This window comes from Actinosynnema sp. NPDC004786 (assembly GCF_053601135.1).
On record NZ_JBSGBG010000055.1, the window covers coordinates 1 to 51,320 of the forward strand.

Here is a 51,320-nt window from a genome sequence, read left to right on the forward strand (position 1 = left end):
CGGACCGAACGACGAGCCGATGTCCACCAGGCCATCCTCAGCCTGGCCTGCTCGATCATCTGCCTACGGAAACTCATTCTGAACTGATCACTAAGGCACCCGAACCCATGTCAAATCGAGCCTTGGTGGGTGGCTGCGGGTCCGTTGTGGGCGCGCTGCGGGGCCGTTATGGGTGGGCTGGGGTCCGTTGTGGGTGGGGTGGGGGTTGGTTGTGGGTGGGCGATCAAGGGCCGTCGGTGGCCGACTCGACGGTCTCGTGGATGTGCATGACCTCGGTCAGCTCGGTCAGCCGGAACAGCTTGTGCACGGCCGGCTGCATGGAGGCCATCCGGAACTCGCCGCCCTCGCCGTCCAGCTTGCGGTGCCAGTCGAGCATGAGCGACAGCCCTGTGGTGTCCATGAACGGCACGCCGCTCAGGTCCACCACGACATGGGCGCTCGTGCTCTCCTCGAGGCGGTCGGACAGCACCGGGACGGTGTCCGCGTCGAGCTCGCCCGACACCGCGACGACCGTCCAGCCGCCCCGCTCCTCACTGCGCACCTGCAACTCCATGGTCCCCGAGCCTAGCCACCGGGAGGACCCGGTGCCGATACCGTGTCGCGGTACCGGGGACGACCGCTCGGTGGCGCGCCGGGAGGATGTGCGACGATGCGGTAACGGCCGATCAACGGGGAGCGGATGTGCGCAACGAGCCAGCGGCGCCGGTGGCCGTGACGCTGCCCGCTTCGGCGGGCGCATCGGCGCAGGCCCGGCAGGTGCTGGGCGAGGCGGGGGCGTCCTGGGGCTTGTCCGAGGACACCATCGACGACGCCAACCTGGTGGTGACGGAACTGGTCTCCAACGCGGTGGACCACGCGAGCGGTCCGGTGGGGTTGACGCTCTCCCGGACGGAGACGGGGCTGCGGATCGAGGTGGCGGACCAGTCGGCCACGCCGCCGCAGCCGAGGCCGGTCCAGGTGGACTCCGCGCGGGGGCGCGGGCTGATCATCGTGGCGGCGCTGAGCCGGGCGTGGGGTTCCGACCCGACCCCGGACGGCAAGGTCGTCTGGGCCGAGCTGGACGGCTGAGGCCCCGGCCGGGCAGGGACCGACCGGGGCTCGGTGGCGGGCCGCTCCGGCAGGAACGGCGCGGCACGAACCACTGTCGGCTGACACCCGGACGGGAACAAGCCGGGACGCGATCCGTAGGGGTACGGCACTTATTCGACGAGGGCCGCCCCCTCCGGCGGGGGACGGCCCTCGGTGTTCCCTCCGGCTACTGCTGCTCGCGGAACCGGTCCAGGCCCTCCTTGGCCTTCTCCGTGCCGGTCTGGATGTGCTCGGAGTGCTGACCGCCGGTCCGTTCGTCGACGAACTGGCCGGCCTTGTCGATGCCCTGGTCCGCCTTGTCGCCGTGCTGGCCGAGGGCGTCCTTGGCCTTGTCCTTCAGCTCGTCGAACTTGTCGCCGATGCCCATCTGCGCTCGAACCTCCTCCGGGTGTCCCGCGTGGACACTCGCCCCCGGGGGTTCCCGCGCGCCGCCGCGGATGATGCGACCACACCCGCAACTCACCCGGTCGAGTGAGGCCGTCGGTTACCAACCAAGTGTGGGCTATTGACGTCAACTATTGCCAACAACGGCCGGTTCGCGCTTGACTGACCCGGGTTCCTCGGTGCCGACCGGAGGTGGACGTGAACGTCGTGCGAGTCGTAGCCGCGGTCGTCGCGCTGATCGGGTCGGTGGGCCTCGCCACGCCCGCGAGCGCCGCCACCGCCCTGCCCGTGGTGGACATGGAGGCGGTGCTCAAGGCCGCGCAGATCGACCCGCGCCGCGCCGACTCGGCCGTCACGCCCGGCAGCGGGGACAGCGTGCGGCTGGTCGAGCGGGCGCTGGCGGCGAAGGGCCTGCTGGCCCCGACCTACGTCGACGGCCACTTCGGCACCAGGACGATCGACGCCTACGCCGCCTACCAGCGGTCGCTCGGCTACACCGGGCTGGACGCGTCCGGCCTGCCGGGACCGACCTCGCTGCGCCTGCTGGGCGAGACGACCTACACCGTGACCCGGGCGGTGTCGGCGGGCAGCCGGGTCACCTACCGGGGCGGGCTGATGAACACCCGCACCAAGGCCATGCTGGTGGAGGCGGAACGGCTGCTCGGCCGGTCGCTGACCGTGACCCAGGGCTCCTACAACCCGGGCGGCGTGCCGGGTTCGGCGGGCACGCACGACGGTGGCGGCGCGCTCGACCTCTCGGTGTCCGGCATGACCGCCGCCACCCGCACGACCGTGGCGAGGGTGCTGCGGCAGGTCGGGTTCGCGGCCTGGGTCCGCACCCCGGCGCAGGGCTTCGACTACCACATCCACGCGATCGCGGTGAACGACCCGGACCAGTCGCCCGGCGCGCAGCACCAGGCGGGCGACTACCACCTCGGCCTGAACGGGCTGGCCGACCGGGGCCCGGACGACGGCCCGGCGGTCTCGCCCAAGCGGACGTGGGAGGAGTACCAGCGTTCGCTCTAGGGTGGGACCACGGCCCATCTACGATGGGCTGATGGTCGTCCGAACGGGGTCACGATGAGCAACGTGGAGACCCACCCGTCCGAGCTGATCTGCGAGAGCACGTCCGGCGCCGCGGCGGTCGAGGTGCTCGCCCCGCGCGACGTGCCGCTGGGCGGGCCCCGGGCGATGACGGTGCGGCGCACGCTGCCCCAGCGGCAGCGGTCGCTGATCGGCGCGTGGTGCTTCGCCGACCACTACGGGCCGGACGACGTGTCGGTCACCGGCGGCATGGACGTCGCGCCGCACCCGCACACGGGCCTGCAGACCGCGAGCTGGCTGTTCAGCGGCGAGATCGAGCACCGGGACAGCCTCGGCGTGCACGCGCTCGTGCGGCCGGGCGAGCTGAACCTGATGACCGCCGGGCACGGGATCTGCCACTCCGAGGTGTCGACCCCCGGCACGACCGTGCTGCACGGCGTGCAGCTGTGGATCGCGCTGCCCGACGCCCACCGCGACGCGCCCCGCGACTTCCAGCACCACGTGCCCGAGGCGGTGGCGCTGGACGGCGCGACCGCGCGCGTGTTCCTCGGCACGGTCGCCGGCGCCACGTCCCCGGTGCGCACCTTCACGCCGTTGCTGGGCGCGGAGCTGGTGCTCGACCCGGGCGCGCGGCTCGCGCTCGACGTGGACCCGGCGTTCGAGCACGGCGTGCTGGTCGACGTCGGCGCGGTCGAGCTGGGCGGCACGCCGCTCACCGGGGGCTCGCTCGGCTACGTCGGCCTCGGCGCGACGACGCTGCACCTGGTCAACACCGGGGCCGCGGCGGCCCGCGTGGTGCTGCTCGGCGGCGAGCCGCTGGGCGAGGACCTGGTGATGTGGTGGAACTTCGTCGGCCGCAGCCACGAGGAGGTCGCCCTGTTCCGCGAGCAGTGGCAGGCCGGGTCCGAGCGGTTCGGTCGGGTCGAGGGCTACCCCGGCGACCGGCTGCCCGCGCCGCCGTTGCCCGGTGGCAGGCTCCGGCCGCGCGGCAACCCGCCCCAGGGCTGACCGTCCGGCAGGGCGACGACGACCGGTAGCGGTCGCGAGGTGGGCCGCCGCATGCCCGGCCCACGCCTCCGGGACGACGACCGGGTCGTGGACCATGATCACGACGATGGCCACGACGGCGTCGCCCGCGCCGCCGATCGGCCGAGATCGACATCGGCCGATGCGACACCACCCGCCCCTGTGACGCAGAACACTGTGATGTCTCGGCCGGGAATTCGCCGAAACGGCATGTTTGGACCCGGTCGACCACCCCGGCGGAGCACTTCCGCCACCCGTGCCGGGCCGGCTCTCCGCACAACTCGTGGCTGCGATCCCCGCCGGCGCGGGGAATAAGAGAACCGCTCTGATTCCACGACGCCCCGCCACCCTCTCGGCCCACCGTCCGATTACGTTCCGTCAAGCGGGGTCGATTCGCCACCGAATACAACCCCGATCCCCGCCTCGGACGATCGGCGTAATTTCCGGCCACCTGATCGTCCGAGGCGCGGGTGGAAGGGGTGCGCCCGACCGCGCGTTCTGCTTTATTTGTGGTGTCGCCGATCCCGGCGAAATCGAGAAGGATTCCACACCAAGGAGACCTCGTGTTGAAGCGTCTTGCCTCGGGTGCCGCGCTGGCCGTCATGACCGGTGCGATGGTGTTCGGCGGCAGCACCGCCGCCCAGGCCACCACCGTTCCCGACGCGTCGTGCATCAACTCCGACCCGACGGGTCTGGCCAACGTGATCGTGTGCACCATCAACACCACCGTGCAGGTGCCGATCGACCTGCCGGACTCGGTCATCACGATCGGCGACGTGCTGAGCGGCAACGACATCAAGGTGCTCAACGGCGCCGAGCTGGACGCGGTCGAGGTCACCATCAAGGACGTCATCGACGACGTGAACGTCGAGGACAACCTGGTGTTCAAGAGCGCCGTGGTCGACGCCCTGAACAACGCCGACATCATCGACGACATCGACGTCTCGAAGGTGTTCGTCGACCTGCTCTGAATTCCCGCCCGACCGGATGGACGGTCGAGCCGACAATTCGACCGGACCCGCACCTGAGTCACAAAACCAATGGTGCACCGACCCCGCGCGCCGCCCTTACCCCGGGCAGCGCGCGGGGTTCTCCGCATGGAAAAAACCGTCAGGCCCTCAACGCGGCCCGCGTGCCGTGCGCGATCTCCAGATCCTCACGCGCGGCGACGACGAAAGTCCGCGCCGTCGCGCCCGTTCCCGTGATCTCGGTGTCGCCGTCGGCCCGCTCGTTGCCCTCGGGGTCGATCGCGACGCCGAGGAACGCCAGCCGCTCGGCGGCGCGGCGGCGCACCGCGGCCGACCCCTCCCCCACGCCGCCGGTGAACGCGAGCACGTCCAGGCCGCCCAGCGCGGCGGCCATGGCCGCGACGCCGCCGGCCAGCCGGTGCGTGTAGACGTCCAGCGCCAGCACGGCGTCCGCGTCGCCGCCGGCCGCCGCCGCGTCGATCTCGCGCAGGTCACCGGTCCCGGCCAGCGCGGTGAGCCCCGACTCCTCCTCCAACGCCGTCGCGACCTCGTGCGGGGACAACTTCTCGTGCTCCTCCAGCCACAGCACCAGGCCGGGGTCCACCGTGCCCGACCGGGTGGCCATCACCAGGCCCTCCAACGGGGTGAACCCCATGGTGGTGTCGACGCTGCGCCCGTCGGCGATCGCGGCCAGCGACGCGCCCGCGCCCAGGTGGCACGTGACGATCCGCGGAGCGGGCGGCGCCAGCTCGGCCACCCGGCGCGCGCAGTAGGCGTGCGACAGGCCGTGGAAGCCGTAGCGGCGGATCGCGTACCGCTCGCGCCACCGCCTCGGCACGGCGTAGGTCCCCGCCGCGGCGGGGATCGTGGTGTGGAACGCGGTGTCGAAGCACGCCACCGCCGGCACGTCCGGGAGCAGCCGGTGCACCGCGTCCAACCCGGCCAACGACTTCGGCTGGTGCAGCGGCGCGAGCGAGGTCAGGTCGACCAGCGCCTGCCGCACCAGGTCGTCCAGCACCACGGGGTCGGTGAACCGCGTGCCGCCGTGCACCACCCGGTGCCCCACGGCGTCCGGTGTCGGCCAGTCGTCCAGCACCTCGCCGAGGCGCGCCGGGTCCGGCTCCACGTCCGCCGTGCGCTCCACCCGGTCGTCGGCCGCGAGCAACCGCAGCTTCAGGCTGGACGAGCCCGCGTTGACCACCAGGACCCGCACGTCAGCTCCACGTCCAGCCGGAGATGGCCGGGTCGTCCTCGCCGTGCTCGCGGGTGTGCCGGCGGGCCGCGAGCCGGGCGTCGGCCATGCGCTGCCGCAGCGACGCCGCCGCCCCGCCCAGCGACGGCACCCGGTCGATCACGTCCATGACCAGGTGGAACCGGTCGAGGTCGTTGAGCATCACCATGTCGAACGGCGTGGTCGTGGTGCCCTCCTCCCGGTAGCCGCGCACGTGCAGGTTGGCGTGGTTCGTGCGGCGGTAGGTGAGGCGGTGGATCAGCCACGGGTAGCCGTGGAACGCGAACACCACCGGCTTGTCGGCGGTGAACAACGCGTCGAAGTCGCGGTCGGGCAGGCCGTGCGGGTGCTCGGTGTCCGGCTGCAGGCGCATCAGGTCCACCACGTTCACCACCCGGACCTTCAGGTCGGGCAGGTGCTCGCGCAGCAGCTTCGCCGCCGCCAGCGTCTCCAGCGTCGGGATGTCGCCCGCGCACGCCAGCACCACGTCCGGCTCGCCCTCGGTGGTGCCCGCCCAGTCCCAGATGCCGAGGCCGCGCGTGCAGTGCGCGATGGCGTCGGGCATGTCCAGGTAGGTCAGCGCGGGCTGCTTGCCCGCCACGACCACGTTCACGTAGTGCCGGCTGCGCAGGCAGTGGTCCATCACCGACAGCAGCGTGTTGGTGTCCGGCGGCAGGTACACGCGGACGATCTCGGCCTTCTTGTTCACCACGTGGTCCAGGAAACCGGGGTCCTGGTGGCTGAAGCCGTTGTGGTCCTGCCGCCACACGTGCGACGACAGCAGGTAGTTCAACGACGCCAGCGGCGCGCGCCACGGGATGACGCGGGTCGTCTTCAACCACTTGGCGTGCTGGTTGAGCATCGAGTCGACGATGTGGATGAACGCCTCGTAGCTGGTGAACAGGCCGTGCCTGCCGGTCAGCAGGTAGCCCTCCAGCCAGCCCTGGCACAGGTGCTCCGACAACACCTCCAGCACCCGGCCGTCCGGCGCGAGGTGGTCGTCGCCCGGCTCGACGCCGGCCCACCACTTGCGGCCCGTCACCTCGAACAGCCCGGACAGCCGGTTGGACGCCACCTCGTCCGGCCCGAACACCAGGAAGTTGTCCGGGTTGCGGCGCACCACGTCCCGCAGGAACCCGCCGAGCACCTTGGTCGCCTCGCTGCTCTCCACCGCGGGGCGGGTCACGGGCACCGCGTGGTCGCGGAAGTCGGGCATCCGCAGGTCGCGCAGCAGGCGTCCGCCGTTCGTGTGCGGGTTGGCGCTCATCCGCCGGTCGCCGGTCGGCGCGAGGGCCCGCAACTCCGGCGCCAGCCGGCCGTTCTCGTCGAACAGCTCCTCGGGCCGGTAGCCGCGCAGCCACTCCTCCAGCTGCGCGCGGTGGCCGGCGTCGGTGCGGGTGGCGGCCAGCGGCACCTGGTGCGCGCGGAACGTGCCCTCGACCTGACGACCGTCCACTTCGCGCGGTCCGGTCCACCCCTTCGGGGTGCGCAGCACGATCATCGGCCACGGCGGGCGTTGCCGGGACGTCTTCATCTCCGCGATGTCGTCCAGCACCCGGTCCAGGGTGGACGCCAGCTGCTCGTGCACCGCCTTCGGCTCGTCGCCGGCCACGAAGTGCGGTGTGTGCCCGTAGCCGCGCAGCAACGAGGCCAGCTCGTCGTCCGGGATGCGCGACAACACCGTGGGGTTGGCGATCTTGTAGCCGTTGAGGTGCAGCACGGGCAGCACCACGCCGTCGCGGGACGGGTCGAGGAACTTGTTCGAGTGCCAGCTCGCGGCCAGCGGACCGGTCTCCGCCTCGCCGTCGCCGACCACGCACAACGCCAGCAGGTCGGGGTTGTCGAACACCGCGCCGTAGGCGTGCAGGAGCGCGTAACCCAGCTCGCCGCCCTCGTGGATCGAGCCCGGCGTCTCGGGCGCGACGTGGCTCGGGATGCCGCCGGGGAAGGAGAACTGGCGGAACAGCGCGCGCAGGCCGTCGACGTCCTCGCCGATGGTGGAGTACACCTCGCTGTAGGTGCCCTCCAGGTAGGCGTTCGCGACGAGGCCGGGGCCGCCGTGGCCGGGGCCGGTGACGTAGAAGGCGTTGAGGTCGCGTTGCCGGATCGCGCGGTTCATGTGCGCGTAGAGGAGGTTGAGGCCGGGGGTGGTGCCCCAGTGGCCGAGCAGGCGCGGCTTGACGTGCTCCGGGCGCAGCGGTTCCCGCAGCAGCGGGTTGTCGAGCAGGTAGATCTGCCCGACGGAGAGGTAGTTGGCGGCGCGCCAGTAGGCGTCCAGCAGGTCCAGGTCGTCCGCGGTGTGGTCGGTCGACGGCATGGCACCGACGCTAGCTCCCCGCACCGCCGGCCGAAACTCGAGCGGACACGCCGAACATCGCCCGATAGTGATCATCTACGCCCCTGTTCGAGTGATGACCGCTGAACGGAAGTTCGAATACCGTTCCTGCCATGAACTTCTCCTCCACCGTCATTCCCCGTCCCGTCCCGTCCCCTGGGCACAGCGGCCGCGTCCGGTCGCTCGTCCCCGCGCCCCGCACGTGTCCGGACCCTGCTCTCGCGCGCGTCGGTCCGCCGGCGGACGGGCGGGAGCGCGCGGGCCGGGTGACGATGGACCCCGGTCGGAGCGCGGGAGGTGCGCATGTCCGGGGTCGCCGACGGGCGGGTGACCCGCCCGGAGGGGTTGACCTCGGCGGAGGTCGCGGAGCGGGTCGGGGCCGGGCGGACCAACGCGGTCACCACGGGCACCAGCCGCGGCGTCGGGCAGATCGTCCGGGCGAACATCATCACGCCGTTCAACGGGCTGCTGACGGCGTTGTTCCTGGTCATCCTCGCGACGGGCCGGTGGCAGAACGGCCTGTTCGGGCTCGTCGTGGTGGCGAACACGGCGATCGGCGTCGTGCAGGAGCTGCGGGCCAAGCGCACCCTCGACCGGCTCGCCGTGCTCAACGCGCCGCGCGCCAGGGTGACCCGTGACGGCGCGACGTCCGAGATCGCCGTCGGCGAGGTGGTGGCCGACGACCTGATCGGGCTCCGCACCGGCGACCAGGTCGTGGCGGACGGCGTGGTGACGGCGGCGGACGGGCTCGAGGTGGACGAGTCGCTGCTGACCGGCGAGTCGGAGCCGGTGCACAAGGCGGTCGGCGACGAGGTGCGGTCCGGCTCGATCGTGGTGGCCGGGTCGGGCGCGTTCCAGGCCACGGCGGTCGGCGCGGAGTCCTACGCGACGCGGCTCACCGCGGAGGCCCGCCGGTTCACCGTGGTCCGGTCGGAGTTGGTGGCGGGCACCAACACGCTGCTGCGGTGGATCTCGTTGCTGATGCTGGTGGTCGGTCCGCTGCTGCTGTGGAGCCAGTTGCGCAGCCCGGACACGAGCGGCTGGCAGGAGGCGCTGACCGGCGCGGTGGCGGCGCTGGTCGGCATGGTCCCGGAAGGGTTGGTGCTGCTCACGAGCCTGGCGTTCATGGTGGCGGCGGTGACCCTGGCGGGGCGGCGGACGCTGGTGCAGGAACTGCCCGCGGTCGAGGTGCTGGCCCGGGTCGACGTCGTCTGCCTGGACAAGACGGGCACGCTCACGCACGGCGACATCGTGTTCGACTCCCTGATCACGGACGGTCCACGAGAGGAGGTACGGGAAGCGCTGGCGCTGCTGGCGACCGCGCCGGACGCGAACGCGACCTCGGCCGCGCTGGCCGGGACGTTCCGCGAGACCACGTGGCGGCGCACCGGCGGCGTGCCGTTCTCCTCGGCCCGCAAGTGGTCCTCTGTGGACACCGACGGTGACGGCACGTGGGTGCTGGGTGCACCGGAGATGGTGTTCCCGGCCGGCGGGCCGGCGGTGGACCGCGCCGCCGACCTCGCGGCGCAGGGCAAGCGGGTGCTGGTCCTGGCCTCCACCGACTCGACCGGCCCGCCGGCCGCCACCGCCGTCCCGCCCGGCGGCCCGACCGCCGGCTCCGCCACCGGCCCGGACGGGGGCTCTTCCGGGGGTGACGCGTCCCTGCCCGCGGGTCTCGCCGAACGGGCGCTGGTGGTGCTGGCCGAGCGGGTCCGCGACGACGCCCCCGACGCGGTGCGGTACTTCGCCGACCAGGGTGTCACGCTGCGGGTGATCTCCGGTGACAACCCGCGCACCGTGGGCGCGGTCGCGGTGTCGGTCGGCGTGCCGGGCATCTCGGCGGCGGGCGAGGCGGTGGACGCCCGCACGTTGCCCGAGGACCCGGACGAGCTGGCCGACGTGCTGGAGACCTCCGCCGTGTTCGGGCGCGTCACGCCGGGGCAGAAGCGGGCCGTGGTGGGCGCGTTGCAGCGGCGCGGGCACGTGGTCGCGATGACCGGTGACGGGGTCAACGACGCGATGGCGTTGAAGGACGCCGACATCGGCGTGGCGATGGGCAACGGGGCCGCGGCGACGAAGGCGGTGGCGCAACTGGTGCTGCTGGACAGCCGGTTCGCCCACCTGCCGGACGTGGTCGCGGAAGGACGCCGGGTGATCGCCAACATCGAGCGCGCGGCGAACCTGTTCCTGGTGAAGAACGCGTACTCGCTGGTGCTGGCGCTGGTCGTGCTGGTGAGCGGCGTCGCCTACCCGTTGGCCCCGATCCAGCTGACCATGATCTCGGCGCTGACGATCGGCGTGCCGGGCTTCGTGCTGGCCCTCGGCCCGAACCACCGCCGTTACGTGCCGGGCTTCCTCGGCCGGGTGCTGCGCCTGGCCGTGCCCACCGGGGTGGTGATCGGGTTGGCGGCGTTCGCGGGCGACCTGGCGATCCGCGCCCTCGACCCGTCCGGCGGCACGGCGGCCGGTCGGACGGTGGCGACGGTGGTGGTGCTGGTGGCGTCGCTGTGGACGTTGTCGCTGCTGGCGCGTCCACTGGCCGGCTGGAAGGTCGTGCTGCTGGCCGGCCTCGCCACGGCGGCCGCCGTGATCCTCGCCGTGCCGCTGCTGGCGACCGACGTGTTCCTGCTGGCCGTGACACCGCAACGGCTGCTGGTCGGGCTGGCGATCGGCGCGGTGGCGGCGGCAGCGGTCGAGCTCGTGGGCCGCGTCGTCCTGCGCCCCGTCCACACCGCCGAACCACCCGACCCGTTGTCCACCACTACCCACCAGGGGGATCCATGACCTCGCACTGCCCGCACGACCGCCATCCACGAAGACCCGGCGGTCCCCCGTGACGTCACACGCCCACCGTGCCGTCGATGCCTTCGCGCAGGAGGTCCGCGTGCCCGTTGTGCCGGGCGTACTCGTGGATCAGGTGCAGCATGACCAGGCGCAACGACACGTCCTCGCCCCAGCGCGCGTGGTGGCCGGCGACGTCGAGCGACTCGGCCTCCCGTTCGATGCGGCGCGCGTGCGCGACCTCCGCCCGCCACGCCTCGAACGCCTCGGACCGGGTGGCCCCGGAGTCGTCGTAGGCGGCCTGGAAGTCGCCGTCGGGCGACCACACCAGCGGCACGTCCTCGTTGTTGATCACCCGCCGGAACCAGGTCCGCTCGACCTCGGCCATGTGCCGGACCAGGCCGAGCAGCGACAACGTGGACGACGGCACGGACCGGCGGCGCAGATCCTCCGTGGTCAACCCGTCGCACTTCAGGGCCAGGGTGGCGCGGTGGTAGTCGAGGAACGCGCGCAGCGTCTCCCGCTCGCCCCCGCGCAGCGGCGGGCTGATCCGTTCGGTCGTCATGGGGACATCGTTCCCCGGCGGGCTAGGGTCGGGCGGCATGGACCCCGTGGTGCCCCGGTACGGGAGCGGATCGCTGGCCGACGTCGTCCCGTCGCTGCTCGCCGGGCTCGGCGTGCCCGGGATGGTCGACGTGCTGGGCGTGTCCGGGCCGCGGCGGGTGTGCGTGCTGCTCGTGGACGGTCTCGGGTGGCGGCTGCTGCGGGAGCACGAGGAGGACGCGCCGTTCCTGGCGTCGTTGGCCGGCGGTCCGATCACCGCCGGGTTCCCGTCCACCACGGCGTCGAGCCTGGCCGCCCTGGGCACCGGATTGCCGACCGGTGAGCACGGGCTGGTCGGTTACTCGTTCGCGCACGGCGACGAGGTGCTGAACGCGTTGCGCTGGTCCCGGTACGGGGCGGCGGAGCACGTCGACCTGCGGTCGGTGCTCGTGCCGGAGGAGGTGCAGCCGCGGCGGACGGCGTTCGAGGCGGCGGCCGACGCGGGCGTGGAGGTGCGGCTCGTGCTGCCCCGCGACCAGAAGGGCAGCGGTCTGTCGCGGGCGGTGCTGCGCGGTGGCCGGTTCGGGGGCGTGCTCGGGTTCGGCGATCTGGTGACGCGCGTGGCCGAGGCGTTGCGGTCGGCCGACCGGGTGCTCTGCTACGCCTACCACGCGGACCTCGACGCGCTCGGGCACGTGTACGGGCCGGGCAGCGACCCGTGGCGGTGGCAGTTGCGGTTCGTGGACCGGCTGGCCGCGGCGGTGGCGGACGGCCTGCCGCCCGGTGGCGCGCTGGTCGTGACGGCGGACCACGGCATGGTGCGGGTCGCCGATCCCGTCGACCTGGACACCGACGACGAGCTGCGGGACGGGGTGCGCGCGTTCGGCGGCGAGGCCCGGGTCCGGCACGTCTACACCTCCACTCCCGACGCGGTCCGGTCGAGGTGGGAGGAACGGCTGGGCGACCGGGCGTGGATCGCGTCACGGTCGGAAGCCGTCGCCGCGGGCTGGTTCGGTCCCACCGTGGCCGGGCACGTGCTGCCGCGCATCGGCGACCTCGTCGTGGCCGCCAAGGACTCCTTCGCCCTGGTCCGCTCGCGCGTCGAGCCGGGGCTCACTACGTTCGTGGGGCACCACGGCTCCCTGACGGAGGAGGAACAGCACATCCCGGTCCTGCACACGATCGGGTGATCATGGCCCGGAAATGTACGGAAACACTGTTACCCATCCTCGGTTGGACCAGACCGAGCGCCGACCACCCCGCCCCGTCACCGCCGGAACCGCCCGGCCCGCGTTCGGCATAGCATCACGTGTCGGCCGCCGGGGGCAGGCGGCCGGGACGGAGGCGACGAGTGGAGCACGGGTCACCCGTGGTGGACACGTCCGTCGCCGGGGTCGTGGAAGCCAGGTGGGGCACCCGCCCGGACCCCGCGATCGCGCGCTACGCCGAGCCGGGCTGGCAGCTCTCGCCGGTCCCCATCGACCGCCGCTGCCCGAACTGCGAAGGCGAACTCCACGGCCTCTACCGCGCCCACCCCGACCGCGGCCGCCAACAACTCCAGGCCGCCGTCGCCTGCCCCGCCTGCCCCGCGTCGTTCACGCTGCGGGAGCTGAAGCTCGCCCAACGCTCCGTCCTCGGCGACCTGCGCCCCGCCGCCGTCACCCGCCGCCTCGCCGAAGACGCGCAGCTGGAAGCCCTGGCCCGCGCCTCCCGCACCCCTCGCACCACCCACCCCCGCCCCACCAGCCCGCCACCCCCGGCCAACTCCCCGGCCACCCGCGACCCCGACCCCGCCCCGACGACCCGCCCGACCGGCCGGAAAACCGCACGACCGCAGGCCGGCGGCCACGACGCGCCCTTCGACACGCCGGACCACGCCGCGACGACCGTGCCCGGCGGCGAGGCCGGCGACGCGGAAACCGGCAGGTCGAACGACACGAACGCGGTAATCGACACCGCGGCGCGCGGTCCCGCACCAACCGGCAACCCGCCGTCGGCCAACGGCGCGACGGCCGACGATTCCCCGGACGGCACCGCGGCGACCGGCGGCGAAGCCGGCGACGGCAGCGCACCGGAGGCCCGTCCCAGGCGGCGGGTGTCCACGGTCGCCATGGCGGCGCGCATCCGGTCCATCCTCAGCGGCTCGGAGGTCGCGCCCGCCGCACGCGTCGCCGACGCCCCGGTCCTGCCGCCGGCGCTGGCGGCGTTGGAATCGCGGCCCGTGTGGTGGTGCAAGACGGTCGATCCGGCGCTCGCGGTCCCCGACGTGCCGCCCGGTGTGGACGCGCGGGTCGTTTTGCCCGATTCGTCCGAATTCTCCGATTTGCGCAACCGCCTGACCGCCGCGGGCGTGCCGTTCCGCGCCGTCCGGCACTGGCTGGAGCAGGAGGAGGTCTCCACCACGTCCGCCACGGCGTGGCTGTCCGACGTCGGCGGGGTGGTGCCGGAGCGGTGCGAGTCGGTGGTCGGCGACGGCGCGCGGGCGGCTCGGCTGGCCTTCGGCATGCTCTGGGACCTGCACGAACCGGTCGACCCGGCGGACGTGCCGGACCCGGTCCCGGTCACCCGCCACGTCCCCGCCGACTGGGCGCGGTTCCTGCCGTTCCCCGTGCTCAACCCCGCGCAGGCCCAGGCCGCGCCCCACCTGGTGGACGGCGACTCCCACGTGCTGATCACCGCGCCGACCGGCGCGGGCAAGACCGCGATGGGCATGCTGGCCGCGCTGAAGGCGATCCTGCACGAAGGCCGCAAGGCCGCCTGGCTCGTCCCGCAACGCTCGCTCACCGACGAACTCGACCGCGAACTGGAGACGTGGCGCACCGAGGGCCTGCGCGTCGAACGCCTGTCCGGCGAGTACGCCGTCGACGTCGAGGCGGTCAAGGCGGCCGACCTCTGGGTGGCCACCACCGAGAAGTTCGAGGCGATCTGCCGCGCCAGCTCCCTCCAGGCGGCCCTCGGCGAGGTCGGCTGCCTCGTCGTGGACGAGATCCACCTGCTCGGCAGCCCCCACCGCGGCGCGCTGCTGGAAGCGCTGCTGGCCCGCGTCCGCGGCGCGGACTCGCCGGTCCGGATCGTCGGGCTGTCGGCCACGGTGTCCAACGCGGCCGAGGTGGCCGAGTGGCTGGAGGCGGACCTGGTCGCCACGACCTGGCGGCCGTCGAAGGTCACCTGGCAGCTGCCGACGATCCCGGCCGCCTCGGGCTTCACCGCGAACAACCGCCTGCGCGAGCAGGTCGTGCTCGACCTGACCCACCGGCACACCGCCGAGGGCGGCAGCGTGCTGGTGTTCTGCGGGTCGAAGCGCAACGTCCGCTCGACCGCGATGGCGATCGCCGCGGACCGGGGCGCACCCGTGCACACCGTCGCCGCCGACGACGTCGACGGCCTCACCAAGGCGTGCGCGGAGGTGGGCGTCCGGCTGCACTACGCCGACTACGAGCACAAACATGCGGCCGAACGCGCGTTCCGGGCCCGTGAGGCGGACGTCCTGGTCGCCACGTCCACCGTCGCGGCGGGCGTGAACCTGCCGGCGCGGGCGGTGATCGTCCGGGACGTCTCCATCGGCGGCGAGCCGATCGACACCTCGACCGTGCTGCAGATGTTCGGCCGGGCCGGGCGCATCGGCGCGGGCGAGACGGAGGGCTGGTCGTACCTGGTCGTGGACGAGACGCAGCGCGCCGACTGGCAGACCAGGCTGGTGGCGGGCTACTCGGTGTACTCGAGGATCCGCGAGTCGCTGCCCGACCACGTGCTGGCCGAGGTGTTGCAGGGCCGGATCGGCACGATGGACGACGCGCAGGCGTGGTGGGTGGAGACGCTGGCGTACGCGCAGGGGGACGACGACCTGGAACCGGTGCAGGAGGCCGTGGCGTTCCTCGTGGACGAGGGCCACCTGACGCTGACCGACGGCCGGCTCGGCATCACCGAGCTGGGCCGGCTGACCGCGCGGATGATGGTGTCCACCCACACCGGGCACCGGTTGCGCCGCACGTTGGGCCTGTTGCCGGTCCCGCACGACCCGGACGAGGCGGAGAACGCGCTCAGCCTGGTGCTCTCGGTCGCGGTGCGCGACCTGGCCGGGATCCCGGTGCCGGAGCCGGTGCGGCCCGCGGTCGCCACCGTGATCAAGGCGGGCGGCAAGACGTCGCAGATCACGAACACGACGTCGGTGAAGGGCCTGGGGTCGCAGACGACGACCGCGCCGGGCGACCTGGCGTGGGCGGCGCTGCTGCTCGCGGCCCGGTCACCGCACCTGTTCGACTCCGCACGTCGCCGGGTCGCCGCCGGCATCCCGCTGGCGACCCTGCACCCGGTGTACGAGCAGGCGCCGAGGTTCCTGGCGTGGCTGGCCGCGCAGGGCGTGCTCGGCACGGTGCACCCGTGGATCGCGATCGTGGCCGCCGACCTCGACCACCGCGTCCGCTGGCGGAGCCTCGCGCCCGGACGCGGCGCCGGCCGGCTGCTGTGGATGTGCGAGGAGATGGCCACCCGCGCCCACCTCAAGGACGTGGTGCCGGAGCTGTGGCGGTCGGCGGTCGCGCGGGGCGTCCGCGCGCCGGACTGGTCGCCGGGGCGGTCGCCGGCGGGCTGCGTGCTCGACCACGCCGGCTACACCGCGTTGCTGCGGGAGCGCACGACGAACTACACCCTCGCCGCGCACGCCGACAGCGCCACCGCGACCGGCGGCACGGGCGCGTCCGTGATCGCGTGGCGCGGCCGGACGTGGACCGCGCCGACGTCGTCGGCGACCGTCGCGTACCCGGTGGTGGAGGACGACGACGCGGCCGAGGCCGGAGTCGCCGTGTTCACCCGGCGGGGCGACTACCGCGCGACCGGGTGGCTCGACGCCTACACCGGTCTCCCGACGTCCACCGGGGCCGAGCCTCCGCCACCGGCACGTCGTGCGCGTCGCGGGCTCGGCCTGGCGGCCCGACCCGCGCCGTCGAGGGGGAGTTGAGGTTCCCCGATGGCGGACTACCCACCGGAGCCGTGGCGGCTGAACGGGCGCGGATGCGTGGCGGTGTGGCTGGTGCGGGCGACGGAGCTGCCGCCGCTGCCCGCGCGTCCGGTGACCCTGGTCGGGCGGGCGGTGGTCGGCACGGCGTTCGTGGACTACCGGCCGCCCGGCATGGCGTACCACGAGGTGCTGGCGGCCGTGCTGGTGCGGCGCGGCCCGAGGGTCGGGGTGTCGATCACGCACATCTGGGTGGACAGCGAGGCGTCGCGGGCGGGTGGCCGGGAGCTGTGGGGCATCCCCAAGGAACGGGCCGCGTTCGAGTGGGACGGCGACGGCCTCACCGCGTCCGCGCGGGACGGGCGCGGCCCGATCGCGTCGGTCCGCGCCCGTTCGCCGCGGTTCGGCGTGTGGCTGGCGGCGGTCGCGTCGACGTGGCAGGCGCTCGGTGACGACGTCGCGCCCGCACGCCGCTGCGCGCCTCGGGTCTCGTGACCCCGGTGCGCGCCGCCTGGCGGATCGACCCGGCGGGGCCGCTCGCCTGGCTGCTCCCCCACCGGCCGCTGGTCGGCGTCGCCGTCCGCCGGATGAGGATGCGGTTCGGGCCGCGCCGTCGCGGAGGTCGCCCCGGCGGTTGACGTCAGCCGCGGCGGCCGACGTCAGGCACGGCGGTCGACGTCACGCATGGCGCAGGAAGTCCGCCAGCCCGTCGAGCAGGCGGTCCACCTCGGCGTCGGTCGAGTACGGCGCGAGCCCGACGCGCAGGCCGCCGGTGTCGCCGAGCCCGAGCCACCGGGACGTCTCGATCGCGTAGAACGACCCGGCCGGCGCGTTCACGTCCAACCCCGCGAGGTGCCGGTACGCGTCCGCGGCCGCGTGGCCGTCGAACGTCACCAGCACGGTCGACGTGCGCGACCCGGCCCGCGACCACACGACCGCGCCCGGCAACTCCCGCAACCCCGCTTCGACCCGTTCGCGCAACCGGTCCTCGTGCCCGCCGACCGCCGCCAGCGACGCCTCGATCCGCGCACGACGCCCACCCTGGGCGCGGGTCGGGTCGGTGGGGGCCAGGTCGGCGATGAAGTCGACCGCGGCCGTGCAGCCGGCCAGGATCTCGTACGGCAACGTGCCCAGCTCGAACCGCTCCGGCACCGCGTCCGGCGAGGGCAGCAGCTTGTCCGGCCGCAGGTCCGCCAACACCTCCGGACGCCCCGCCACCACACCGCAGTGCGGCCCGAAGAACTTGTACGGCGAGCACGCGAAGAAGTCCGCCCCGAGCGCCGCCACGTCCACCGGGTGATGGGCCGCGAAGTGCACGCCGTCCACGTAGCACAACGCCCCGCGCGCGTGCGCCGACGCGACGATGTCCGCCACCGGCGTGCGGGTGCCGATCAGGTTCGACGCGGCCGTGACGGCCACCAGCCGGGTCCGGTCCGACAGGGCCTCGGCCACGTCGTCCAGCTCGCCGGTCGCCGGGTCGAACCCGACCCACCGCACCACCGCCCCGACCGCCTCCGCGGCCTGCGCCCACGGCCGCACGTTCGCGTCGTGGTCCAGCCTGGTCACCACCACTTCGTCGCCGGGCCGCCAGGTGCGCGCCAGCGTGCGGGCGAAGTCGTAGGTCAGCTGGGTCATGCTGCGCCCGAACACCACGCCCGCCGGGTCCGCGCCGAGGAGGTCGCCCATCGCGCGGCGGGCGTCCAGCACGATCGCGTCGGCGGCGCGTTCGGCGGCGGTCACCACGCCGCGGTTGGCCAGGGACGAGGTGAGGGCGTCCCGCACCGCGTCGGCGACGACGGCGGGCACCTGGGAACCGCCCGGCCCGTCGAAGTGCGCGGTGCCGGTGGCCAGGGACGGGAAGCGGGCGCGGACGGACTCGACGTCGTAGGTCATGCCGCCACTCTGACCGCCTTCCACATGCGACTCCAGTGGCCGGGGTCACTTTCCGCCCTTGACAGTGGTCGGACCACCGAACAACCCTATGGAAGCGCTCTCACGACGTCGTGGGACCGCCGCCCGCCGGCCGCCCTGAACCCGGCCCGCGGGTGGGATCAGCCTGCCCTGCACCGAGGAGTTCGCACCGATGCGCACCTTGACGAAGTGGTTGGGCGCGGTCGCCGCGCTGGCCACCTCAGCCTCCCTGGCCGCCGCCACGCCGGCCGCCGCCACGGGACCGGACCTCCTGCCGCTCACCGTCACCAACCACAGCGGCCGGTCCGAAGCCGTCCACCTGTACGTCCTGGGCACCGACATCAGGCCCGGCGGGCGGCTCGGGTACGTCAACCAGGCGGGCGTGTTCACGCCGTGGTCGCCCGGCGCCAACCCGCCCGTGCCCGCGCCGGACGTGTCGATCGCGGGGCCCGCCAACGGCGGCAGCGTGACGCTGCGCGTGCCGCGCTTCATCTCCGGTCGCGTCTACATGTCGTTCGGGGAGAAGCTGAAGTTCTTCCTGACGCCCGACGGCCTGGTGCAGCCCGCGCCGTGGTCGTCCGGCGACCCGAACCGCGACATCCTGTTCGACTGGAGCGAGTTCACCTACAACGACGCCGGGCTGTGGCTGAACAGCTCCCAGGTGGACCAGTTCGCCGTGCCGCACGCGGTCACCGTGACCGGCGCGAGCGGCGTGACCAAGAAGACCGGGGAGCTGGTCGCCAACGGCCGCGACAACGTGATCAACGGGCTGCGCGCGCAACCGGGCTGGGCGAACACCGTGCGCACGCGGGCCGACGGCACGGTGCTGCGCGTGCTCGCGCCCGGCAAGGCCGCCGACGCGGGCCTGTTCGACCGCAACTACCTCGACCCGTACATCACGGAGGCGTGGAACGCCTACACCGGCAGGACGTTGACCGTCGTGCCGTTCGGCGACCGGCCGGACATCCGCTACTTCGGCCGCACGTCCGGCACCACCATGACGTTCACGGACTCGTCCGGTCGCCAGGTGGCGTCGTTCGCGAAGCCGTCGACCGCGAACGTGTGGGGCTGCGACGGCGCGCTGGCCGCGCCCAACGACCAGGTCGTCGGCCCGATCGCGCGCACGCTGTGCGCCGCGCTGCACCGGTCCACGCTCGGGCGGATCGACACCCAGCCCGGCGGCGGGCCCGCCGACTTCTACCAGGGGACGCTCACCAACCACTACTCGCGGCTCGTGCACCGGAACATGGTGGACGGCAAGGCGTACGGGTTCGCGTTCGACGACGTGCAGGCGCAGGAGTCGCTGGTGCACGACGGCGACCCCCGTTCGGCCGGGATCATCCTGACCCCGTTCACGGGCGGGGGCGCCACTCCCCCGCCCGTGACGACGAGCAGCATCGTCAGCGCCTGGCACGGCAAGTGCGTCGACGTGCCGAACTGGAACTTCGCCGACGGGCAGCGGTTGATCGTGTGGGACTGCACCGGCGGGACCAACCAGCGGTGGGAGTGGACCGGCGGGACGCTGCGCACGGAGAACAACATGTGCATGGACGTGGCCTGGGGCTCGACCGCCAACGGAGCCGCGATCCAGGTCGCGGGGTGCAGCGGGAATCCCGCGCAGCAGTTCGTCCTGACGGCGGCGGGCGACCTCGTCAACCCGCAGGCGAACAAGTGCGTGGACATCGCGGACTGGAACCCGAACAACGACGCGGTGCTGCAACTCTGGGACTGCGCCGGCACGGCCAACCAGAAGTGGCGACGCGGCTAGGACCGCTCGGGCCGAGGGGCGGCACGCCACGCCCCTCGGCCCTCCACGTGCCGAATCCGCACGTCAGTGGCATGATGATCGCCACCTGCCGCACTCGTCCCCGTGCCACTTTCGGGTGATCATTGAGAACTTCATCAAAGAAAACGCCGTTATCGTCAACCTCGAACGTCGGTTGAAACAACGAGGCCGGCAACCAACCGCCACCCCGCGCACCCCTCGACCCGCAGCCGTCCCCTTCCCCCTCGGCACGGTCTGCGAATCACCCCCGGTCTCGGCCGGGCCGGCGGACAGGGCCGGGCCAGCGGACAGGGCCGGGCCGACGGCCGGCGCGTCACAGGTATTGACGGAACCACCGGCCCGCGAGCTCGGCGACCGCCTCCAACGCGCCGGGCTCCTCGAACAGGTGCGTCGCCCCCTCGACCACCTCGAGCCGCCTCGGCGCCACCAGCCGCTCGGCCGCTTCGCGGTTCAGCTCCAGCACCTGCTCGTCGCGGCCGCCGACCACCAGCAACGTCGGCGCGCGCACCCGTGCGAGGGCACTGCCCGCGAGGTCCGGCCGTCCGCCGCGTGAGACGACCGCCCGGACCAGGTACGTGCCGGCCGCCGCGACCAGTGCCGCCGCCGCACCCGTGCTCGCGCCGAACAGGCCGATCGGCAGGCCGCGCGTCGGCCGGGCGTGCGACGCCCACTCCACCGCCGCCGCCACCCGCTCCGCCAGCAGCTCGATGTCGAACCGGTGCCGACGCGTGGCGCGGTCCTCGCGGTCCTCCTGCTCGGTCAGCAGGTCGAGCAGCAGCGTCGCGAACCCGTCGCGTCGCAGCGACTCGGCTACGGCGCGGTTGCGTTCGCTGTGCCGTGAGCTGCCCGAGCCGTGCGCGAACACGACCACGCCGGCCGGGTCCGGTGGGATGCCGAGGTCGGCGGCCAGGTCGACGCCCCAGGCGTCGACCGACACCGCCGTCGTGCCGCTCGCCGTCATGCCGTTCTGGGTTCACCGGCGCGGCAGCGGGCAAACGAGGGGGTGGTGCGTTGGCTGGGTAACCCGGTCGGTAGGCGGGCCCTTGTGGGCTGGGACGGCGGAAGGGAGGCGTGACCGATGGTTGAGGAGCGCAGGGCGGTGGAGCGGGGAGGACGCCCGGTGTCCGAGCAGCAGGAGCAGTTCGAGCCGCGGTGGGAGCGGGAGGACGACCGTGAGGTGCGGGGGCCGGGTGGGACGGTCGGGCCGCAGTACGTCGGGCCTGATGACGACGGTGGCTTCGGTGATCGGGAGTCGACGGCGATCGCGGGTGAGGCCGGGTCGGATTACCTGCTGGGGCCCGAAGGGGCGGCCGTGCACGTGGAGGATGAGGACGGTCGGGCGGTTGAGTGAGTCCGGTGGGTCGGTGAGGGGCGACGGGGAGAGCGAGAAGGGCCTGGGGAGACGGGGAAGGGCGAGAAGGGCCTGGGGAGACGGGAAGGGCGAGAAGGGCCTGGGGAGGTGGGGGGTGAGGCGCACACGATTGGGGTGAGAAGAGGAAGGCGCGGGGGTGGTGGTTAGGCGGGGTCGGGGTGGGTGGCGTCCCACCAGTTCAGGACGCGGGTGGCGTAGAGGGTCAGCCACTTCGACGGTTCGCCGGCCGGCACGTCGACCTCGAACCACACCCGTCCGGGGTGTCGCCTCGCCTGGAGCCAGGTGCCGTCCGGTTGGCGTGCGGCGCGCACGAGGGCGATCGCCTCGGCCATGCGGGGATCCGGCGGGGTGCCGTCGACCAGCGCGGCGCGGCGGAAGTAGTCGGTGGCGTTGAGGACGTTGTAGAACCAGCGGAACGGGTAGGAGAAGCTCGTGACCCACGGGGCGACCGGTTCGCCGGTCGACAGCCGGCGGAACAGGGAGCGGCGCAGCAGGTACTCCTCGCCGGCACGGCGGGCGGCGCGGGTGGCGTCCGTGCCGCCGGTCGCGGCGTCGTGGTCGAGCAGGCCCTTCAGCGAGTTGAGGGTCGAGTGGAACGACGACCGGGTCGAGCCGTTGACCCACTCGCAGTTCCAGCCGCCGTCGGGGAGGCGGTGGTCGACGAACCAGTCGACGATGCCGCTGACGTCGGCGCCGAGCCACAGGCCGTTGCCGACGGTCCACGCGTTGATGCAGCAGTCGACCTCGCCGCCCCAGTACGGCAAATCGTCGTACTCCCAGCGGGAGTTCTCGGCCAGCAGTTCGGCGGTCCGCCGGGCGCGCAGGACCTCGCCGTCCAGCCCCCACTCGCGCAACGTGGTCAGCGTCCACGTCGTCGCGGTCCACGGCTGGCCGGCTCCCTCCGCGGCCTCGGGGCCGTGGAAGTCGAAGCCGGCGGGGAAGAACGCGCCGCCGGCCCACTGGCCGTCCGGGTCCTGGAGGGCGAGCAGGCGCGCGCCGAAGCCCTCGGTCGCGATCCTGGCGCGGGTCGCCTGCCACACCTCGGGCGGTTCGCCGGCGAGGTCGCGTTCGACCTGCCACCGCAGCGCCGGATCGGAGTCGAGCAGCCAGGCGAGCGTCTCCATGGGACGACTCTAGTCGAACGGCCCGTGTCCGTGAGGGGCTTTCGGGGAAGGGGGCACCGGGGGCGGCACCGGGAGTCCTAAAAGGACTGTGATGGTCAGGGGCGTGCCGGGGTGGCGGTGCGGACGCCGCAGAGCAGCCGGTCGCGCGGCAGGGCGGCCGGGGCGGGGCGCAGGGCGGCGGCGCACCGGGCGGCCGTCGGGCGGCGGCGGGCGGAGCGGGCGGTCATGGAGCGGAGCAGGCGGGTGAGGCCGGCGGGGACGTCGTGCGGGATCTCGGGCGGGCGGTGCAGGCGGGCGACGGCGGCCTCGACGCGGTCGCCCGGGTACTCGCGGTAGCCGGTCAGGCACTCCAGCAGGACGAGGCCGAGGGCGTAGACGTCGGCGGGCGGGCCGACGTCGTCGCCGCGGACCTGTTCCGGGGCGAGGTAGGCGGTGGCGCCGACGGGGGTGGTGTCGGCGGTGGAGTCGAGGGAGCGGGCCGGGCCGAAGTCGGTGACGTAGGCGGTGTCGGCGCCGTCGAGGAGGATGGTCGACGGTGTCACGCCGCGGTGCACGACCCGCCGGTCGTGCACGTGGGCGAGGGTGTCGGCGAGCTGGTGGCCGAGGGCGTGGACCTGGGCGGGGGTGAACGTCCCGTCGAGCAGCCGGTCGCGCAGCGTGGTGCCTTCGACGAGCTGCATCACGACGAACGCCGTGTCGCCGCACGTGCCGACGTCGTAGACGGACAGCAGCCCGGGGTGGGACAGCGCGGCCAGGGTGCGGATCTCGTGGTCGAACCGCCGGTCGTCGGCGGGGTCGCCGCCGTCGAACAGCCGGACCGCGACGAACCGGCGGAGCACCACGTCCCAGCCGCGGTGGATCTCGACCGGACCCGTCTCGCCCAGCTTGCCCGCCAGGCGGTAGCGGCCCGCGAGGACGCGGTTCACGGTGGCCGACGACATGGCCCCACCCTTCGGCTCGCCGGTCCGGACGACTGGCGAATTCCCCCGGCCGGGCGCCGCCAAACGTCGCCGGCCGGGCTACCCGCGCGGGGAGGCGCAGCGCTCCGCGCCGGGGCAGTTGCGCAGCAGCCGCACCTCGGGCGGTTGGGTGATGGTGGTCGGCGGGGTGGTCGCGCCGCCCGGCCAGCGGATGGAGACGGCCATGGAGGAGGCGTTGTTCCGGTAGGACTTCTCCACCAGCGTCCGGTCGCCGTTGACCACGTTGACCACGTCGTACACGCCGGACGGCACCGTGCTGATGTCCAGCCACTGGTAGTCGACCTTGTAGGTGTAGTCGTCGCCCGCGCCGACGGAGATGCCCTGCACGACGGTCAACGCCTCCGGCGCGTGGTGCCCGCACCGGTTCTTGCGCAGGAACGCCGCCAGCTCGCCCTCGGGGGTGGCCGCGTCGCTCGGCCGGTTCGCCAGCGCCTCCTTGACGGCGTACCGGTCGCCCAGGCAGAACCCGGTCTTCCGGTCGGTGACCACCGCGTCACCCGAAGGGGTGCGGAGTTGGAAGCGCTCGAACCCGAGCAGGTGCCAGTGCTCGTGGGTGGGCGCGGGTTCGTAGTACAGGGTGGCGGGGATCGCGTGCTGCGCGGCCGCGTACGTCATCGGGATCGAGCGGTCCACGGCGGACTGGAACGCCTGGCGCGCGGTCATCCGCGGCTGGTCGGCGCTCGGCCGGATGCCGTGGACGAGCAGCGGCCCGTCGCCGATGTTGTCCACCGAGGTGGTGAACCTCAGCCGAACCGCGCCGATCGGGGCCGCCTGCACGCACGGGCCGTTGGGCCCGGCCGGGTCGGCGACCGCGCACACGTCCCAGTCCACGCACCGCGACGGGTCGCCGGTGTGCCCGCCGGCGCAGCCCACGGGCGCCTGCCGGAGGTCGGGCAGCAGCACGCCGCCGACCGCCCGCGCGGGCGAGGGCCCCACCAGCGCCGCCACCAGCGCGACCGAGGCGAGCGCCGCCGCCCGTCTTCGCAGCATCCTGCCCACGTCCGTCCACAGTGTCGTGATGATCCACTCGCCAACCTACCGAGCCACCTCGACAACCCGGCCGGCGCGACCGTCAAGTTCACTCGATGGACTGAGGCACAAGGGAAATTCCCCCCGGCGGACTCTACCCTTCACCGCGATCGCGCCCCGGGCGCGCGTCGTCCGCGACTGGAGGTGGGTCCGATAGACCAGGGAATCCCCGGCACCGTCACGATGGTGTGCGGCACGAGGCCGGAGCTGATCAAGCTCGCGCCGCTGATCCGGCTGATGGGAGCGAGCGCCACCGTCGTCTACACCGGACAGCACTACGACACCGCGATGTACCACCGGATCCGGCAGGACATAGGCCGGCCGGGCCGGTTCCACGAGCTGGACGTCGGCGGCGGCCCGCGGGGGCGGCAGCTCGGCCTGGCCGTCGCGGCGGTGGACGAGGCGCTGGCCCGGCACCCGACGACGGCGGTGGTCGTGCAGGGCGACACCACGTCCGCGCTCGCGGGCGCGTTGGCCGCCAACGCGAACGACGTGCCGCTGGTGCACGTCGAGGCGGGGCTGCGCAGCTTCGACCGGGCGATGCCCGAGGAGCACAACCGGGTGGCGATCGACCACCTCGCCGACCTGTGCTGCGCGCCGACCCCGCTCAACCGGGCCAACCTGCTGGCCGAGAGCGTGCCGGAGGAGCGCATCGCGGTCACCGGCAACACGGTGGTGGAGGCGCTGGCGAGCGCGCTGCCGGGTCCCGAGGAGGAGGCGGTCGTGCTGGCCGCGCACGAGCTGAGCCGTGACGGCTACGTGCTGGCGACCGTGCACCGGCCGGAGAACGTGGACGACCCGGTAACCCTGGAGACGATCCTGCGGGAGCTGACCCGGCTGCCGCTGCCGGTGGTGCTGCCGCTGCACCCGCGCACCGCGAAGCGGGTGGCGGGGTTCGGCCTGGACGCGCTGCTGGGCGGGCTGCGGGTGGTGGAGCCGCAGGCGTACCCGGCGTTCCTGGCGCTGGCCCGGTGCGCCGCCGTGGTGGTGTCGGACTCGGGCGGGATCCAGGAGGAGGTCAGCGTGCTCAAGCGGCCGGTGGTCGTGGTGCGGCGCAGCACGGAGCGGCCGGAGATCGAGGGCACGTTCGGCACGCTGGTGCCGCCGGGGCCGCGGGTGCGGGCGGAGGTGTTGCGGTGGCTGGACGACGTGCCGGGCCACCGGGAGCGGCTGGAGCGCATCCCGTCGCCCTACGGCACCGGCTCGCCGTCGACCCGGATCGCGGCCGCGGTGCGGCAGCTCGTGCGGGGCGAGCCGGTGCGCGCCGCGCGGCTCAGCCCGGAACGGGTTGTGGTGCCCCCGCCAGCGTCGCGACGACCCGCCGCGCCAGTCCCACGCTCGAGTTCCAGCTCGTGACGTCCGGGTAGACGTGGGCGGTGGTCGCCAGCAGCAGCGGGGTGCCGGCGACCACCACCGGCGGGCGGCGGGCGAGGTACCCGAGCGGGTAGACCGGTTCCACGAACGGGGCCTTGAACACCCGCACGTCCTCGACGTCGTCCGGGTGGACGTCGGGGTGCAGCGCGAGGAGCTGCGCGGTCCAGCGCGCCGCGACCGCCGCGTCGTCCTCGCGGAACAGCGGGGACTCGCGGTCGGTGTAGCGCATCGCGTAGACGAGGTGCCGGCCGTCGTAGGGCTCGACGCCGGCCAGGGGGGTCATCTGGATCAGGCCGTCGAACTCGGTGCCGGAGCGCACCACGGGCGTCCAGTAGTGCCCGGACAGGGGGCGGCGCAGGAAGAACAGGACGTTGACCACGCCCTGGTACGGCAGCCGCACGTCGGGCAGCCGGGGGGCGAGGTCGTCGTCGGCGAGCGCGCGCAGCTGCGGCAGCGGCAGGGTGGACACCACGCGGTCGGCCGCCACGGTCTCGCCGTCGCCGAGCACGAGGCGCGCGCCGCCGTCGGTGACGGCGATCCGCCGCACGGGGGCGCCCAGCCGCACGACGCCGCCGCCGTCCTCGATGGCCGCGTGCAGCGCCTCGATGATCGCGCGGTAGCCGCCGCGGGGGTAGCCGCGGACCGACGCGGCCCCTTCGCGGCCGAGGCGCTGCCACAGGTACAGGGCGGGCACGTCGCCGAACCTGGTCCCGAACTTGGCCCCGAACAGGGGCGCGAGCAGCAGGTCCCACACGCGGTCGCCGTACAGGCCGCGCAGCCAGTCCTCGGTGCGGGTGCCGTCGAGGTCCCGGCCCTTGCCGAGCCGGCGCAGCAGCACCGACACGAGGCCGAACCTCACCCGGTCGGGCAACCCCAGGGGGGTGAACCTGAGCAGGTCGAGGGCCGTGGTGAACGGGTAGCCGCGGCCGTCCACGACCATGCCCATCCGGGTGGGCCGCCAGGTGACGGAGTCGCGCAGCCCCAGCTCGTCCAGCAGGTCGAGCAGGTGCTCGTCGGTCGGCATGACGCAGTGGTAGAAGCGTTCGACCCAGCGGTCGCGCCAGCCGAAGAACGTGCCGAGCCCGCCGAGCCGGTCGCCGCCTTCCAGCAGGGTGACGCGGGCGCCGAGGCGCACGAGCCGGTGGGCGGTGGCGAGGCCGCAGATCCCGCCGCCGACCACCACGACGTGGCCGTGGTCCGCGGGCCGCATCACAGCGACCGGTAGGGGGCGGGCGAGAGCCGGTCGCGGACCAGCAGCTTGCCGTACTGCCAGACGGTGCGCGCGATCCGGATCTTGCTGGGGCCGCGCTTGCGGTCGTAGCGCAGGGCCAGGGGCACCTCGGTGACGACGGGCCGGCAGTGCCGCAGCTTGAGCAGCAGCTCGACCATGCAGGCGAAGCCGCGTTCCTCGATGAGCCGCTCGCCCCAGTGGGCCGCGGCCCGGGCCAGCAGGCTGGCCCGGTAGGCGCGGAAGCCGCTGGTGCAGTCGCGGACGCCGTGGACGCGCAGCACGCGGCGGAACAGGACGGCCGCGCCGCGGGAGAGCAGCCGGCGCAGCGGCGGCGCGGTGGCGTCGGTGCCGCCGTCGACGAACCGGGAGCAGATCACGACGTCCGCGCCGGCGGCGATCTCGCGTTCGAGGTCGCGGATCAGGGCGGGGTCGTGGGTGTCGTCGGCGTCCATCACGACGACGACGTCGTGCTCGTCGGCCTCGGCGAGGGCGGCGCGCAGCCCGGACTGGACGGCCTGGCCGAGGCCGAGGTTGACGGGGTGGCTGACCAGCCGCAGGTCGAGGCCGGGCCAGCCGCGGGCGACGACGTCGGCGGTGCCGTCGGACGAGCCGTCGTCCACGACCCAGGCGACGATCTTCCCGGCGGGCGCGACCTCGGCGAGCCTGGTCAGCAGGGGCGGCAGGGAGGCGGCTTCGTTGTAGGCGGGCAGCACGACGTGGGCACGGGCGTGGGTGCGCCGCTCGTCGGGCAGGGCCGGTCCGCCCTGCCCCGACGTGGTGCGCACGTCGCCTTCATCGACGGTCAATGGGTCCCATTTCACTGGATGGAGGATGACGGTCCAGAATTATTCGCCTCCGGACCGCGACTAGATTGGACCACCCCGCCGGTATCCCGTCGCACGACCGGATGAATTACCGGAGCACACCGCCCCGAGGACCACAGGAAAGGGGAATAGTGTTCACCGAAAGAGTGACTTAACCCTATTAGCCGAGGCTTCATGCACACCGAGTGAGCAGAAATTCCCCGTTCGGATGGTCTCGAACGGGTGACCAATATCGGGTTCGTGGTGGGAAGGACGTCGTCCGGATGTGGTGTGGCGTGGACGGGACGCGCTCGGTCCCTGGCAAGGGTGGTCCGCGGTGAACGGGGCGGGCTCGGCGACCACCCCGGCCCTGGTGTCGCGGTGGCGGCTGCCGAGGCCCCGCGCGGCGTCGCGGTCGGACCCGCTGCGGCGGGTGAACGCGGTGGCGGTGCTGCTGGTCGCGGTGGAGGTGACGGCGGTGCTCGCGGTCGCCGCGCGGCACTCCCCCGGCGCGCGGTGGACCGCCGTGGTGGCGGCCGCGCTGCTGGGCGTGCGGGGCGCGTGCCGGCTGTACCGGCGGCGGCTGTGGCTGTCGTGGCTGCAGGACCTGCCGCGCTCCGCCGGCGCGACCGCGGTGGCGTTCGCGCTGGTCACGGTCGTCGGCATGGTCGGCGGCGCGGAGACCGCGACGATCGTCGCCACCCAGTGGACGGTGCTCGCGTTCGCCGCCGCGGCGGAACCGGCGCGGCTGGCCGTGTTCGCCTTCGGCCGCTGGTGCCGCCGCCGGTTCGACCGCTGCGACCGCACGCTCGTGGTCGGCGCCGGGAAGGTGGGGGTCGACCTGGTCGGCGCGATGCTGGCGCACCCGGAGTTCGGCCTGCGCCCGGTCGGGTTCGTCGACCCGGAGCCCGCGGTGGACCCCGACCGCCTGCCGGTCGGGCTGGTGGACGGCGACCTGGGCGAGGCGATCACCCGGCTGGGCGTCGGCACGGTCGTGCTGGCGTTCTCGCGGGCCCGCGAGTCGTCCGTGGTCGACTCGGCGATCGTGGCGCACCGGCTGCGCTGCACCACCCTGGTGGTGCCCCGGATGTACGAGCTGCACCAGGACGGCCCGGACATCGAGCGGCTGCGCAGCTACCCGCTGATGCGGCTGGGCACCGCGCCGACCAGCCGGCCGAGCTGGTGGGTCAAGCGCGCCATGGACGTGGTGCTGGCGGCGACGGCGCTGGTCGCGCTGTCGCCGGTGATGGCGCTGTGCGCGCTGGCCGTGCTGCTGGAGAGCGGCCGGCCGGTGATCTTCCGCCAGGTCCGGGTCGGCATGGACGATCAGCCGTTCGTGCTCTACAAACTGCGCAGCGTGAGAATGACCGGCGAGGACGATTCCCAAGTCACCTGGTCGGTGGTCGGAGATCACCGGGTCGGGCCGGTCGGGCGTTTCCTGCGCAGCACTTCGTTGGACGAACTGCCGCAGTTGTGGAACATCATCCGGGGCGACATGTCCATCGTCGGGCCGCGGCCGGAACGACCGGGTTTCGTGCGCGAATTCTCCGCCATCCACGAGCTATACTGGGCCCGCCACCGCGTTCCCACGGGGCTGACCGGGCTGGCCCAGGTGCACGGGTTGCGGGGCGACACGTCGATTGTCGACCGCTCCCGGTACGACAACTACTACATAGCCAACTGGTCGTTGTGGCTGGACCTGAAAATCCTGTTGCAGACGGTGGGTGAGCTGTTGTGCCGAAGGAACCGCTGAACCGCCGACCCCGCCGCCTGCTCGCGCTGGTCTGCGCCGCCGCGCTGCTGGCGCCGAGCGCGGCGTGCACGGCGGGCGCCGCCGGCGGCCGGCCCACCCCGCCGGACCCGCTGGGCCCGGTGCCGAGGCCGCTCGCGCCGTGCGGCTGGTGGTACGGCATCGGCGAGACGCCCACCCGGCAGGAGATCGCGTTCGCCGCGCAGCACTACAGCCTGGTGGTGCTCAACGCGACGGAGGTGACGTCGCTGCGCCGGCTCAAGGCGGTCAACCCCAAGATCAAGGTGCTGGTGTACAAGGACTTCGCCAGCGCCCGCAACTACCCCGGCGCGGTGCACGGCGACGTGGACGCGCCGTTCCTGCCCACCGGCATCGGCTACTTCAAGGCCCAGCGGGAGCACCCGCAGTGGTTCGCCGTCGACACCCACGACAACCGGATCGAGTGGAAGTCCTACCCGAAGCACTGGCAGATGACGGTGTGGGACCCGACCTACCAGAAGGCGTGGAGCGACGCGGTCACGGCCGAGGTGGTGCGCGAGGGCTGGGACGGGGTGCTGGCGGACAACGACTTCAGCACGCTCAGGCACTACTCGACGGCCGTGCTCAAGGGCACGGAGGACGCCGCCGAGACCGACCGGCTGATCCGCGAGGGCATGGACGCGTTCCTCACCACGGCGGGCGAGTCGCTGCGCCGGGCCGGGAAGATCCTGATCCCGAACGTGTCCGAGTCGCACCTCATCGCGGGCCGGTGGACCGCGCACTCCCGCTACGACGGCGCGATGGAGGAGAACTTCGGCCTGCGCGACGACGGCACCGGCGGGCTGCTCACCTTCCAGGGCAACGAGTGGAAGGAGCTGCGGTCGCAGGCCGCGCTCGGCGAGTCGTGGCTGCTGCTGATCACCCACACCAAGGGCGCGCGGGAGGAACGCGTCGGGTACGCGACGGCGGCGCTGCTGGCGAGCCCGCACACCTGCTGGTCCGGCGCGACCACCAGGGACTACCGCAACCCGGACTGGTCCCGCTACCAGGACTCGAACCTCGGCGAGGCGGTCGAGACCGCGAACCGGCTGCCGTCGGGCGTGTGGGACCGGCGGTTCACCGGCGGGTACGTGGCGGTGAACCCGACCGGGAAGCCCGCGCGGGTGACGCCGCCGCCCGGCCTGGTGAACTTCGACGGCGGCGCGGCCGTGTCGGGCACGATCGAGCTGGCCGGCGGTGACGCGGTGATCCTGGTGACCCCGTCGAACACCACGACCACCGCGCCGACCAGGACCCCCACGGAGACCACCACCCCGACCACCACGGCGGAACCGACGACGGACACCACCACGGCGGAACCGACGACCACCGAGCCCACCACCACCGAGCCCACCACCCAGCCGACGACCACCCGGCCGACGACCACCGGGCCGACCACGACCGACACCACGACGCCTACGGCTCCCGGCCCATGAGTTCCCGGTAGAGCGCGAGGTGCCGCCGCGCGCACACGTGCGGCGCGAACCGCTCCCGCGCCCGTTCGGCGAGCCGCAGGCCGACGCGCGCCGGGTCGGGTTCGGCGAACACCGCGCGCAGCCGGTCGGCCAGGGCGCGCACGTCGCCGGGCGCGGCCCGCGCGTCCGCCGCACCGCCCAGCATGTCCGCCACGCCGCCGGTGTCGGTGGCCACCACGGGTTTGCCCGCCGCCATCGCCTCCGCCACCACCAGCGGCTGCTGCTCCATCGTGGACGGCAGCACGAGCGCGTCGTGGTGGCGCAGCAGGTCCGGCACGTCGGACCGGAACCCGAGGAACGTCACCCGCCCGCCCAACGCGCGCGCCAGCCGTTCCGCCCGCGCCCGCTCCGGCCCGTCGCCGACCACGGTCAGGGTGGCGTCCGCGGGCATCACCCCGGGCAGCGCCAACGCCGCGAGCAGCGTGGCCAACCCCTTGCGGGGCACCAGCAGGCCGACGAACACCAGCCGCCGCACCGGCCCGGCCGGCGGCAGCACGTGCGCGGGCTCCACGCAGTTGTCGATGTGCGTCAGCCGGGCCCCGGGCACGCGCAGCCGCGTCGCCAGGAACCGGCCCATGGCCCGCGCGGGCACCACCGTCCGGTGCAGGGTCCGGGCGACCAGCGCGTCGGCCGCGAGGACGGTGCGCGTGTAGGCCGACGGCCCGGCCGCCCGGGGCGCGCCCCGGAACCACTCCTCCCCCACGTCGTCCGGCACCCCGTGGTAGGTCTGGACGACCCGGTGCCGCCACCGCAGCCCGGCGCCGACCAGCCCGGCCCGCCGGTCCTGCGCGTGCACCACGTCGGGCCGCCACGCCCGCACCGCCGCCCGTGCCCGTCGCGCGGCCCGCACGTCGGCCTTGTCGCCCACCTCCACGGGCTCGTGGTGGCCGGCCAGCGCGTCCGCGCCGCGCCGCGGCACGGGCCCGAACACCCGCACCTCCGCCTCGCCGGACGCGATGAGCGCCCGCGCCAGGCGCACGGTGACGTCCACCGGTCCCCCGCTGTCCTGGGTGAGCAGGTACGCGACCCGCGGCCGGCCGCTCACCGCGCGCCCACCAGCAGCTTGTCCACCAGGGTCGCGATGTGGTCGGCCGCCTGCCGCCGGTCGAACAGCAGCTCGACCCGCCGCCGACCGTGCGCGCCCTCCAGGTCGGCCGCGTCGGGGTCGGCGAGCCGCACCGCGACCGCGTCGGCCAGCGCCGCCACGTCACCGGGCGGCAGCACCGCGCCGGCCTCGCCGACGCTCTGCCGCACCCCGCTGACGTCGAACGCCACCACGGACCGGCCGGACGCCATCGCCTCCAGCGGCACCAGCGCCATGCCCTCGGCGCGGGACGGCAGCACGACCACGTCGGCGGCGGTGTAGAGGTCGGCGACCGACTCGTCGTGCCCCCACCAGCGCACGGACTCGTCGTCGCACGCCGCCCGCCACCGGGCCGCCATCGGCCCGTCGCCGACCAGCACGAGCCGCGCGTCCGGCACCTTCGCCCGCACCTCGGGCCACGCCGCGAGGAGCCGGTCCTGGCCCTTGAGCGGCGCGAGCCGGCCCACGCACACCGCGGTGGGCACGTCCGGCAGCCCGAGCCGACGGCGCGCCGTGAGCCGGTCGCGGGGCCGGAAGCGGTCGACGTCCACGCCGTTGCACACCACCTCCGCCGGTCCCGCGACGCGGGCGGCGCGCCCGGCGGCCAGCTCGTCGTCGCTGACGCAGACGAGCTGGTGCGTCCACCGGGCGGCCAGCCGCTCCCAGGTCCGGGCGGCGCGCCGGAGCGGGCCGGTGGCGGTGTCGAACGACCACAGGTGCGGCTGGAACAGCGTCGGCCGCCGGCCCCGCACCACGAGCCGTCCGGCCAGGCCGGCCTTGGAGCTGTGCAGGTGCACGACGTCCGGCGCGACGTCGCGCAGCACGCGCCGCAGCCGCACCACCTCGGCGGCCGTGCCCGGTCCGGGGTGGCGTCGCGCGGGCCACGCCCGCACCGCCACGCCGGCGGCCCGCGCCCGGTCGGCGAGGGGTCCGGGCGGGCACACGACGGTCACCGCCCAGCCGAGGTCCCGCTGGGCGCGGGCCAGGTGCAGCACCACCTCCGCCACGCCCGCCGTGACGGGTTGGCTCACGTGCGCCACCTTCACCGGCGCACCACCTCCCGGTTCGCCGCCAGCACGACCACGCCGCACACCACCGCCAACACGACCCCTTCACCGAGCGCGGCCACCACCGAACCGGGTGGCCCGAACACGTCACCGACCCCGAACGCCACCGCCGCGCAGCACCCGGCCGCCGCGGCGACCCCGGCGATGCCCTTGACCAGTGCCCGCGGCGGCGGCCCGATGCCGCGCCGGGCGAGCGCCCACCACGCGGGGGGCACGACCAGCCACGCCGCGGCGACCTGCACGACCGCGACCGCGACCACGCCGTGCCGGGTGAACAGCAGCAGGCCGGCGACGAGCAGCACGAGGTGCGTCGCCTCCAGGGCGAGGTAGCGGCGGGCGTGCCCGGCGGCCTTGAGGACCTGGTACCACAGGTGCAGCAGGCTGATCCCGAGGCCGTACAGGCACAGCAGGGCCAGCGGCGCGGCCGCGTCCGCCCACCGCGCGCCGAACACCACGACCCGGTCGGCCAGGGCGGCGGTCACCGCGTACAGGCCGCCGGTCACGACGAGCACGGCGGCGGTGAAGCGGCCGACGACGTCGGACAGCCCCCGCCCGTCGCGGACCAGTTCGGCGCACAGCGGCAGCACGACCCCGCCGAGCACCACCGCGACGAGGATGTAGGGCACCCAGGCGATCCGGTAGGCCAGGGAGTACACGCCGACCGCGTCGGGCCCGTGGACGCGGGCGATCGCCAGGTAGTCCACGTTGATCAGCAGCACGGCGACCAGCGCGCCCGGTCCGACGACCGCGATCCAGCGCAGCGCCTCGGCCGCCGCGCCGGCGTCCCAGCGGGGCCGGACCCGCACGCCGACGGCCACGCCGAGCGCGGGTTGCGCCACCGCCGTGCACAGCAGGCCGACGACGAGCGAGTACGGTCCGGCGCCGGTCACCGCGAGCGCGACCGTGACGGCCGCGCCGAGCACCGCGCCGCCCGCGTCGGGCAGGAGCCGGCGGCGGAACGCCAGATCGCGGTGCAGCAGCCCCATCTGCACGCCCGCCACGGCCGAGAACGGCAGGCTCGCGGCGGCGAGCCGCAGCAGGGGCGCGGCGTCGGGGGCGTCGAGCGCGTGCGCGACCGCGTCCGCCGCGAGCACCAGCGCCGCGGCCAGGGCGAGGCCCGCGCCCGCGCTGAGCACGAGCAGGGTGCCCGCCACCCGCAGCGGGTCGCGCCCGGTGCGGCTGACCACGTCGTACACGCCCATCGACTGGACGACCTGGCCGATGTTGACCAGCGCGACGGCCAGCGCGACCAGGCCCAGGTCGGCCTCGGTGAGGAACGCGGCCAGCACGAGCGTGACGGCCATCTGGCTGCCCTTGCTGATCAGGTTGACCAGGAACAGCCACAGCGAGCCGCGCACGGCCCGCCGGCCGATCGCTGTCACGCGTGCACCGCGCCGACGGCCGAGCACCGGCGGGTGGCCGCGAAGCACACCAGCAGCGCCCACGCGGCCACGACCGCGACGCCGTCGACCGTGACGTCCACCCGGGCGCCGGCGACCGCCCGGACGGCCTGGCCGACGAAGTGCAGGTGCGCGAACGGGACGGCGAGCAGCAGCAGCGCCGGCCCCATGAGCCCCCAGCCGCCCCGGCCGCGGCACCGCCACCACAGCGCGGCCACCGCCACCAGCGACGGCACGGCGATCAGCACGTCGCCGGGCTGGTGCACGACCGCCACCACGACCGCGACGCAGGTCAGCAGGTCCGCCGCGGCCGGTTCGCCCATCCGGTCCAGCCGCCGCGCCGGCACCGCGCTGGCCACCAGGACGCCGAGCAGGGCCAGTGGTTCCGCGCCGAACGGCAGCCACCCGGTGACGCGGTACCAGACGGCGGCGAGGTCGATCCGCTGCGCGGTCATCGAGTCCACCGCGCCGTAGGCGGTCCGGCTCGCGTGCTCCAGGTTCGCCGCGATCACGTCCAGGAACGGGCCGACCCCGCCGTCGCGCACGACCAGCGGCACCACCACCGCGAGGCTCGCGACGGCGGCGATCGCGGTGCCCTCGACGGCGACCCGGCGTGATTCCCGCACCCACAGCAGCACCGCGAGCGGCAGGCCGAACTGCGGTTTGAGCCAGGCGAACGCCAGCGCGACCGCCGCCCACCGGGGGGCGTCGCGCCGGGCCAGCAGCGCGCCCGCCGCGCCGACCGCGATCAGCGGGTTCACCTGGCCGACGTAGAGCTGCGCCTTGCCGACCTGGCTGAGCAGGAGCAGGGTGGCGATCACCGCGACGCCGAGCGCCGGCGGGACGTGCGGGCGCAGCCGGCCGGCGGCCAGGACCGCGAGGGCGACCAGCAGCACGAGCGACGCCAGCGCGAACGCGACCGCGCCGACCCGGTAGCCGGGCAGCGCGAACGGCGCGTGCAGCAGCAGGTGGTAGGGCTGGTAGAGGTTGAAGCCCTGCCGCACCGGCCAGTGCTCGAACATGGTCCGGGGCAGGTAGGGGTCGCCGCCGGCGAGGAACTCGCGGATCGGGAAGTACAGGGCGTCCCGGAAGTCCTGCATCCGTTCCTCGGCCAGGGTCGCCGCGGTCGGCAGCGGCACCTGCCACGACGGGCGCAGCGCGCGCCACGCGGCCACGCCGCCGACGACCGCGACCAGGGCGGTGAGGAGCCCGGTGCGTTCCCTGAGCGCGACGGTCCTCAGCACGTCACCACCGCCACGAGCGCGGAGTGGGCGGGCAGCGCGGCGACGACGGTCGCCAGCTCGTCGTGGCGTCGGCTGTCGGCGGGGACGACGGCGATCACCGCGTCGCCGTCGGCGGGTTCGCCGGTCTTGTCGGGCAGCTCGTCGGCGAGGGCCTCGGCGCGGTCGGTCAGCTCCGGGACCACGGCCACGACCCGGGCGGGCCGGGCGGCGGCCTCGCACAGCAGGGCGAGCCGGCGGGCGAGGTCGGGGTCGTCGTCGGGCAGCACGGTCACCGGTCGCCGCACGCCGCCCGCGGTGAGCGCGGCCCGCACCTGGTCGCGGCCGCGGGTGCGGCGCAGGTGGGCGACGGCGTAGGCGGCGAGGCCCGCGAGCACCCCGGCGGCCAGGGCGAGGCCGTAGGCCAGCGGCCGGTCGGGCGAGACGCGGGTGGTCTCGGGCCGGTCGAGCAGGCGCAGCCGGGCGACGGGGGCGAACAGCTCGGCCTCCACCATCGTCCGCGCGATGCGGGTCGCGGCCTGCGCGGCCTGGTCGGCGGTCGCGGCGCGCACGGACAGCCGGGCGAGGCCGGACGCGGGCACCAGCTCGACCGAGACGCGGCCGGCGAGTTCGTCGGTGGTGGTGCCCAGCTCGTCCGCGGCGGAGCGCAGCACCGTGGGCGTGCGGGCGGCCTCGACCAGGGCGGGCAGCGACAGGGCGACGACCTCGCCGTAGCCGGCGCGGGCGGTCTCGCCGGGGTCGGTCGCCGCGGCGAGCAGGCCGACGCGGCTCTGGTACTCCTCGCCGCCCAGTTCGACGGCGGTCACGACGGCGAGGGCGACGAGCAGCGCGACGCCGGCGCTGACGACCGGCGGGCGCCGCAGGACGCCGAGCACGGCCCGCCTCTTCGTGCCGCGCGGCTTGGTGCGGCGGACCAGGTCCCGCGCCGCGCCGAGGCCGGTCGTGACCCGCCGGTGCGCGGCGTTCTTCCACCCGCTGAGATCCCTCATGACGCTCCGATCGCGGTGCGCAGCAGTTCGTCGTAGGACCGCATCAACCGACACGGGTCGTGCTCCCGGCGCACGGACGCGCGGCCGGCCTCGGCGAGGTCGGCGCGCAGGGCCGGGTCGAACAGCAGGGACCGCAGCGCGTCGGCGGTCGCGGCCGGGTCGCGGCGGGGCACCACCACGCCGCCGCCCCCGGCCAGCGCCTCGCGCACGCCGTCCACGTCGGACGCGACCACGGGCCGCCCGGCGGCCAGGGACTCCAGCACCGCGATGGGCATGCCCTCCCAGTCGCTGGTGAGCACGGTGACGTCGGCGGCGGCGAGCAGGTCGGGCACGTCGCAGCGGTTGCCGAGGAAGCGGACCCGGTCGGCGACGCCGAGGTCGGCGGCGCGGCGGCGCAGGTCGTCGCCGAGGCTGCCGTCGCCCGCGAGCCACAGCACGGCGTCGCGGTCGAGCTTCGCCCACGCCTCCAGCAGGACGTCGTGCCGCTTCTGCGGTTCGAGCCGGGCGGCGCACAGCGCGACCGGGACGTCGCGGCCGACGCCGTGCACCGCGCGGACCGCGTCGCGGTCCACCCGCGCGGGTTGCGGGAACACCGCGTTGGGGATGACCACCGGGTCGATCCCGGCGGCGCGCAGCCGGTCGGCACCGGCGTCGGCGACCGCGACGACCGTGCGGGAGGTGCGCCGCAGGACGCGGGCCGCGCCGGCGTGGTCGGCCTCGGCGACGCCGTGGAACACGGTCAGCAGCGGCAGTCGGCGGGGCAGCACGGCGAGGCGCGCGACGAGGCTGGCCGACACGTTGTGGGCCAGCACGACCTGCGGCCGGAAGCGGCGGATCGCGGACCTGGTGGCCGCGGTCGCGCGCAGCACGCCGGTCGCCCGCCGCCGCGCCACGGGCACGGTGAACGTCGGCACGCCGAGCGCGCGCAACGCCTCGGCCCGGTGCCCGCCGGCGCTGGCCACGGCCGATTCCCAGCCGAACTCGGGGCCCGACCGGGCCATCCCGGCGACGAGCGCTTCGGCGCCGCCGGTCCCCATCTCACTGATCACGTGGAGCACACGCAACGTCGTTCGCTCTCCTCAGACGCAGGTCGGCCGCGGCGACGACCGCGACCAGCGACCACAACGGCAGGTAGTACTGCTGGGACAGGAAGGTGGAGGCGACCAGGACCGCGATCAGGGACGCCTGGACGGCGACGACCGGCAGCGGGTCGGCGGTGGTGCGGCGCACGCGTTCGCTGGTGACCGCGGTGAGCGCGAGGAGCGCGGCGAACAGGGCGAAGCCGGGCACGCCCAGCTCGGCGGCGACCTCCAGGTACATGTTGTGGGCCACGGGGGTCTGCTCGTCCACCTCGGCGTTGCCGGAGGCGGCGGGGTAGTCCTCGCGGAACCCGCCGGGTCCGACGCCGAGGCCGGGGTGGTCGGCCACCATGCGGGCGGCGGCCTGCCAGCGCAGCTCGCGGGTGTCCACGTTGGTGTCGGCGACGTGGGTCTTCTCGCGGACCGCGCGGTCCAGCGCCGGTCCGGCGACCAGGACGGCGGCCACGCCGAGCACGGCCAGCGCCGCGACGCCGGCCGCCAGCGCCCGCAGCGGCAGCGCCCGTCGGGCGAGCAGCCAGGCGACGGCGGCGGTGAGCGCGAGCGCGCCGCCCCGGGAGAACGTCGCCGCGGCGCCCGCGACGAGGACGACGGCGGCGAGGGCGGGCAGGACGCGGCCGCGTGAGGCGACGAGCAGGGGCAGCGCGGCGACGAGGAAGTACGCCAGGTCGTTGGGGTCCTCCAGGGGGCCGGCGGCCCGCGTGCCGCCGTCGAGGACCAGGGTGGCGAGCGCGCCGAGCGCGGCCACGACGGCTCCGGCGACCGCCGAGGCGAGCATCGCGCGGATCGGCGCCTCGTGGGCGGCGACGTCGATCAGGACGACCGTGACGACCAGGAACGGCAGCCAGCGCACGGCGTACTCGGCGGTGAACGCGCCGCCCGCGTGCACGGCGGAGGACGCGAGCAGCACGACGGCCAGCGCGGCGAGGACCAGGTGCGCGGGGTGCGGTTCGGGGGCGCGGCGCTGCCGCACGCGCAGCGCGGCCCAGGCGAGGACGAGCAGGGCGGGCGGCAGCTTGGCCAGGTGGCCGTGCGCCTGCATGAGGTAGCCCTCCAGCGGCGCGGCGAACACCGTCGCGCACGCCAGGAGCCGCACCGCCCGGGTGGTCATCCGCCGCACCGCGCCAGCAGTCCGGTGCCGTGCTCGCGCAGGCCCGCGTCGAGCCGGTCGACGTGCGCGCCGGTGCCGACCACGTCGAAGTGGTGGGCGCGCAGCGCGCCGAGCACCCAGCCGAGGAACTCGACCTTGCGCGCGCCGGGCACGGCCATGCCGGGGAAGAACTCGAGGCCGGGCGCCTCGGCGGCGCCGAGCACGTCGGTGGGGTGCAACAGCAGCGACGGCTGCACGCGGCGGGCCCGGCACAGGCGCAGCGCGGCGGTGAAGTAGGCGCGGGCCAGGCGGGGCGAGACCTGGTGGAGCTGGAGCAGGTAGGAGCCGTGCACGGGGACGCGCAGCAGCGGCATGGTGGTGACCGGCAGTTCGACCAGGCCGGGGCCGACGCGCCAGCGGTAGGCCCGGTTGGGGGCGCGGACGCGGGAGAAGCCGCCGAACAGGTCGCGTTCGCCGCCGCCGGGCGCGGTGCGGTTGTGGTAGGCGCGGGCGAGCGGGCCGATCCAGGTGGGCAGGGTGCTGGCGTCGTAGCGGTAGCCGCGTTCGGCGAGCAGTTCGAGCAGGTCGCGGGTGACGCTGTAGCCGGGGCCGCGGAAGCCGGTGGGGCGGGGGGCGCCGGCCGCGACGATCGCGTCCTCGGTGCGGGCGAGTTCGGCTTCGAGCCGGTCGCGGGTGTAGCGGTGCAACCAGGGTTCGTGGTGGTAGGAGTGGTTGGCGACCTCGTGGCCGGCGGCGGCGACGGCGGCGACGGCCTCGGCGCCGTCGTCGCGGTCGACGTCCGCGCCGACGACGAAGACGGTCGTGGTGAGGTCGTGCTCGCCGAAGACCTCCAGCAGGCGGGGCACGGCGGTGGGCAGGAAGCTGGGGCGGCGCTCCCACTCGGGGTCGCCGTGGGTCTTGAGGTAGGCCCAGAGGTTGTCGAGGTCGAGGGAGACGCTGGCGGTGCTCACCGGGCCGCCTCCGCGGAGGTGGTGGCCCGGGCGAAGCGGTCGGCGGAGCCGAGCAGGAGGACGCCCGCGACGACGAGGGCGACGCCGGCGGCCACCCACCACTCGCGGCCGGGGGTGATCCGGTCGCCGAGGGCGGCGATGCCGACGATCGAGGTGAGCACGACGGTGGTGGCGTCCATGGTGGCGACGGTCGAGGTGGCGGAGCCGCGGCGCAGGGCGAGGGCCAGGTAGGACTGGCCGACGAGGGCGGCGGCGACCATCAGCCACGCCAGCGGGTACAGCGGGACGGTGGGCAGCGGCTCGTCGGCGAGGGTGCGGCTGGTCATGGCGACCACCGCGAACGCCAGGCCGGCCGCCGCCGCGGGCGGCACCGCGCCGCCGATCCGGCGCTGGACGAGCACGAGCGCGACCACGGGGAGTCCGAAGAGGACGATGCCGGCGCCCTGGGGCACGTCGTGCGCGGTGGAGGGGGTGGCGGCGGCGACGAGGAGCACGAGGCCGGTCGCCATCACGGCGAGGACCACGACCTCGACCACGCGGACCCGCCAGCCGAGCACGGCGAGGCCGAACAGGGTGGCCAGGCCGACGGCGCAGGAGGAGCCGGCCTGGACGAGGTAGAGCGGCAGCCGGGCGCGGGCCAGGAACGCGAGCGCGAAGCCGCCGACCTGGCCCGCGAACCCGAGCAGGTAGAGCCGGTCGCGGGCGAGCCGGGCGAGCAGCCCGAGCCCGCCGCCGCCCTCGGCGGCGCGTTGCGAGGCGACCGACTGGGCCACGATGCCCAGCGCGTACAGCACCGCGGACGCGGCGAGGTGGAGGTAACCAGTCACGCGACTCTTCCCCTGGAGGCACCCGGCGCGCGGCAGCGGTCGGTGTGATCCCGATATCGGAAGGGGAGCGTAGAACCCGACAGTGCTCGACCCGTTCGAGCGATATGCGTTTACACGATCGAGCTACTTTGCCGACTACACAACGGGTTTGCCGTGGGCGCTATGTCCTCGTTGGACCGATCCTCTGGCACCCGCGATCGGGTCACGGTTGCCGAACCGGCAACTTTCTTTGCCGGATCGCGGCGGGGCTCCGCACCATCGGGGCATGGAGACCGCAGAGGAGTTCTGGGAGACGTTCTACCGCGACCGCGACCAGGTGTGGACGGGCCGGCCCAACGAGCTGCTGGTGCGCCACGCCGCCCACCTGACCCCCGGGACCGCGCTGGACCTGGGCTGCGGCGAGGGCGGCGACGCGCTGTGGCTGGCCGGGCGGGGCTGGCTGGTGACCGCGGTCGACGTGTCGGCCACCGCGCTGGCCCGCGGCGCGGCCCGCGCGACGGAGGCCGGGCTCGCCGCCCGCGTGGACTGGCGGCGGCACGACCTGGGGCGCACGTTCCCGACCGGGGTGTTCGACCTGGTGTCGGCGCAGTTCCTGCACTCGTCGGTCGCGCCGCCGGGCGAGCGGGAGCGGATCCTGGCGCGGGCGGCCGAGGCGGTGGCGCCGGGCGGGGTGCTGCTGGTCGTCGGGCACGCCGGCTGGGCCTCGTGGCAGCGGGACGACCCGCCGGTGGAGTACGTGTTCCCGACCAACGCGGACGTGCTGGCGGCGCTGGACCTCGACCTCGGCCGGGGCTGGGCGGTGGAGGTCGACGAGTCGGTCGAGCGGGAGGTGACGGGCCCGGACGGCGAGCCGGGCACGCGCGAGGACCTGGTGCTGCGGCTGCGGCGGCGCGGTTAGAGGCGGGCGAGCAGGGAGGTGAGGGCGTGGCCCAGGGGCAGGTCCACGCGCGCGGTCGCGTGGGCGTCGCCCCGGGTCTCGCCCTGGTTGACGATGACGACGGGCTTGCCGGCGGCGGCCGCGCGGCGGACGAACCGCAGGCCCGACATGACGGTCAGGGAGGAGCCGAGGACGAGCAGGGCGTCGGCGTCGTCCACCATCCGGTGGCACCGCTCGACGCGGGGGCGGGGCACGTTCTCGCCGAAGAACACCACGTCGGGTTTGAGCACGCCGGCGCCGCAGTCGGCGCACCCGACGAGCCGGAAGGACCGCACCTGCCGCTCGGGCAGCTCCACGTCGCCGTCCGGGTTGACCGCGGCGGCGGTGGCCTCGAACGCGGGGTTGGCGGCGCGCAGCCGGCGGTCCAGCTCCTCGCGGGCGGTGCGGGCGCCGCAGCCCAGGCAGACCACGCGGTCCAGGCCGCCGTGCAACTCGACCACGTCGGGGGTGCCGGCGGCCTGGTGCAGGCCGTCGACGTTCTGCGTGATGACGCCGGACAGGTGGCCGCGGGCGTGCAGCCGGGTGACCGCGTGGTGGCCCGCGTTGGGGGCGGCGCGGGCGATGGCGCGCCAGCCGACGTGGCTGCGCGCCCAGTAGCGGCGGCGGCCCTCGACGCTCGTGACGAACTCGTCGTAGGTCATGGGGGTGTGCCTGCGCAGGCTGCCGGCCGCGCCCCGGTAGTCCGGGATGCCCGACTCGGTGGACAGGCCCGCGCCGCTGAGCACCAGCACGCGTCCGGCGGCGACGACGCGCACGACCTCGTCCAGGCTCGTCGTGCGGGGCAGCGGCGCACCGGTCGGCGTCCAGCTCAGCGTCGGCCGTGTGCGCATGCCGTCCACTCTACGTGCGGTCGGGGGCGGGGCCGGTGGACTCGCGGACCACCGGTTCGGGCGGGCGGACGTCGACCGCCGCGTCGGCCGCCGCGCCGAGCGCGGCGAGCAGCGCGCGGGCCGCCGCGCGGCCGAGGCCGAGGAGGTCCTGGCGGACGGTGGTGAGCCGCGGGTGGACCGGTTCGCCGAGGGGCAGGTCGTCGTGGCCGACGACGTCGCCGGGCACGTCGATCGACGCCGAGCCGGCGGGCCGCGCCCATGCCGGCCACGGCCGTGGAGCGGGTGCGGGTGGACGACCCGCGCGTGATGACGGGGCCGATGGAGCACGCGGACGGGCGGGTGTTCGCGTGGATCGTCAGCCGGCACGCGACGCCGGTGGTGTCGAGCCGGTGGTGGACGGCACGCTGGTGGGGTTGGACGGCTCGCCGTGGGACGCGGTGGAGCCGGGCGCGTTCGGGGTGCGGGTCGGGGAGGTGTCGGTGTGAGGATCGCGGCGGCGGAGGTCGTGGTGACGTGCCCGGGGCGGAACTTCGTCACGCTCCGGATCACCACGGAGGACGGGATCACCGGGTTGGGCGACGCGACGCTCAACGGGCGTGAGCTGGCGGTGGAGGCGTACCTGCGGGAGCACGTCGTGCCGCTGCTGATCGGGCGGGACGCGTCCGCGATCGAGGACACCTGGCAGTACCTGTACCGGGGCGCGTACTGGCGGCGCGGGCCGGTGACGATGGCCGCGATCGCCGCGGTGGACACGGCGTTGTGGGACGTCAAGGCGCGGGCGGCGGGGATGCCGCTGTACCAGTTGCTCGGCGGGGCGTGCCGGGTCGGGGCGCTCGCGTACGGGCACGCGTCGGGGCGGGACCTGCCGGAGCTGTTCGACTCGATCCGGCTGCACCTGGAGCGCGGGTTCCGGGCGATCCGGGTGCAGACCGGGATCCCCGGCCTGGCCACGGTGTACGGGGTGGCGTCGTCGGCGGCCGGCGGCGGGGACCGGTACGACTACGAGCCGGCGCGGCCCACCGCGCTGCCCGTGGAGGAGAGCTGGGACACCCGCGCGTACCTGCGGCACGTGCCGTCGGTGTTCGAGGCGGTACGGTCGGAGTTCGGCCCGTCGTTGCCGTTGCTGCACGACGGGCACCACCGGATGACCCCGATCGAGGCGGCGCGGCTGGGCAAGGCGCTGGAGCCGTACGACCTGTTCTGGTTGGAGGACGCCACGCCCGGCGAGGACCAGGCGGCGTTGCGGCTGATCAGGCAGCACACCACCACGCCGTTGGCGATCGGGGAGGTGTTCAACTCGATCCACGACTACACGACGTTGCTGAGCGAGCGGCTGATCGACTACGTCCGTTCGGCGGTCACCCACACGGGCGGGGTGACGGGGTTGAAGAAGGTGCTGGACTTCGCCGCGGTGTACGGGGTCAGGTCGGGGATGCACGGGCCGACCGACATCTCGCCGGTCGGCATGGCCGCCGCGCTGCACCTGGACCTGGCCGTGCACAACTTCGGCATCCAGGAGTACATGCCGCACACGGCGGAGACGCTGGAGGTGTTCCGGACGTCGTACACGTTCGTGGACGGTCTGCTGCACCCGTCCGACTCGATCGGGTTGGGGGTGGAGCTGGACGTGGACGCGGCGGCGCGATTCCCCTACCGTGCCGCGTACCTGCCGGTGAACCGGCTGGCCGACGGCACCCTCCACGACTGGTGAGCGGGCCGTCCCGTCGGCCCGGCCGGTAGCACGATGGGGTGAACATGGCCCGGGAATGTACGGAAACACCGTTACCGCACCTCGGTTGAAAACCAGCGGAGCGCTCGACCACCCCCCGTCCGTCGGTAACGTCACGGCGGCGGTCGGACGGGAGAGGACACGGATGAGCGCCAAGGCCAGTGACGGGGTTCCCCCGCCGGACGCGTCCCGCGAGGAGGTCGCCGCCTGGAACGCGGCCGTCCTGGAGGAGTACCGGGCCAACGGGGGCCGGGTCGGCGGGGTGATGGCCGGCATGGACCTCCTGCTACCGGCAGGCACCCGTTCTACGCGGACCACCAGCGCGGCGTGACCCGCACCATCCCGGTCGTCGCGCTGACCCGCGCCTGACCCGCCCCTGATCCACTCCGGCCCGCCCGGACGCGCGTCGGCCCGCCCCTGATCCACTGCGGCCCGACCCTGACCGCTCCGGCCCGCACCTGACCCGCTCCGGCGCGCTCCGGTCGGCGGCCTTCGACCCCGGTCAGAGCCGGAACGCGGCGCGCACGATCGCGGCGTCGAACGGGCGGTTGCCGGACTGGACCGGCATGGTTCCCGGCGGGCGGGGGCCGACGACCGCCGAGGCTTCGGCGGGCAGCCCGGCCCAGTGGTCGGCCACCGCGACCTCCAGCGTGGTGCCGGGGTCCAGGTCGCAGGTGATCTCGCGCGGGGTCGTCCCGTACAGCTCCAGCACGCGGCCGGGCAGGGCGAGCGCTCCGGAGCGGCAGCCGCGCAGGCCGGGCTCGGCCACCGTCACCTGCGTCCGCCACGACCGAGCGGTCGGGGTGACGCGGAACGTCACCGTCCGGGCGGGGGCATCGGTCGAGGTCGGCGCGGTCGGGGTCACGGCGGTCGCGGTGGGCGCGGGGAGGTCCAGGTCGGGCGCGTCGGCGCGCATCAGCGGCTCGGGGAACGCCGGGTACTCCCCCGTCAACGTCACCCGTTCGGGGTTCGGCCCGAGCACCCGGGACGTCCACTCGTCGGGCGACGGGTCGGCGGACAGCCAGCTCGCCCGGCCGGTCGCGGTGTCGCGCAGGTAGATCAGCGAGTCGGGGCGCGGCTCGTCCGGCGTGAACCCGGCCCGGGCCGCGCCCACCGCGATCAGCGCCACCGCGACCGCCGTCACGCCGAGCGCGGGCCACCACGCGCCGGACGGGAGCAGCGGCAGCAGCAGCACCCCGGCCAGCGCCCCGAACACCACCGCCACCGCGCTCAACGGCATGCCGAGCGCGACCATCATCGTGCCGACCAGCGGCGGGTGGATCGCCGCCGCCACCAGCGGCGGGAGGAACGCGAGCCGGGTCGTCCACAGCGCGGGCAGGCCGAGCAGCAGCGTCCACTGGAACAGGAACCCCGCGCCCGGCACGGCCGCCGTCGCGGCCACCAGCAGCACGGCCGTCACCACCAGCACCCCGGCGACCACCTCGGCGGGCCGCCACCGCCGCGCCACCCGGGCCGCCGCGAGCAGCACCGCCAACCCCACCAGCAGGAACCCGGCCACGAACCAGCCCCGCTCGTAGGGCTCCGACAACGCGAGGAACCCCAGGCCCGGTCGCACCGCGGCGACCAGCGCCCACACCGCGAACGACACCGCCCCCGCCACGACCACCGCGCCGACCGCGAGCCCGGCCACCGCGACCACGCCCCGCCACCGCACCCGCCCCCGCCGGGCGGCCCGCGCCAGCAGGGCCGCCAACGCCACCACCGTCACGGCGGCCAGCGCCACCGCGAGCCACGTCGGGTAATGGACCAGCACGCGGGAGAACAGGTCGAAGTACACCGCGTCGCCGTCGCCGGCCCGCAGGTCCACGTCGCCCAACGCCCGCACCAGCCCGACCATCGTCTCGCCGTGGTGCTGGAGGCTGCCCCGGTCCAGCCGCGCGAGGTCGTCGAAAGGCGAGTGGTAGTCGCGCACGTGCTCGATGAACGCGCTGTCCAGCCCCCGCGCGCCCGCCTCCTGGAACACGGTGAAGTCGCTGTAGTTCGGCATCCGCCGGTACACCTCGTAGGCGAACGAGTTCGCGACGGGCCTGCTGCTCGCCCCGCCGAACGCCGACACGAACGGCGCGTTGTCGGCCCCGGTCTGGAACATCCACACCGGTCCCCCGCTGCCCCGCGCCTCCCAGTTCAGCACCGCGCCGACGCCGTCCACGCCGTGGCGCCGCACGTACGCGTGCGCGCCGAGCGTCCCGGCCTCCTCGCCGTCGGTGAACAGGAACACCACGTCGTTGCGCACGGCGTCGCCGCCGGTCAGGGCCCTCATCGTCTCCAGCATCGCGGCGACCGCCGCGCCGTCGTCGGCCGCGCCGGGCCCGGTCGGCACGGAGTCGTAGTGCGCGACCAGCAGCAACGCCCTGCCGCCGCTCACGGACGGGTCGGCGCCCGGCACGCGTGCGACGACGTTGTGCGCGGTGGCCAGCCGCACCACCCCGCGCCACGGCAGCACCACGTCGTCGGACTCCACCGCCACCTCCGCGCCGAGGTCGCGGGCGGTGTCGGCGATGTAGTCGCGGACGCGCGCGTTGTCCGCCGACCCGATGGGGTGGGGCCGCTGCGCGATCGCTTCGAGGTGCCGCTCGGCGCGTCCGGCGGCGAACTCGGCCGGCGGCGCGTCCGCCGCGGGCGCGGGCGGCCGGAACGCGAGCACGGCGAGCGCGCCCACCGCGGCGATCACCACGAGCAGCAGGACCGGCAGCCGACGCGCTCCCTCGATCATCCGCAGACCCTAAGCCGGCGGAAACCCGATCGACAGGGGCCGTTGCGCCACGCACGATGTGCGCCATGAACGCCTTGCCCGCCGAGTGCACCGTCCGGCCGCCGCGACCGGAGGACGCCGAGCCGATCCTCGGCCTGGTGCACGCCTACACCGCGGCGGTGATCGGGTTCGCCGACTACACGCTCGAGGACATGTGCGACGAGCTGCGGCGACCCGGCGTCGACCTGGAGCGCGACGCGTGGCTGGTGCTCGACGCGGCGGGCGCGCCGGTCGGGTACGCGACCGCGAACGGCAAGAGCGGCAGCGACGAGGTGGACGTCGACGTGGTGTCGGCGGACCCGGCGGTCGCGGACTGGCTGTTCGAGCGGGTGCTCGCGCGGGCCCGGGAGATCGGGCGCGAGGGCGGGCACCGGGAGGTGACCGTCGACCAGGGCGTCTACCGGGACGACGCGGCGTTGCGGGCGCGGGTCGCGGCGCTGGGGTTCGAGGCGGCGACCACGTTCCACCGGATGCGGATCGACCACGTCGGCGACGTGCCGCCGCCCGCGCCGGTGGCCGGGTTGGCGTTGCGGCAGGCGGTGGATCCCGACGTGCGGCCGGTCGTGCACGAGGTGTGGAACGCGTCGTTCGCCGGGCACTTCGGGTTCGTGCCGAAGCCGTTCGGGCAGTGGCACGAGGAGTTGGAGCGCAAGTCGGTGTTCGACTGGTCCGGGTTGTGGCTGGCGGAGCTGGACGGGCGGCCGGCCGGGTTCCTGTCGTGCACCGACCAGTTCGCGGACGAGAACCGCGGGTACGTCGGCCACCTGGGCGTGCTGCCGCGGGCGCGGGGTCGCGGGGTGGCGAAACACCTGCTGGGGCACGCGTTCCACCGGGACGCGGCGGCCGGCCGGGTCGGCACGGTCCTGCACGTCGACTCGAACAACCCGACGCCCGCGCTGGGCCTGTACGAGTCGGTGGGCATGCGGCCGGTGCTGGTGATCGACGTGTGGCGGGCCCGGCTCGGCTGAGCCGGGCGGTCGCCGTCACGCCGGGTCGAGGCGGGCCTTGAGCAGGCAGAACTCGTTGCCCTCGGGGTCGGCCAGGACGTGCCACGGCTCGTCGCCCGTCTGGCCGACGTCGGCCGGGCGGGCCCCGAGCGCCAGCAGGCGTGCCAGTTCGGCCTCCTGGTCGCGGTCGGTGGCGTTGACGTCGAAGTGGAGCCGGGACTTGTTCCGCTCCGGCTCGTCGCGGCGGCTGAGGATGATCGTGGGCTGGAGGCCGCCGAACCCCTCGCGCGGCCCGATCTCCACCGACCCGTCGTCCTCGCGGTCGAGCACGACGAAGTCCAGGACCTCGCACCAGAACCGCGCCAGCGCCTCGGGGTCGCGGCACCCGAGCACGAGTTCACTGATGCGACAGGCCACCGGAACCTCCCTCACCCCGGGCCGCGGCGGGGCGTCACGCGGGGACTCCCGGCGGCGGAGAACAGTGCGGCGACCGTATCAAAGGGGGTCGTCGGCACGCGGCCGGAATTCCCGGCCTAGGCGTTCTGCTGGTTGTCGATCGCCCACTGCCCGTTGACCTTGACCAGCGTGTAGAGGTGCCGTTCCGTCTGCGTGCCGCCGGACTTGAACGTGTACGACACGGTCGCCGTGACCTGTTCCGGGCCGACGGCGCGGACGTCGCTCACGGTCACCGCGCTCATCTGCGTCCACCAGGACTGGTAGCTGGCGAAGTTCGGCGCCCGCGCGGCCTTGAAGCGGTCGGTGAGGCGGGCGTAGGCGGGTTCGAGGTTGTTCGGCAGCAGGCCGTAGTAGTCGCTCAACGCCTGGTCGGGGCCGATCTCGGCGGGCGGCGGGGACGGGTCGGGGTTCGTCGGCTCCGCCGTCGTGGTGTCGGTGGCGGTGGTCGTGCCGGGCGGGGAGTCGGTGGTGGTCTGGGCCGGCGGCTCCTGGGCGGGCGGGTTCTGCGCGGCGGTGTCGGAGGCCGGCGGGGCGGAGGTGCCGGTGGTGGTGTCCGACCCGGCGGACGGCGAGCCGTCACCGCGGGTGAGCAGGTAGGCCACGGTGGCGATGGCGAGCAGGGCCACGACGGCGAGCGCGATCAGCGCCTTGCGGTCGCCTCGCTTCTCGTCCTCGCGTGCCGGCGTCGGGTCGGCGGGGGCGACCGGCGCGGGTGCGGGTCGGGATGGCGCGGGCTGCGATCGTGCGGGTTGCGACGTTGCGGGTTGGGATGCGGCGGACCGGGATTCGGCGGCCTGGGATTCGGCGGTCTGGGCGGGTGCTGCCTGGGATGCCGCTGTCTGGCCGGGTGCCGGGTGGGCCGGTGCGGGCTGGGGCCGGGCCGCGGCGGGCTCGTCGGCCGCGGGGTCGGGCGTCGGCGTGGGGTCGGGCTCGGGCACCGGTTCCAGCGGCGAGGCCAGGATCGCGGTCGGGGCCGGGGAGGGCGGCGGGAGCGGGACCGGCGGGCCGTCGAACGACACGGTCCGCAGCATCTCCGCCGCTTCGGCCATGGTCGGCCGGGTCTCGGGGTTCGGGTCGAGCAGCCGCATCAGCACCGGTTCCAGCGGCCCGGCGTGGGTCGGCGGCGGGAACCGGCCTTCGGCGACCCGGTGCAGCAGGGCGATGGTGTTGCCGTCCACGCCGAACGGCGGCGTGCCCTCCAGCGCCGCGTAGAGGGTCGCGCCGAGCGCGAACACGTCCGCGGGGAACTCGCCCTTGCCGCCGCGCGCCACCTCGGGCGCGAGGTAGGCGGGCGTGCCGACGAGCATCCCGGACGCGGTGACGGTCGCCTCGTCGGCCGCGCGGGAGGTGCCGAAGTCGGTGACCTTGACCGTGCCGAACTCGGTGACCAGCACGTTGCCGGGCTTGACGTCGCGGTGCATGACGCCCGCCGCGTGCGCGGCGGCCAGGCCCGACGCGAGCTGCACGCCCAGCCGGACCACCTCGTCGGGCGGCAGGGTGCCGCGTTCGGACATCACCGCGGCCAGGCTGCGCGACGGCAGGTACTCCATGATCAGCCACGGGTGGCCGTCGTGCTCGACCACGTCGTAGAGCGCGATCACGTTCGGGTGGGTCAGGCGGGCGGCGATGCGGCCCTCGCGGACGGCGCGGTCGATCGACTCCTGGTCGAAGCCGGTGCGGGACAGCAGTTCCTTGACCGCGACGATGCGGCGCAGCCGCTGGTCCTCGGCCCGCCACACCACCCCCATCCCACCCGTGCCGATCCTCTCGGTCAGCCGATACCGGCCTGCGATAGTGCGGTCGTCCACCCGTGCTCCCAACGTCGCGCGCACGTCCGGCGACGGGGTTACCCGATCAGGTGACTCCTCGAACGTGCGTTTCAGTGGTAACACTTCTCGCGGTCGTTGTCCCTTCACCACGCGGGTGATCACGCGGATCAGGGGGCGCGCCGCTTCGCTGTCGTCCACTGTGGACGGTCGTGGGCGGGGTCGGGACTTCGGCGGCCGGCGGCGCTAGGGTCGACGACCATGGAGTACCCGATCGCGCGTCGTCCGGGGTTCGACCCGCCGGCGGAGTTCGCGGCGTTGCGGGAGCGGGCCCCGGTGAGCCCGGTGTCGTTGCGGCACGGGCAGACCGCGCACCTGGTGACGCGGTACGCCGACGTGCGGGCCGTGCTGCGGGACCACGGCCGGTTCTCCTCGGACCCGGGCAGGCCGGGGTTCCCGCAGTTGCGGCCGGTCGTGGACCGGAAGGCCGCGCCGGGGAGCTTCCTGGTGACCGATCCGCCCGAGCACACCCGGTACCGGCGGATGCTGACCGGCGAGTTCACCGTGCGGCGGATGGCCGCGCTGCGGCCCGAGGTCGAGCGGATCACGCGGGAGCGGCTGGCCGCGATGCGCTCCGGGCCGCGCCCGGCCGACCTGGTGTCGGCGTTCGCGCTGCCCGTGCCGTCGGACGTGATCTGCCTGCTGCTCGGCGTGCCGGTGACGGACCAGGACTTCTTCGCCACCCGCAGCCGCGCCCACCTGGACCGGTCGTTGCCGGCGGAGCGGGTGCGGGCGGCGTTGGACGAGCTGCACGGGTACCTCGCCGACCTGGTCCGGTCGCGGGGGGGGGGGGGCCGGGCCGCCCCCCCCCCCCCCCCCCCGGGGGGGGGGCGGGGGTGCCGCCAGGG

General features: G+C 74.6%; 44 protein-coding genes and 1 pseudogene. 19 read left to right on the forward strand and 26 right to left on the reverse strand.

What is annotated here, in order from left to right; all coding sequences use genetic code 11:
• Positions 1 to 223: 223 nt before the first annotated feature.
• Positions 224 to 553, reverse strand: a complete 330-nt coding sequence (locus ACWEFJ_RS34050) for an STAS domain-containing protein (RefSeq protein ID WP_378091414.1) — start codon at positions 551 to 553, stop codon at positions 224 to 226.
• Positions 554 to 681: 128 nt separating this feature from the next.
• On the opposite strand from ACWEFJ_RS34050, the gene ACWEFJ_RS34055 reads away from it, so the two are divergent.
• Positions 682 to 1,068 (forward strand): ATP-binding protein, encoded by a 387-nt coding sequence (locus ACWEFJ_RS34055; RefSeq protein ID WP_378091412.1) that lies wholly within the window; start codon positions 682 to 684, stop codon positions 1,066 to 1,068.
• Between the two features lie 187 nt (positions 1,069 to 1,255).
• Here ACWEFJ_RS34055 and ACWEFJ_RS34060 read toward each other — a convergent pair whose 3' ends face one another.
• Positions 1,256 to 1,456 carry an antitoxin gene (locus ACWEFJ_RS34060; RefSeq protein ID WP_360796023.1) on the reverse strand — a complete coding sequence of 67 codons (201 nt, stop codon included), beginning with the start codon at positions 1,454 to 1,456 and terminating at the stop codon, positions 1,256 to 1,258.
• Between the two features lie 224 nt (positions 1,457 to 1,680).
• On the opposite strand from ACWEFJ_RS34060, the gene ACWEFJ_RS34065 reads away from it, so the two are divergent.
• The 3 genes from ACWEFJ_RS34065 (at position 1,681) to ACWEFJ_RS34075 (ending at position 4,514) form a co-directional block, all read left to right on the forward strand.
• Positions 1,681 to 2,499: a peptidoglycan-binding domain-containing protein gene (locus tag ACWEFJ_RS34065; RefSeq protein ID WP_449716252.1), complete on the forward strand. Its 819-nt coding sequence runs from the start codon at positions 1,681 to 1,683 to the stop codon at positions 2,497 to 2,499.
• Positions 2,500 to 2,553: 54 nt separating this feature from the next.
• Complete coding sequence (locus ACWEFJ_RS34070; protein ID WP_449716253.1) at positions 2,554 to 3,525, forward strand: pirin family protein; 972 nt, start codon at positions 2,554 to 2,556, stop codon at positions 3,523 to 3,525.
• A 581-nt stretch (positions 3,526 to 4,106) separates the two neighbouring features.
• Positions 4,107 to 4,514 (forward strand): hypothetical protein, encoded by a 408-nt coding sequence (locus ACWEFJ_RS34075; protein ID WP_378091407.1) that lies wholly within the window; start codon positions 4,107 to 4,109, stop codon positions 4,512 to 4,514.
• Between the two features lie 139 nt (positions 4,515 to 4,653).
• Here the strand turns inward: ACWEFJ_RS34075 and ACWEFJ_RS34080 are convergent, their stop codons facing one another.
• Entirely contained in the window at positions 4,654 to 5,724 is a 1,071-nt protein-coding gene (locus ACWEFJ_RS34080) for an acetate/propionate family kinase (RefSeq protein ID WP_449716254.1), read from the reverse strand.
• Position 5,725: 1 nt separating this feature from the next.
• On the reverse strand, positions 5,726 to 8,059 hold the full coding sequence (locus tag ACWEFJ_RS34085; RefSeq protein ID WP_378091403.1) for a phosphoketolase family protein: 2,334 nt from the start codon (positions 8,057 to 8,059) through the stop codon (positions 5,726 to 5,728).
• A gap of 321 nt (positions 8,060 to 8,380) precedes the next feature.
• Here ACWEFJ_RS34085 and ACWEFJ_RS34090 point away from each other — a divergent pair, with 321 nt between their 5' ends.
• Entirely contained in the window at positions 8,381 to 10,861 is a 2,481-nt protein-coding gene (locus tag ACWEFJ_RS34090; protein WP_449716255.1) for an HAD-IC family P-type ATPase, read from the forward strand.
• 55 nt (positions 10,862 to 10,916) lie between these two features.
• Here ACWEFJ_RS34090 and ACWEFJ_RS34095 read toward each other — a convergent pair whose 3' ends face one another.
• The gene (locus ACWEFJ_RS34095; protein ID WP_449716256.1) at positions 10,917 to 11,423 is read right to left on the reverse strand and encodes a DinB family protein; all 507 of its coding nucleotides are present in this window, start codon (positions 11,421 to 11,423) and stop codon (positions 10,917 to 10,919) included.
• A gap of 37 nt (positions 11,424 to 11,460) precedes the next feature.
• Here ACWEFJ_RS34095 and ACWEFJ_RS34100 point away from each other — a divergent pair, with 37 nt between their 5' ends.
• From ACWEFJ_RS34100 to ACWEFJ_RS34110, 3 genes are all read left to right on the forward strand, one after another.
• Positions 11,461 to 12,591: an alkaline phosphatase family protein gene (locus ACWEFJ_RS34100; RefSeq protein WP_449716257.1), complete on the forward strand. Its 1,131-nt coding sequence runs from the start codon at positions 11,461 to 11,463 to the stop codon at positions 12,589 to 12,591.
• A 179-nt stretch (positions 12,592 to 12,770) separates the two neighbouring features.
• The gene (locus tag ACWEFJ_RS34105; RefSeq protein ID WP_449716258.1) at positions 12,771 to 16,358 is read left to right on the forward strand and encodes a DEAD/DEAH box helicase; all 3,588 of its coding nucleotides are present in this window, start codon (positions 12,771 to 12,773) and stop codon (positions 16,356 to 16,358) included.
• 9 nt (positions 16,359 to 16,367) lie between these two features.
• The gene (locus tag ACWEFJ_RS34110; RefSeq protein ID WP_449716259.1) at positions 16,368 to 16,850 is read left to right on the forward strand and encodes an acetoacetate decarboxylase family protein; all 483 of its coding nucleotides are present in this window, start codon (positions 16,368 to 16,370) and stop codon (positions 16,848 to 16,850) included.
• 183 nt (positions 16,851 to 17,033) lie between these two features.
• On the opposite strand, the gene ACWEFJ_RS34115 is transcribed toward ACWEFJ_RS34110, so the two are convergent.
• Entirely contained in the window at positions 17,034 to 18,248 is a 1,215-nt protein-coding gene (locus tag ACWEFJ_RS34115) for a cysteine desulfurase-like protein (protein WP_449716260.1), read from the reverse strand.
• A gap of 190 nt (positions 18,249 to 18,438) precedes the next feature.
• Here ACWEFJ_RS34115 and ACWEFJ_RS34120 point away from each other — a divergent pair, with 190 nt between their 5' ends.
• Positions 18,439 to 20,034: a glycoside hydrolase family 64 protein gene (locus tag ACWEFJ_RS34120; protein ID WP_449716261.1), complete on the forward strand. Its 1,596-nt coding sequence runs from the start codon at positions 18,439 to 18,441 to the stop codon at positions 20,032 to 20,034.
• A 331-nt stretch (positions 20,035 to 20,365) separates the two neighbouring features.
• Here ACWEFJ_RS34120 and ACWEFJ_RS34125 read toward each other — a convergent pair whose 3' ends face one another.
• Positions 20,366 to 21,013, reverse strand: coding sequence for a dienelactone hydrolase family protein (locus tag ACWEFJ_RS34125; protein WP_449716262.1), 648 nt, complete (start codon positions 21,011 to 21,013; stop codon positions 20,366 to 20,368).
• 117 nt (positions 21,014 to 21,130) lie between these two features.
• Here ACWEFJ_RS34125 and ACWEFJ_RS34130 point away from each other — a divergent pair, with 117 nt between their 5' ends.
• Positions 21,131 to 21,403, forward strand: a complete 273-nt coding sequence (locus tag ACWEFJ_RS34130) for a hypothetical protein (RefSeq protein WP_449716263.1) — start codon at positions 21,131 to 21,133, stop codon at positions 21,401 to 21,403.
• Between the two features lie 164 nt (positions 21,404 to 21,567).
• Here the strand turns inward: ACWEFJ_RS34130 and ACWEFJ_RS34135 are convergent, their stop codons facing one another.
• From ACWEFJ_RS34135 to ACWEFJ_RS34145, 3 genes are all read right to left on the reverse strand, one after another.
• On the reverse strand, positions 21,568 to 22,548 hold the full coding sequence (locus tag ACWEFJ_RS34135) for a squalene cyclase (RefSeq protein ID WP_449716264.1): 981 nt from the start codon (positions 22,546 to 22,548) through the stop codon (positions 21,568 to 21,570).
• 95 nt (positions 22,549 to 22,643) lie between these two features.
• Positions 22,644 to 23,489 (reverse strand): serine/threonine-protein kinase, encoded by an 846-nt coding sequence (locus ACWEFJ_RS34140; RefSeq protein WP_449716265.1) that lies wholly within the window; start codon positions 23,487 to 23,489, stop codon positions 22,644 to 22,646.
• Positions 23,490 to 23,567: 78 nt separating this feature from the next.
• On the reverse strand, positions 23,568 to 24,518 hold the full coding sequence (locus tag ACWEFJ_RS34145; protein ID WP_449716266.1) for a lysyl oxidase family protein: 951 nt from the start codon (positions 24,516 to 24,518) through the stop codon (positions 23,568 to 23,570).
• A gap of 222 nt (positions 24,519 to 24,740) precedes the next feature.
• Here ACWEFJ_RS34145 and wecB point away from each other — a divergent pair, with 222 nt between their 5' ends.
• Positions 24,741 to 25,913, forward strand: a complete 1,173-nt coding sequence (gene wecB / locus ACWEFJ_RS34150) for a non-hydrolyzing UDP-N-acetylglucosamine 2-epimerase (RefSeq protein ID WP_449716287.1) — start codon at positions 24,741 to 24,743, stop codon at positions 25,911 to 25,913.
• Here wecB and ACWEFJ_RS34155 read toward each other — a convergent pair.
• Both ACWEFJ_RS34155 and ACWEFJ_RS34160 read right to left on the reverse strand, forming a co-directional pair.
• Positions 25,831 to 27,141, reverse strand: coding sequence for an FAD-dependent oxidoreductase (locus ACWEFJ_RS34155; protein WP_449716267.1), 1,311 nt, complete (start codon positions 27,139 to 27,141; stop codon positions 25,831 to 25,833). The genes wecB and ACWEFJ_RS34155 overlap by 83 nt on opposite strands.
• Positions 27,141 to 27,968: a glycosyltransferase gene (locus ACWEFJ_RS34160; RefSeq protein ID WP_449716268.1), complete on the reverse strand. Its 828-nt coding sequence runs from the start codon at positions 27,966 to 27,968 to the stop codon at positions 27,141 to 27,143. The genes ACWEFJ_RS34155 and ACWEFJ_RS34160 overlap by 1 nt, the downstream gene beginning before the upstream one ends.
• A gap of 334 nt (positions 27,969 to 28,302) precedes the next feature.
• Between ACWEFJ_RS34160 and ACWEFJ_RS34165 the strand changes: the two genes are divergently transcribed.
• Both ACWEFJ_RS34165 and ACWEFJ_RS34170 read left to right on the forward strand, forming a co-directional pair.
• Positions 28,303 to 29,718 (forward strand): sugar transferase, encoded by a 1,416-nt coding sequence (locus tag ACWEFJ_RS34165; RefSeq protein ID WP_378091374.1) that lies wholly within the window; start codon positions 28,303 to 28,305, stop codon positions 29,716 to 29,718.
• On the forward strand, positions 29,700 to 31,169 hold the full coding sequence (locus ACWEFJ_RS34170) for a putative glycoside hydrolase family 15 protein (protein WP_449716269.1): 1,470 nt from the start codon (positions 29,700 to 29,702) through the stop codon (positions 31,167 to 31,169). Before ACWEFJ_RS34165 ends, ACWEFJ_RS34170 begins: the two co-directional genes overlap by 19 nt.
• Here the strand turns inward: ACWEFJ_RS34170 and ACWEFJ_RS34175 are convergent.
• Genes ACWEFJ_RS34175 through ACWEFJ_RS34215 form a run of 9 tightly spaced genes read right to left on the reverse strand, consistent with a single transcriptional unit; the run spans position 31,150 to position 40,974 of the window.
• Positions 31,150 to 32,253, reverse strand: a complete 1,104-nt coding sequence (locus ACWEFJ_RS34175; RefSeq protein ID WP_449716270.1) for a glycosyltransferase family 4 protein — start codon at positions 32,251 to 32,253, stop codon at positions 31,150 to 31,152. The genes ACWEFJ_RS34170 and ACWEFJ_RS34175 overlap by 20 nt on opposite strands.
• Positions 32,250 to 33,323: a glycosyltransferase gene (locus ACWEFJ_RS34180; protein ID WP_449716271.1), complete on the reverse strand. Its 1,074-nt coding sequence runs from the start codon at positions 33,321 to 33,323 to the stop codon at positions 32,250 to 32,252. Before ACWEFJ_RS34180 ends, ACWEFJ_RS34175 begins: the two co-directional genes overlap by 4 nt.
• A gap of 11 nt (positions 33,324 to 33,334) precedes the next feature.
• The gene (locus tag ACWEFJ_RS34185) at positions 33,335 to 34,741 is read right to left on the reverse strand and encodes an oligosaccharide flippase family protein (protein ID WP_449716272.1); all 1,407 of its coding nucleotides are present in this window, start codon (positions 34,739 to 34,741) and stop codon (positions 33,335 to 33,337) included.
• On the reverse strand, positions 34,738 to 36,003 hold the full coding sequence (locus ACWEFJ_RS34190) for a glycosyltransferase 87 family protein (RefSeq protein ID WP_449716273.1): 1,266 nt from the start codon (positions 36,001 to 36,003) through the stop codon (positions 34,738 to 34,740). Before ACWEFJ_RS34190 ends, ACWEFJ_RS34185 begins: the two co-directional genes overlap by 4 nt.
• Positions 35,997 to 36,989, reverse strand: coding sequence for a hypothetical protein (locus ACWEFJ_RS34195; protein WP_449716274.1), 993 nt, complete (start codon positions 36,987 to 36,989; stop codon positions 35,997 to 35,999). Before ACWEFJ_RS34195 ends, ACWEFJ_RS34190 begins: the two co-directional genes overlap by 7 nt.
• Positions 36,986 to 38,026 (reverse strand): glycosyltransferase, encoded by a 1,041-nt coding sequence (locus ACWEFJ_RS34200; RefSeq protein ID WP_449716275.1) that lies wholly within the window; start codon positions 38,024 to 38,026, stop codon positions 36,986 to 36,988. Before ACWEFJ_RS34200 ends, ACWEFJ_RS34195 begins: the two co-directional genes overlap by 4 nt.
• Before the next feature lies 1 nt (position 38,027).
• Positions 38,028 to 39,197 carry an O-antigen ligase family protein gene (locus ACWEFJ_RS34205; protein ID WP_449716276.1) on the reverse strand — a complete coding sequence of 390 codons (1,170 nt, stop codon included), beginning with the start codon at positions 39,195 to 39,197 and terminating at the stop codon, positions 38,028 to 38,030.
• The gene (locus tag ACWEFJ_RS34210) at positions 39,194 to 40,147 is read right to left on the reverse strand and encodes a polysaccharide deacetylase family protein (protein WP_449716277.1); all 954 of its coding nucleotides are present in this window, start codon (positions 40,145 to 40,147) and stop codon (positions 39,194 to 39,196) included. The genes ACWEFJ_RS34205 and ACWEFJ_RS34210 overlap by 4 nt, the downstream gene beginning before the upstream one ends.
• Positions 40,144 to 40,974: a hypothetical protein gene (locus tag ACWEFJ_RS34215; RefSeq protein ID WP_449716278.1), complete on the reverse strand. Its 831-nt coding sequence runs from the start codon at positions 40,972 to 40,974 to the stop codon at positions 40,144 to 40,146. Before ACWEFJ_RS34215 ends, ACWEFJ_RS34210 begins: the two co-directional genes overlap by 4 nt.
• Before the next feature lie 265 nt (positions 40,975 to 41,239).
• On the opposite strand from ACWEFJ_RS34215, the gene ACWEFJ_RS34220 reads away from it, so the two are divergent.
• Positions 41,240 to 41,872: an SAM-dependent methyltransferase gene (locus tag ACWEFJ_RS34220; protein ID WP_378096265.1), complete on the forward strand. Its 633-nt coding sequence runs from the start codon at positions 41,240 to 41,242 to the stop codon at positions 41,870 to 41,872.
• Here the strand turns inward: ACWEFJ_RS34220 and ACWEFJ_RS34225 are convergent.
• A complete protein-coding gene (locus tag ACWEFJ_RS34225) occupies positions 41,869 to 42,741 on the reverse strand; it encodes an NAD-dependent protein deacetylase (RefSeq protein WP_449716279.1) in 873 nt (290 codons plus the stop codon). The genes ACWEFJ_RS34220 and ACWEFJ_RS34225 overlap by 4 nt on opposite strands.
• Before the next feature lie 10 nt (positions 42,742 to 42,751).
• Entirely contained in the window at positions 42,752 to 42,967 is a 216-nt protein-coding gene (locus tag ACWEFJ_RS34230; RefSeq protein ID WP_449716280.1) for a substrate-binding domain-containing protein, read from the reverse strand.
• A gap of 121 nt (positions 42,968 to 43,088) precedes the next feature.
• Between ACWEFJ_RS34230 and ACWEFJ_RS34235 the strand changes: the two genes are divergently transcribed.
• The 3 genes from ACWEFJ_RS34235 (at position 43,089) to ACWEFJ_RS34245 (ending at position 44,801) form a co-directional block, all read left to right on the forward strand.
• The gene (locus ACWEFJ_RS34235) at positions 43,089 to 43,226 is read left to right on the forward strand and encodes a hypothetical protein (RefSeq protein WP_449716281.1); all 138 of its coding nucleotides are present in this window, start codon (positions 43,089 to 43,091) and stop codon (positions 43,224 to 43,226) included.
• Positions 43,223 to 44,452, forward strand: coding sequence for a D-mannonate dehydratase ManD (manD, locus tag ACWEFJ_RS34240; protein ID WP_378096276.1), 1,230 nt, complete (start codon positions 43,223 to 43,225; stop codon positions 44,450 to 44,452). The genes ACWEFJ_RS34235 and manD overlap by 4 nt, the downstream gene beginning before the upstream one ends.
• A gap of 163 nt (positions 44,453 to 44,615) precedes the next feature.
• Positions 44,616 to 44,801 carry a hypothetical protein gene (locus ACWEFJ_RS34245; RefSeq protein WP_449716282.1) on the forward strand — a complete coding sequence of 62 codons (186 nt, stop codon included), beginning with the start codon at positions 44,616 to 44,618 and terminating at the stop codon, positions 44,799 to 44,801.
• Positions 44,802 to 44,972: 171 nt separating this feature from the next.
• On the opposite strand, the gene ACWEFJ_RS34250 is transcribed toward ACWEFJ_RS34245, so the two are convergent.
• Positions 44,973 to 47,204, reverse strand: a complete 2,232-nt coding sequence (locus ACWEFJ_RS34250; RefSeq protein ID WP_449716283.1) for a M20/M25/M40 family metallo-hydrolase — start codon at positions 47,202 to 47,204, stop codon at positions 44,973 to 44,975.
• 65 nt (positions 47,205 to 47,269) lie between these two features.
• Between ACWEFJ_RS34250 and ACWEFJ_RS34255 the strand changes: the two genes are divergently transcribed.
• Positions 47,270 to 48,211 (forward strand): GNAT family N-acetyltransferase, encoded by a 942-nt coding sequence (locus ACWEFJ_RS34255; RefSeq protein ID WP_449716284.1) that lies wholly within the window; start codon positions 47,270 to 47,272, stop codon positions 48,209 to 48,211.
• Between the two features lie 15 nt (positions 48,212 to 48,226).
• Here the strand turns inward: ACWEFJ_RS34255 and ACWEFJ_RS34260 are convergent, their stop codons facing one another.
• Positions 48,227 to 48,607 carry a VOC family protein gene (locus ACWEFJ_RS34260; RefSeq protein ID WP_449716285.1) on the reverse strand — a complete coding sequence of 127 codons (381 nt, stop codon included), beginning with the start codon at positions 48,605 to 48,607 and terminating at the stop codon, positions 48,227 to 48,229.
• Positions 48,608 to 48,723: 116 nt separating this feature from the next.
• Positions 48,724 to 50,454, reverse strand: a complete 1,731-nt coding sequence (locus ACWEFJ_RS34265) for a protein kinase domain-containing protein (protein WP_449716286.1) — start codon at positions 50,452 to 50,454, stop codon at positions 48,724 to 48,726.
• Between the two features lie 219 nt (positions 50,455 to 50,673).
• Between ACWEFJ_RS34265 and ACWEFJ_RS34270 the strand changes: the two are divergent.
• Positions 50,674 to 51,320 (forward strand): annotated as a pseudogene (locus ACWEFJ_RS34270) (cytochrome P450); the annotation flags it as partial.

Excerpts from the sequence above, each read along its gene's own strand:
- ACWEFJ_RS34050 (WP_378091414.1), bottom strand. The coding sequence starts at position 553 with ATGGAGTTGCAGGTGCGCAGTGAGGAGCGGGGCGGCTGGACGGTCGTC.
- ACWEFJ_RS34060 (WP_360796023.1), bottom strand. The coding sequence starts at position 1,456 with ATGGGCATCGGCGACAAGTTCGACGAGCTGAAGGACAAGGCCAAGGAC.
- ACWEFJ_RS34070 (WP_449716253.1), top strand. The coding sequence starts at position 2,554 with ATGAGCAACGTGGAGACCCACCCGTCCGAGCTGATCTGCGAGAGCACG.
- ACWEFJ_RS34085 (WP_378091403.1), bottom strand. The coding sequence starts at position 8,059 with ATGCCGTCGACCGACCACACCGCGGACGACCTGGACCTGCTGGACGCC.
- ACWEFJ_RS34090 (WP_449716255.1), top strand. The coding sequence starts at position 8,381 with ATGTCCGGGGTCGCCGACGGGCGGGTGACCCGCCCGGAGGGGTTGACC.
- ACWEFJ_RS34095 (WP_449716256.1), bottom strand. The coding sequence starts at position 11,423 with ATGACGACCGAACGGATCAGCCCGCCGCTGCGCGGGGGCGAGCGGGAG.
- ACWEFJ_RS34100 (WP_449716257.1), top strand. The coding sequence starts at position 11,461 with ATGGACCCCGTGGTGCCCCGGTACGGGAGCGGATCGCTGGCCGACGTC.
- ACWEFJ_RS34110 (WP_449716259.1), top strand. The coding sequence starts at position 16,368 with ATGGCGGACTACCCACCGGAGCCGTGGCGGCTGAACGGGCGCGGATGC.
- ACWEFJ_RS34115 (WP_449716260.1), bottom strand. The coding sequence starts at position 18,248 with ATGACCTACGACGTCGAGTCCGTCCGCGCCCGCTTCCCGTCCCTGGCC.
- ACWEFJ_RS34120 (WP_449716261.1), top strand. The coding sequence starts at position 18,439 with ATGCGCACCTTGACGAAGTGGTTGGGCGCGGTCGCCGCGCTGGCCACC.
- ACWEFJ_RS34125 (WP_449716262.1), bottom strand. The coding sequence starts at position 21,013 with ATGACGGCGAGCGGCACGACGGCGGTGTCGGTCGACGCCTGGGGCGTC.
- ACWEFJ_RS34130 (WP_449716263.1), top strand. The coding sequence starts at position 21,131 with ATGGTTGAGGAGCGCAGGGCGGTGGAGCGGGGAGGACGCCCGGTGTCC.
- ACWEFJ_RS34135 (WP_449716264.1), bottom strand. The coding sequence starts at position 22,548 with ATGGAGACGCTCGCCTGGCTGCTCGACTCCGATCCGGCGCTGCGGTGG.
- ACWEFJ_RS34140 (WP_449716265.1), bottom strand. The coding sequence starts at position 23,489 with ATGTCGTCGGCCACCGTGAACCGCGTCCTCGCGGGCCGCTACCGCCTG.
- ACWEFJ_RS34145 (WP_449716266.1), bottom strand. The coding sequence starts at position 24,518 with ATGCTGCGAAGACGGGCGGCGGCGCTCGCCTCGGTCGCGCTGGTGGCG.
- wecB (WP_449716287.1), top strand. The coding sequence starts at position 24,741 with ATGGTGTGCGGCACGAGGCCGGAGCTGATCAAGCTCGCGCCGCTGATC.
- ACWEFJ_RS34155 (WP_449716267.1), bottom strand. The coding sequence starts at position 27,141 with ATGCGGCCCGCGGACCACGGCCACGTCGTGGTGGTCGGCGGCGGGATC.
- ACWEFJ_RS34195 (WP_449716274.1), bottom strand. The coding sequence starts at position 36,989 with ATGAGGGATCTCAGCGGGTGGAAGAACGCCGCGCACCGGCGGGTCACG.
- ACWEFJ_RS34200 (WP_449716275.1), bottom strand. The coding sequence starts at position 38,026 with ATGGGGACCGGCGGCGCCGAAGCGCTCGTCGCCGGGATGGCCCGGTCG.
- ACWEFJ_RS34205 (WP_449716276.1), bottom strand. The coding sequence starts at position 39,197 with ATGACCACCCGGGCGGTGCGGCTCCTGGCGTGCGCGACGGTGTTCGCC.
- ACWEFJ_RS34220 (WP_378096265.1), top strand. The coding sequence starts at position 41,240 with ATGGAGACCGCAGAGGAGTTCTGGGAGACGTTCTACCGCGACCGCGAC.
- ACWEFJ_RS34225 (WP_449716279.1), bottom strand. The coding sequence starts at position 42,741 with ATGCGCACACGGCCGACGCTGAGCTGGACGCCGACCGGTGCGCCGCTG.
- ACWEFJ_RS34245 (WP_449716282.1), top strand. The coding sequence starts at position 44,616 with ATGAGCGCCAAGGCCAGTGACGGGGTTCCCCCGCCGGACGCGTCCCGC.
- ACWEFJ_RS34250 (WP_449716283.1), bottom strand. The coding sequence starts at position 47,204 with ATGATCGAGGGAGCGCGTCGGCTGCCGGTCCTGCTGCTCGTGGTGATC.
- ACWEFJ_RS34255 (WP_449716284.1), top strand. The coding sequence starts at position 47,270 with ATGAACGCCTTGCCCGCCGAGTGCACCGTCCGGCCGCCGCGACCGGAG.